This is a genomic window from Streptomyces sp. NPDC006174, from assembly GCF_040614075.1.
Taxonomy (GTDB): Bacteria; Actinomycetota; Actinomycetes; order Streptomycetales; family Streptomycetaceae; genus Streptomyces.
Window position 1 is genome coordinate 57,672 of sequence record NZ_JBEXTJ010000020.1, and the last position, 57,369, is coordinate 115,040.

The following is a 57,369-nucleotide window of genomic DNA, read 5'->3' on the forward strand; positions in this document are numbered from 1 at the left end:
CCGGCCTCGTCGGCCGTCACCTTGGGCCTGCTGAGCAGGGCCAGGACGCCGAAGAAGAGCGCGGCGACGAAGACGAAGGTGATCCGCTCCCCCGGATTGAGCCGCTCCAGCATCAGAGCGATGACCGTGATGACGAGGAACATCGCCAGGCCCACGCTCAGCAGGACCACCCGGGTGCGGGTGGGCCGGAAGGTGACCGGGAGGGCGGGGACTTCGGGCCGGGGCGCGGACATCGGGCTCTTCTCTCGGGTTGTGCGGTGGCCGGGCGCTCAGAGGCCTCGGGCGTGGATCGCCGTGGTGCTCAGAGACGGCAGGCGTGGATGGCCGTGGTGAGGATGGCGCGGGCGCCGAGCTCGTACAGGTCGTCCATGATCCGCTGGGCCTCCTTGGCGGCGACCATGGAGCGGACGGCGACCCAGCCCTTGTGGTGCAGCGGCGAGATGGTCGGCGACTCCAGGCCCGGCGTGAGGGCGACGGCGCGCTCCAGGTGCTCGACGCGGCAGTCGTAGTCCATCATCACGTAGGACCGGGCGACCAGGACGCCCTGGAGGCGGCGGAGGAACTGCTGGACCTTCGGGTCGTCGGCCGGCGCGCCGTTGCGGCGGATGACGACGGCCTCGGAGGTCATGATCGGGTCGCCGATCACTTCGAGTCCGGCGTTGCGCATGCTGGTGCCGGTCTCGACGACGTCGGCGATGATCTGGGCGACGCCGAGCTCGATGGCGGTCTCGACCGCGCCGTCGAGGTGGACGATCGACGCCTTGACGCCGGACTCCTCGAGGTGGGCGGCGACGATGCCTTCGTACGAGGTGGCGATCGTCATGCCGTCGAAGTCCTGCGGGCCCGTGGCGGTGCCGGGCTTGGTGGCGTAGCGGAAGGTCGAGCGGGCGAAGCCGAGCTGGAGGATCTCCTCGGCGTCGGCGCCCGAGTCCAGGAGGAGGTCGCGGCCGGTGATGCCGATGTCGAGCTTGCCGGAGCTGACGTAGATCGCGATGTCGCGCGGGCGGAGGTAGAAGAACTCGACCTCGTTCGCCGGGTCGACCAGGACCAGCTCCTTGGACTCCTTGCGCTGCTGGTAACCCGCCTCATGGAGCATCGCCATCGCAGAGCCGGAGAGTGCACCCTTGTTGGGGACGGCGATGCGCAGCATGAGGTCAGGTTCCTTTGTGCGGAGGGAGAACGGGGGTTGTGCGGTGCTCGGGCCGGGCTCAGAGATGGGCGTAGACGTCGTCGAGCGAGATGCCACGGGCGACCATCATCACCTGGACGTGGTACAGCAGCTGCGAGATCTCCTCGGCGGCGGCTTCCTTGCCCTCGTACTCGGCGGCCATCCAGACCTCGGCGGCCTCCTCGACGACCTTCTTGCCGATGGCATGGACGCCCTTGTCCACCAGTTCGGCGGTGCGCGAGGTGGAGGGGTCGCCTTCGGCGGCCTTGAGCTGGAGCTCGGCGAAGAGCTCTTCGAAGGTTTTATTCGCCATGATGGTCCTCAGAATACGGGGTCGCCGGAGGGCACTCAGCGCCAGGGTTCGCTGACGGTCCGCAGCGTGGCCGCTGTGGCCACGGCGGCGGTGACCGCTTCGTGCCCCTTGTCCTCGTTGGACCCTTCGATGCCCGCCCGGTCGAGCGCCTGCTCCTCGGTGTCGCACGTCAGTACGCCGAAGCCGACGGGCACGCCGGTGTCGACGGTGACCTGCGTGAGGCCCAGGGTGACGCCCTGGGACACGTACTCGAAGTGCGGGGTGCCGCCGCGGATGATCACGCCGAGGGCCACGATCGCGTCGTAACCGCGGCCGGCGAGCACCTTGGCGACGACCGGCAGCTCGAAGGAGCCCGGGACGCGGAGCAGCGTCGGCTCGTCGATGCCGAGCTCGTGCAGGGCGCGCAGGGCGCCGTCGACGAGGCCGTCCATGACCTTCTCGTGCCACTGGGCCGCGATGACGGCCACCCGCAGGTCGGCGCAGTTGCGTACGGACAGTTCGGGGGCACCCTTGCCGCTCATGGTTCTCCTGAAACTCGTGACGTAGAAGTGGTCGGTCGTTACTGGTTGGCGCAGGGCGACGCGGGAGCGCCGTCGAGCCAGGGCAGGTCGTGGCCCATGCGGTCGCGCTTGGTGCGCAGGTACCGCAGATTGTGCTCGCCGGCCTGGACGGGCATGGGCTCCCGGCCGGTGACGGCGAGTCCGTGGCGCAGGACGGCGTCGGTCTTCTCCGGGTTGTTGGTCATCAGCCGGAGGCTGCGTACGCCGAGGTCCGTGAGGATCTGCGCGCCGGCCGCGTAGTCGCGGGCGTCGGCGGGCAGGCCGAGCTCCAGGTTGGCGTCCAGGGTGTCGACGCCGCGCTCCTGGAGTTCGTACGCGCGGAGCTTGGAGAGCAGGCCGATGCCGCGTCCTTCGTGGCCTCGGAGGTAGACGACGACGCCCCGGCCCTCCTCCGTGATGCGCCGCATGGAGGCGTGCAGCTGAGGGCCGCAGTCGCAGCGCTGGGACTGGAAGACGTCGCCGGTCAGGCACTCGGAGTGGATGCGGACGAGGATGTCCTCGCCGCCGTTCTCCGTGATGTCGCCGTGGACGAGCGCGACATGTTCGACGCCGTCGACGGTGGAGCGGTAGCCGTACGCGGTGAAGTCGCCGAACTGCGTGGGCAGCCGGGTCTGCGCCTCGCGGCGGACGGTCGGCTCGGCGCTGCGGCGGTAGGCGATCAGGTCCTCGATGGAGATGATCGTGAGGCCGTGCTTGCGGGCGAACGGGATCAGCTCGGGCAGGCGCAGCATGGTGCCGTCCTCGCCCGCGATCTCCACGATGGCTCCGGCGGGACGGAGTCCGGCGAGCTTGGCCAGGTCGACGGCGGCCTCGGTGTGGCCGTTGCGGACGAGGACGCCGCCGGTGCGGGCGCGCAGCGGGAAGATGTGGCCGGGACGGACGAAGTCGCCGGGTCCGGCGGTGCCGCCCGCGAGCATCCGCAGCGTGGTGGCGCGGTCGGCGGCGGAGATGCCGGTGGTGACGCCGTGGGCGGCGGAGGCGTCGACGGAGACGGTGAAGGCGGTCTGCATCGACTCGGTGTTGTCCGTGACCATCTGCGGGAGTTCGAGCCGCTCCAGCTCGTCGCTCTCCATCGGCGCGCAGATCAGGCCGCGGCACTCGCTCATCATGAAGGCGACGATCTCCGGGGTCGCCATCTCGGCGGCGATGACGAGGTCGCCCTCGTTCTCGCGGTCCTCGTCGTCCACGACGACGACGGGCCGGCCGGCGGCGATGTCACGGACGGCCTGCTCGACCGGGTCCAGGGAGAGGTCCTCGGCGAGCGGGTCGTGGCCGGGGTGCAGCCAGGTGGGCTGAGCAGTCATGCCGTGGCTCCTTCCAGAGCGGGTGTCCGCGTACGCAGCCACCAGTCGCGCATCCCCCACAGGACGAGGGCGCCGTAGATGATGTAGACGAAGCCGGAGAAGGCGAAGCCGTTGGCGAAGTTCAGCGGGACGCCGACGAGGTCGACCAGGAGCCAGGCGAACCAGAACTCGACCATGCCCTTGGCCTGGGCGTACATGGCGACGATCGTGCCGACGAAGATGTACGCGTCCGGCCACGGGTCCCAGGAGAGCGACGGGAACAGGGTGAACAGGCCGCCGACGGCGAGCGTGCCGAGCGCCGCGGCGCCGATCAGCACACCGCGCTCGCGCCAGGTGGCGAAGCGGACGGCGAGGGAGCCGTCCTGGGCCTGCTGCTTGCCGCGCTTCCAGGCCTGCCAGCCCCACAAGGCGACGACGATGACGACCAGCTGCTTGCCCGCGCTGCCGGAGAGGTGGGCGGAGGCGAAGGCGGTGAAGAGGATGGCGCCGGCGAGGAGCTGGGCGGGCCAGGTCCAGATGGAGCGCCGCCAGCCGAGTGCCAGGGCGGCCAGGCCGATGAGGTTGCCGATCATGTCGGCCCACTTGATGTGCTGGCCGAAGACGGTGAAGGCCTCGGAGTTGAGCCAGGAGACGGTGTTCATCGCGGGTCCTGCCCGGACAGATCGCTTCCCGGCAGCGGGTCCTGCCCGGCGGCCTGGTCTCCGAGCAGCGGGCCCTGTACGGAGCCGGACCGGTCGCCGAGCAGCCGCTCGACGTACTTGGCGATCACGTCCACCTCCAGGTTGACCGGGTCTCCGGGCTGCTTGTGGCCGAGCGTGGTCAGGGCGAGGGTGGTGGGGATGAGGCTGATGGTGAAGTAGTGGTCGGCCGCCGCCTCGACGACGGTGAGGCTGACGCCGTCGACGGTGATGGAGCCCTTCTCGACGACGTACCGGGTCAGCTCGGGCGGCAGGGAGACCTTGACGATCTCCCAGTGCTCGGAAGGCGTGCGCTCCACGATGGTGCCGGTGCCGTCCACGTGGCCCTGGACGATGTGTCCGCCGAGCCGGCCGCCGAGCGCCATCGGCCGCTCCAGGTTGACCCGGGAGCCGGTGGTGAGAGCGCCGAGGCTGGAGCGCTTGAGGGTTTCGGCCATCACGTCGGCGGTGAACTCGCCGTCGCCGGTCTCCACGACGGTGAGGCAGACGCCGTTCACCGCGATGGAGTCGCCGTGCTTGGCGCCGTCGGTGACGACGGGGCCGCGCAGCCGGAAGCGGGAGGCGTCGGCGAGCTGCTCGACGGCGGTGACCTCACCCAGTTCTTCGACAATTCCGGTGAACACTCAGTTTCCCTTCCGAGCAGGGGCGGGGGCGGCGGTGACGCGCAGATCGGGGCCGATGCGGACCGTCTCGGTCACATCGAGGCGCAACGCGCGGGAGATGGTGGTGATTCCGGCGTCGCCGAGGGCCGCGGGGCCCGCGCCGAGGAGGACCGGAGCGAGATAGCCGACGACCTTGTCGACCTTTCCCGCGGCGACGAAGGCTCCGGCGAGCGTCGGGCCGCCTTCGAGGAGTACGGAGAGGACGCCGCGCTCGTGGAGCGCGGCGAGGAGGGCGTCGAGGTCCAGGCCGGTGGCGGCGCGGGGCAGCCGCAGGACGGTGTCCTCCGGGAGGTGGCCGGCCGGGACGTCGGCGGCGACCGCGATCAGCGTGGGCGCGGTGGAGTCCAGGACCCGGGCGCCGGGTTTGACGGCGGTGGCGTTCGTGTCGACGACGACGCGGAGGGGCTGGGTGGCGCCGTCGATGCCTCGGACGCCGAGCTGGGGGTCGTCGGCGCGGGCGGTGCCGGAGCCCACGATCACCGCGTCGGCCTCTCCACGGAGCCGGTGGACGTCGGCGCGGGCCTCCGGCGAGGTGATCCAGCGGCTGGTGGTGTCGGCGGCGGCGATCCGGCCGTCCAGGGTGGCGGCGTACTTCCACAGGACGTACGGCCGGCCGAGGCGGACCGAGGTGAGCCAGGCGGCGTTCCCGGCCTCGGCCTCATCGGCGAGGAGGCCCCGCTCGACCTGGACGCCGGCCGCGCGCAGGGTCTCGGCACCGCCGGTGGCCTGCGGGTTCGGGTCGCCGACCGCGTACACGACACGGCTGATCCCGGCGGCCAGGAGGGCCTGGGCGCAGGGGCCGGTGCGGCCGGTGTGGTTGCAGGGTTCGAGAGTGACGTAGGCGGTGCCGCCCCGGGCCCGCTCACCGGCCGCGCGCAGCGCGTGGACCTCGGCGTGCGGCCCTCCGGCGCGCTGGTGGAAGCCTTCACCGGCCACGGCTCCGGAGGCGTCGGTGATGACACATCCGACGACCGGATTGGGGCTGGTGGAGCCGAGACCGCGGGCGGCGAGCGTGACGGCTCGGCCCATGGCGGTGATGTCGGCTGCGGTGGCCACCGGGTCCTCCTGCCTCTTCGGGCACGGACTCCGGGGCCTGTCGATGTCGACAGATGAAGCGGCTCACCAGGGGAAACGCCGAAAAACCCGAGAAGGGACGCAAGGATCCGGACCATCCCGGCCATGCGTCCGCCTACGGCGGCGTACCGATGAAGAAACCGCCGCGCACTGCCTCCCATCCGGACTTTAACCGTCGGTCCAGGAATCTCACCTGGTCAACCGGCCGCTGGCTGCGGACGGGTCGCGGACTATAACCGCCGGTTCGGAATTGCACCGACCCCGGAGTGCGCTGCTACTGGTACGGAACCAGTCTGCCACGGACGCTCCTCGGCCATGCGGGTGAGCACTGTGGGCTGGGTCACAAGATACCTGGCGCAAACCCGCCCGGAGGAAACCCGACAAGTGGGCGACAACGTAGTCATTCAGAAAGTTGAGCGGTAAAGGTCCAGACCTATTGACGCACTGGTCTAGTCCTCTTAATCTCTGCGTCACCTCCGAGGTTCGGTCCCACGGTGTGCGCACACCGGGACCCCGACACGACCCACCCCTTTGCCAGTTGTGTTCTGCCGACCTCCCCAGGAGGAACGTCCACATGCTGTCCCCCACCCGAGCGAGAGCCACGCTGCTCGCCGCCGGCGCCGCAGTCGCGGGCCTGCTGATGACCTCCCTCGCCGCCACCCCGTCGGCCGCCGCCGTCGACCACGAGTCCTGTCGTCCCGACGGCCTGTACAAGACCCCGGGCGCCGACACCGCGTACTGCACCGTCTACGACGGTGAAGGACGCGAGAAGATGGGCGCCGACCACAAGCGCCGTGTCATCGGCTACTTCACCAACTGGCGTACCGGCAAGGACGGCAAGGACGCCTACCTCGTCCCCAACATCCCCTGGGACAAGGTCACGCACCTCAACTACGCCTTCGCGCACGTCGACAGCGCCAACAAGCTCTCGGTCGGTCCCGACAGCGCCGACAACGCCTCCACCGGAATGACCTGGCCCGGTGTCGCAGGCGCCGAGATGGACCCGGCACTCCCCTACAAGGGCCACTTCAACCTCCTGACCAAGTACAAGAAGCTGCACCCGGACGTGAAGACCCTGGTCTCCGTGGGCGGCTGGGCCGAGACCGGCGGCTACTTCGGTCCGGACGGCAAGCGCGTCAACTCCGGCGGCTTCTACTCGATGGCCACCAACGCCGACGGCTCGGTCAACCAGACCGGCATCAACACCTTCGCCGACTCGGCCGTCACCTTCATCAAGAAGTACGGCTTCAACGGCGTCGACATCGACTACGAGTACGCGACGTCCATGAAGGACGCCGGCAACCCGATGGACCACACGCTGGCCAACGGCCGCCGCGCGGGTCTGGTCAAGGGCTACGACGCCCTGATGAAGACCCTGCGCGAGAAGCTGGACCGCGCGGGCGCCGCCGACGGCAAGCACTACCTGCTGACCGTCGCCGCCCCGTCCTCCGGCTACCTGCTGCGGGGCATGGAGACGTACCAGATGCAGAAGTACCTGGACTACGTCAACATCATGTCCTACGACCTGCACGGCGCCTGGAACGAGTACGTCGGCCCGAACGCCTCGCTGTTCGACGACGGCAAGGACAACGAGCTGGCGCAGGCGGGCGTCTACACCACCTCGCAGTACGGCGGTCTCGGCTACCTCAACACCGACTGGGCCTACCACTACTTCCGCGGCTCGATGCCGGCCGGCCGGATCAACATCGGCCTGCCGTACTACACCCGCGGCTTCAAGAACGTCCAGGGCGGCACCGACGGCCTGTGGGGCAAGGCCGCCGCGACCACCTGCCCGGCGGGCGCGGGTCTGACCAAGTGCGGTGACGGCGCGGTCGGCATCGACAACCTGTGGCACGACAAGGACGACAACGGCAAGGAATCACCGGCCGGTTCCAACCCGATGTGGCACGCGAAGAACCTGGAGAAGGGCATCGCCGGCGACTACCTCGCCAGCTACGGCTTCCCGGCCAACACCCAGCTGACCGGCACCTACGTCCGTAAGTACGACTCCACGCTGGTCGCGCCGTGGCTGTGGAACGCGCAGAAGAAGGTCTTCCTCTCCACCGAGGACGAGCAGTCGGTGCAGCGCAAGGCCCAGTACGTGGTCGACAAGGGCATCGGCGGCACGATGATCTGGGAGCTGGCGGGCGACTATCAGTGGAACGCCGCGAAGGGCCAGTACGAGACCGGCAACACGCTGACCACCACGATGTACGACGCCTTCAAGTCGGCGGCCCCGTACGGCGCGAAGCGCTCCACGGTCACGCTGCCCACCGAGGCCGTCAACATCGACGTCTCCTTCAACCAGTTCGCGCTCGGTGACTCCAACTACCCGATCAGCCCGAAGCTGAAGATCACCAACCGCACCCAGGCCACGCTGCCCGGTGGCACGGAGTTCCAGTTCGACTACTCCACCTCCGCGCCGGCCAACGCCAAGGACCAGTCCGGCTTCGGTACGTCGATCGTCCGCAGCGACCACACGGCCGCCAACAACGTCGGCGGGCTCAAGGGCCCCTACAACCGGGTCTCCCTGAAGCTCCCGGCCTGGCAGACGGTGGCGCCCGGCGCCTCGGTGGAGCTGGACTTCGTCTACTACCTGCCGACCTCCACGCCGTCCAACTGGACCGTGACCTTCGGCGGCAAGTCCTACTCCCTCGCCGGTGACCTGGCCCGTGGCACCACGCTGGTCGAGCCCGGCACCGGCACCAACCCGACGCCGACCCCGACGCCGACCGGCCCCACTCCGACGCCGACCCCGACGCCGACGCAGCCGGGCGGCACCTGCACGGCCCCGGCGTGGAACGCGAACACCGAGTACGGCGGCGGCTCCACCGTCAGCCAGGACGGCCGCCAGTGGAAGGCCTCGTGGTGGACGAAGGGCGAGAAGCCCGGCACCACGGGCGAGTGGGGCGTCTGGAAGGACCAGGGCGCCTGCTAGCTCCTGTACGGGGCTGAGCCCCCGGCCCCTGTGAACTCACCGCACCACACACGTGAAGCCCCGGCGTCCACCGCCGGGGCTTCACGCGCTCCCGCCGCCCGGCCGCGCCTCTGGCAGGCTGGCCCCATGACGACGATTCTGGTCACCGGTGCCACCGGAACACTCGGCCGTCAGGTCGCCGACCGGCTGCGTACCGAAGGAGCCGACGTCCGCGGACTCAGCCGCCGCTCACCCTCGTACGCCGTCGACCTCCGCGACGGCAACGGGCTGGACGCGGCGGTGGACGGGGTCGACGCGATCGTGCACTGCGCCACCTCGCCGCGCGGCGGCGACGACCGGGCCGCGGGCTTCCTGATCGAAGCGGCGAAACGGGCCGCCGTGCCCCATCTGGTCTACATCTCGATCGTGGGCGTGGACCGGGTGCCGCTCGGCTACTACACGGTCAAGCACCGGGTCGAGCGGATGATCGAGGACTCCGGGATCGGGTCCACGATCCAGCGGACCACGCAATTCCACGACCTGGTCCTGTCCATCGTCTCCGGCGCGGCGAAACTGCCTGTGCTGCCGGTGCCCGCCGGCGTCTCTGTCCAGCCCGTCGACAGCGCCGAGGTCGCCGACCGGCTGGCCGCTCTGGCGCTCGGCGCACCGGCGGGCCGGGTGCCGGACCTGGGCCGGCCGGAGGTTCGCGAGCTGACCGACCTGGCCGCCTCCTACCTCCGTACGACGGCACGCAGGCGGCGGTGGTGCCGGTGCGGCTGGCGGGGAAGGCGTACGCGGGATACCGGAGCGGCGGCCACCTCAGCCCGGAGCACGCGGTGGGGACGGTGCCGTTCGAGGAGTTCCTGGCGCGGCGGCACCGGCGGGCGGGCTGAGCACCGCCGTACGGGCTGGGCACGACCGTACGGGCTGTGTGTCCCGGCAGCTGCACGGTTCCTCAGCCCTACCTTCCGTCGGCCGTGCGGCGCTCAGCCGCCCGGCGCGAACAGCGCGTCCTGGGCCGCGTCCCGGGCGGTCAGCAGCGCACCGCGCAGCACCGCACCGTCCCCGAGCGAACCGGCCCGGACCTCGGTGCGCAGCGGTGACATCAGCGCGAGCCGCTCCTCGACCCGGGCGGCGAGCGCGGGGCCTCCGGCCTCGCCGACCGCGCCGGCCAGGAGGACGCAGCCGGGGTCCAGGACCGAGACGACGGCCGCGGCCCCGAGCGCGAGGCGGTCGGCCAGTTCGTCCAGGAACGGCTCTCCGCGCTCGCCCGCCTCCAGTGCCGTGCGTACGGCGGCCACGGCGGCGGCCTCCGTCGGCCCTTCGCCCGCGATGCCGTGCCGAGCGCCGAGTTCGCAGACGGCCGCCGAACCGGCCAGCGAGAAGAAGCCGCCCTCGCAGTCGACGGCCGAGGGCAGTCCGGCCACTCCGGGCACCGGCAGGAAGCCGATCTCGCCCGCGCCGCCGGAGGCGCCCTGACGCAGCTTGCCGTCCAGCATCACGGCGGCCCCGATGCCCTGGCCCAGCCAGATCAGGACGAAGGTCTCGCGGTCGAGAGCGGCACCGGCGCGGTGTTCGGCGACGGCGGCGAGGTTGGTCTCGTTCTCGACGAGGACGGCCGCCGGCAGCCGCTGCTGGAGCACCCGGACCAGGCCCCGGTGCCAGGCGGGCAGGCCGGTGCTGTCGCGCAGTTCGCCGGTGGCCGGGTCGATCAGGCCCGGTGCGCCGATGCCGACGCTGTGCAGAGGTACGGATCCGGCCTCGCGGGCGGTGCGCTCCAGGAGCGCGACGGCCTGTTCGACGGCGGGTCCGGTGCCGGTGTCGTCGGCGATGGGCAGGGTGGCCTCGGCGAGGGTGGTCCCGAGCAGATCGGCGACGACCACGGAGACGCTGCCGGTGCGCACGTCGAGGGCGGCGAGGTGCGCCCGGTCGGCGACGATCCCGTACAGCTTGGCGTTGGGGCCCCGGCGGACGGCGCCGGACTCGCCGACGACATGGATCAGACCGGCGCCCTGCAGCCGTTCCACCAGGTCGGCGACGGTGGGGCGGGAGAGGCCGGTCAAGGTCTTGAGCTGTGCGGCCGTCAACGGGCCGTCCTGCTGGAGCAGTTGCAGGGCGAGGCGGTCGTTGATGGCCCGAGCCGTGCTCGGTGATGCGGGCATACCGGGATCCTTCCAGACCACTGAGGAGCCCCCTTCCCGGGTCGGTGGAGAAGGGCCACCGGAAAAAACTATTTATCAGGCAGGGTTCCTGATAGTTTACGCGACGCAGTCAGGATGTCCCGGACGCCGTCCGGATCTCTCAGGGGAGGGCACCGCCCGCATGACGAAGGAACCGACCGCCACCGCGGTTGACAGCTTGGAGCAGGTGAAGCGGGCGCGGATCGCCGTCTCAGGCGTCTTCGCGGTGCACGGGGCGGTGACCGGCAGCTTCGCGACCCGGGTGCCCTGGATCCAGGACCACGCCGGAGTGAGCGCGGGCCAGCTCGGCCTGGCGCTGGCCTTTCCGGCGATCGGCGCCTCGATCGCGATGCCGCTGGCGGGCCGGATCAGCCACCGGTTCGGCGCGCGGACCGCGCTGCGCGGGCTGCTGGCGCTGTGGACGACGGCCCTGATCCTGCCGGCGCTGGCGCCGAACCTGCTGACGCTCTGCGCCGTCCTGTTCGTCTACGGGGCCACGGCCGGGATGTCCGACGTGGCGATGAACGCGCTGGGCGTGGAGGTGGAGAACCGGCTCGACAAGTCGATCATGTCAGGGCTGCACGGGATGTGGAGCGTGGGCGCGCTGACCGGTTCGGCGGCGGGCACGGTCGCCGCGCACATCGGCGCCGACGCCCGGCTCCACCACACGATCGCCGCGCTGGTGCTGACGGCGCTGGGGCTGTTCGCCTGCCGAGGCGTACTGGACCTGCGCAGCGAACCGGACGAGGAGCCGCCGCCGCGCTTCACCCTGCCGCCGAGGTCGGCGCTGATCATCGGAGCCGTCGGGTTCTGCGCGGTCTTCGCGGAAGGCGCCAGCCTGGACTGGTCGGCGGTCTACCTGCGGGACGTCCTGGGCAGCTCGGACGGGGTCGCGGCCGCCTCCACCACGGCCTTCGCCTTGACGATGGCGGTGGCGCGGCTCGCCGGGGACCGGATCGTGGACCGGTTCGGCGCGGTGCGGACCGTACGGGTGGGAGGGACGCTGGCCACCGTCGGCGGGCTGCTCGTGGTGTTCTCGCCGTCGCCGGCGGCGGCGCTGGGCGGCTTCGGGCTGCTGGGCCTCGGCGTGGCGGTCGTGGTGCCGCTGGCCTTCGCGGCGGCCGGGCGGAGCGGGCCGAACCCGAGCCAGGCCATCGCGGGCGTCGCCACCATCACGTACACCTCCAGCCTGATCGCGCCGTCCGCGATCGGCGCACTGGCGGAGACGACCTCGCTGGTGGCGTCCTTCGGCGTGGTGACCGCGCTGGCGTTCGGCCTGGTGCTGGGTGCCGGCGTGCTGCGAGCGGGCGACCGGAAGGTGGCCGGGCCCGGTTCCGGCGCCACGCTGGGCGGTACGGCGGCGAAGAGTCCGGCCGGGAGCTGAGCACGCCCCGGCGACGAGGATCGGCGCCGCACCACTACCATGGCGCTGATCTTTTCCGCAGGTGAACACCGAAGTCCGGATCGCAGACCGGCCGGCACACCGAGCAGACCTTTCAGGGAGCAACCATGAGCCTCGGCGTGCGCTGGACCTTGCACGGCGACGGGAAGACCCCCGCGCCCGGGGCGGTGGTCCGCCCCGACGAGCGGCTCTCCTGGCCGCGTACGTTCGGACTCGGCGCCCAGCACGTGGTGGCGATGTTCGGTGCGTCGTTCGTCGCTCCGGTCCTGATGGGTCTCGACCCGAACCTCGCGATCATGATGTCCGGCGTCGCGACCGCGATCTTCCTGCTGGCGACGAAGGGCCGGGTGCCGAGCTACCTCGGTTGCTCGCTCTCGTTCGTCGGCGTCGCGGCCACCATCAAGGCGAGCGGCGGTGACAAGGCGACCATCACGGGCGCGGTGCTGGTGGTCGCCGCCGTCCTGTTCCTGGTGGGCCTCGCGGTGCAGCGGTTCGGCGCGCGGATCATCCATGCGGCGATGCCACCGGTGGTGACCGGCGCGGTGGTCATGCTGATCGGCTTCAACCTGGCGCCGGTGACCGCGTCGACGTACTGGCCGCAGGACCAGTGGACCGCGCTGGCGGTGATGCTCGCCACCGGCCTCGCCGTGGTGTGCCTGCGCGGCTTCCTCTCCCGGATCGCGATCTTCCTCGGGCTGGTCTTCGGCTATCTGCTCTCCTGGGTGCTGGACCTGGTCTTCGGCAAGATCCACTCTCCGGCGGGCGGCGCGGAGGCCGTCGACCACTGGCGTCTGGACCTGTCGGGCGTGGGCGCGGCGGACTGGATCGGACTGCCGTCCTTCCACGCCCCGGCCTTCGAGTGGTCCGCGATCCTGGTGGCCCTGCCCGTGGTGATCGCGCTGGTCGCGGAGAACGCGGGCCATGTGAAGGCCGTCGGCGAGATGACCGGCGACTCCCTGGACGACAAACTCGGCACCGCCATCGCGGCGGACGGCGCGGCGTCGATGCTCTCCACCGCCGTGGGCGGCCCGCCCAACACCACGTACTCCGAGAACATCGGCGTGATGGCCGCCACCCGCGTCTACTCCACCGCGGCCTACTGGGCGGCCGCCTGCTTCGCGCTGCTCTTCGGCCTCTGCCCGAAGTTCGGCGCGGTCGTCGCGGCGATCCCGGGCGGGGTGCTCGGCGGGATCACGGTGATCCTGTACGGGATGATCGGCCTGCTCGGCGCGCAGATCTGGCTCAACGGCCGGGTGGACCTGCGCAATCCGCTCAATCTGGTCCCGGCCGCGGCGGGCATCATCATCGGCGTCGGCGGCGTCAGCCTGAAGATCACCGACAACTTCGAACTGGGCGGCATCGCGCTCGGCACCCTCGTCGTGATCACCGGCTACCACGTCCTGCGCGCCTTCGCTCCGGCGCATCTGAAGACCGAGGAACCGCTGCTGGACTCCGGCACGTCGACGTACGACGAGAAGCCGGGCCGTACCGAGAAGTCCTGAGGCATACCGGGCTCAGGCCGTGGGCGTACTCCTCGAACCCCTCTTCCGGCACCGCCGTTCGTCCGTTCCGATGAACCTTCGGCCGGTCGGTGCCGCGCCGGGCCCGGGGCTGCCACGCTCCGCACATGGCGCAGATCGAACAGTTCGCGGAACCGGCAGTGCTCGCCCGCCCTCACCGGTGGCCACCTGGGGACGGGGTCGGGGTCTTCCACGACGTACGGCTGGCGGTGGCATGGGAGGCCGCACCCACCAGCACTCTCGACGCCCGTCTCGCCGAGCGCTACCTCTCGGCCCTCGACGCGGCCGATGCGGGCAGGCCGGCGCCGGAGTGCAGGCGGCCGCTCTTCCAGTACCGGTGCCACACGGGCGTACGCCCGGTGCAATTCGCTCTGGCCGGGCTCCATGCGCACATCGCGCACGACCTGGTCCTGGCCGTGGTGGAGACCTGCCGCACGCGCGACTGCGAACCGGCCGCGCTGGAAGGTGAGTTCGAGCGGGTGGGTGATCTTCTCGCCTTGCTGGAGGAGCGGATCCACGACGATCTGATGCCGGGGCCCGATCTGCTCCGGATCGCGGATCCGCTGACTCACCTGGTGAGCACCTGGAGCCTGGAGCGGGCCCGTGAGGCCGCCTGGACGGCGGCACGGGTGCTCTGGCGGCTGCGCGGATTCCCGTCGGCGGCCGAGGAGTTCGCGCGGCAGAACGACGCGGGCGCCGGGCTCGTGGTGCGCTTCCTGCTCACCCCGTGCCGCTGACGCCCGCGTACGTACGTACGACAGCCTCCGGATCAGTCCTCGGGAAGCTCCACCGGTGCGATCTCGTCGAAGACGTCGCCGGGGCCCGGGTTCGTCGGGTCGGTCGTCCCGCCGAACTGGTGCATCACGCCCCACACCGCGTTGAGCGCGGTCTGTACGGCGCCCTCGGCCCAGCCGGCCGTCCAGGAGATGTCGTCGCCGGCGAGGAAGAGGCCGCGCTTGTCGGCGGGCAGCCTGTCCTGCATGAAGTGGGTGAACAGCCGCCGCTGGTAACGGTAGTGGCCCGGCAGGTTAGCCTTGAACGCGCCCATGAAGTACGGCTCGTTCTCCCAGGAGACGGTGACCGGGTTGCCGATGATGTGGCTGCGGATGTCGACGTTCGGGTAGATCTCGCCGAGCGACTTCAGCATGACCTCCATGCGCTCCTTCGGCGAGAGCGGCAGCCACTTCAGGCTGTCGTCGCACCATGTGTAGGAGAGGCAGATGACGGCGGGCTTGTCGGGGCCGTCGTCCAGGAGGTACGTGCCGCGGGTCATCCGGTCGGTCAGCGTCATCGACATGGTGTCGCGGCCGGTGAGCTCGTCCTTGTCCAGCCAGAACGGCCGGTCCACCGGCACGAACAGCTTGGACGACTCCATGTAGTGGGTGCGCTCCATCGCCGTCCAGTGGTCGATCGGGAAGAGCGCGTCATCGCAGTCGATCTTGGAGAGCAGCAGCCAGGACTGGCCGGTGAAGACGGCGGCCCGGAAGGTGCGGATGTCGCCGGTGGCGTCGGTGACCGTGATGCGGTTGCCCGCCGTACGGGTCAGCCGGGTCACGGCGCCGCGCGGCTCGCCGCCGTGCAGGGAGGCCAGCGAGGTGCCGAGCGGCCAGTGGACGATCTTCTGCGGCTCGCGGTCCCACAGGCGCAGCGGGAGCTGCTGGCTGCCGCCGACGATGCCGCGGTGATGGTCGTCGGCCTCGGTGTAGACGACCCGCAGGATCTCCAGGATGGAGTTGGGGAAGTCGGTGTCCCAGCCGCCGGTGCCGAAGCCGACCTGGCCGAAGATCTCGCGGTGGCGGAAGGACTTGAAGGCGTCGGAGGCGCAGAGGAAGCCGTAGAAGGTCTGGTTGTCGAGCTGCTCGACGAGCTGCGACCAGATCTCGCGGATGCGTGGGACGTCACGCTCGCGCAGCGCCCGGTTCATGTCGGAGAAGTCGGCGCCCTCCTCCAGACAGGCGTTCCAGGCGTTCGCCACATCGCGGTATACCTGCGGCAGGTCGTCGATGGTCTCGGCGTAGTGCGACTCGCCCTTGAGGTCGACGACGGTGGAGGGCGTGGCCGGGGAGAGCGGGTTGGGGAACGCGCGGGTCTCCAGGCCGACCAGGTCGATGTAGTGCTGGAGCGCCGTGGAGGACGGCGGGAAGCGCATCGCGCCCATCTCGGCGGTGAGCGAGGGGTCGCAGCCGTCGAAGCCGACGGTGCGCAGCCGGCCGCCGATCTGGTCCGCCTCGTAGACGACGGGCTTGAGGCCCATCTTCATCAGCTCGTACGCGGCGATGAGGCCGGAGAGCCCGCCGCCGATGACGGCGACCTCCTGGCCGTGCTCGGTCGCCGGTATCTGGCCGAGGCCGGCCGGATGAGCGAGGAAGTCGTCGTACGCGTACGGGAAGTCCGGCCCGAACATGGTGATCGGCGGGGCGGCGGCGTCGGTGTGCTGGACGGCGTTGGGCACCGTGGACGTCATGGGGTACGGACTCCTTGCGCGGTACGGAAGTTCGGGGAGGAGGCTGGCTCAGGCCAGGGAGCCGTAGAGGCCGGGGCGGCGGTCGTGCAGGTAGGGGTTGGCGGTCCGCGACGCGGCCAGGAACTCCGGGTCCACCTCGCCGATCACGAGCTCCTCGCCGCGGCCCGCGCGGGTGCGGACGGTGCCGTCGGGACCGGCCAGGCAGCTCAGCCCGACGAACTCGAACTCGCCTTCCGGGCCGACCCGGTTGACGTACGCCACGTACATCTGGCTCTCGAAGGCCCGTACGGGGATGACGGACTCGGCGACGAACTGGAACGGGTGCATCTGCGCGGTCGGCACCAGCAGCAGGTCGGTGCCGGCCAGCGCGTGCGCCCGGACGTTCTCCGGGAACTCGACGTCGTAGCAGATCAGCAGGCCGATGCGAAGGCCGTCCAGGTCGGCCTGGACGACGGCTCGCTCGCCGGGCGTGAACCACTCCTGCTCGAAGCAGCCGAAGAGGTGGGTCTTGCGGTAGTTGGCCGGCGACGCACCGTCGGGGTCGATGAGCTGGGAGGCGTTGAAGATCCGGTCGCCGTCGCGCTCCGGGTAGCCGTAGAGGACGGCGAGGCCGTGGCGTACGGCGATCTCGGTGACGGCCTGGGCGCCCGGGCCGTCGGCGGGCTCGGCCAGCTCGGGGACGGCGTCGCCGATGGCGTAGCCGGTCAGGAAGAGTTCGGGCGCGACCAGCAGTCGGGCGCCCGCTCCGGCGGCGCGCGCGGCGGCCTCGTCCAGCGCCTTCAGGTTCTCGGCGACGGCACCGGGCCGGCCGGAGCTCTGGAGCAGGGCGGTACGCAACGGCGGCATGGCTGACCTCGGACGGTGCGGGCGGGGTGGGGAGACGTATCGAAGGTACGTGGCCCCGATCGGCCCGGACAAGGCGCGAGTGTTGCGCGTCGACCGTCGATTCGTTGCGCGGGAAAGGCCTGTGGCGGCGAAACGTTGCGTCCGGCATCACCGCAGGCCAGCGGCGTGATGTGCGCCACCTGTTTCAGGCCGGCGGGGCCTCCGCCGAGTACCGGCGCAGCAGCGGTGAGAGCACCAGGACGGACTTCGTCCGCTCCACGTACGGCTCCCCCGCGATCCGCTCCAGCACCTGCTCGAAGTGGCGCATGTCGGCGGCGAAGACCTGCACCACGGCGTCGGCCTCGCCGGTCACCGTGGAGGCCGACGCGATCTCCGGATAGCGGGCGAGGCCCTGCTTGATGGCGTCCGGAGAGGTGTTGCGGCTGCAGTAGATCTCGATGAACCCCTCGGTCTCCCAGCCGAGCGCGGCCGGGTCGACGCGCACGGTGAAACCGGTGATCGCGCCCTCGGCGCGGAGCCGGTCGACGCGGCGTTTCACGGCGGGGGCAGAGAGGCCGACGATCGCGCCGATATCGGCGTAGGAGCGCCGGGCGTCTTTCGCGAGGGCGTGGACGATGCGTTCGTCGAGGTCGTTCAGGCGCACGTCGGGCGGTTCACTTCTCTGCGGTGGGTCTGGCCGGCGGGAGGCGGCGCGTGCCGCCTCCCGCAGTAGACCACGGGCCGCCGCCCGGGGCGCGCCCGGTGCGGCGGCGCAGGCCGTCAGAACGGGAACTGCGAGCGGCCGTGCTGGACCGAGATCCACTTCTGGGTGGTGAAGGCCTCCACCATCGACTCGCCGTTCAGCCGGCCGAGGCCCGAGCTCTTCTCGCCGCCGAAGGGGACGATCGGCTCGTCGTGGACGGTTCCGTCGTTGATGTGGATCATGCCGGTGTGGATGCGCTGCCCGACCCGCACGCCGCGCTCGATGTTGCCGGTGTGCACGGCGCCGCTGAGGCCGTACGGAGTGTCGTTGGCGATACGGACGGCCTCGTCCTCGCCGTCGAAGGGGACGATCAGGGCGACCGGGCCGAAGATCTCCTGCCGGAGGACGGGCGAGTCGGCGGGCAGACCGGTGAGGACGGACGGGCTGACCACGTTGCCGTCGGCGCGGCCGTGGAGCAGCGCGGTGGCGCCGGACTCGACGGTCTCGTCGACGAGCCGCGAGATGGACTCGGCCTGCGAGGAGTTGATCAGCGGGCCGATCTGGGTGGCCGGGTCGGCCGGGTCGCCGACGGTGAGCGAGGCGACCTTGGCGACGAACTTCTCGGTGAACTCCGCCTCGACCGCCCGGTCGACCAGGATCCGGTTGGCGGCCATGCAGACCTGGCCCTGGTGGACGTACCGGCTGAAGACCGCCGCGTCGACCGCGTACTCCACATCGGCGTCGTCCAGCACGATCAGCGCGCTGTTGCCGCCGAGTTCGAGGATGGCGCGCTTGAGGTTGGCGGCGCAGACGGTGGCGACGTGCCGGCCGACCTTGTCGGAGCCGGTGAAGGAGATGACCTGCGGTACGGGGTGCTCCAGCAGGGTGTCGCCGATCTCGGCGATGTCGGTGACGACGACGTTGAGCAGTCCGGCGGGCAGCCCGGCGTCCTCGAAGACCTTGGCCAGCAGCGTGCCGCCGCAGATCGGCGTGTTCTGGTGCGGCTTGAGGACGACCGCGTTGCCGAGGGCGAGGGCGGGCGCGACGGACTTGAGGGAGAGCAGGAAGGGGAAGTTGAAGGGGCTGATGACACCGACGACGCCGACGGGCACGCGGTAGACGCGGTTCTCCTTGCCCTCGGTCGGCGAGGGCAGGATCTGGCCGGCCGGGCGCAGGGCGAGCTGGATGGCCTCGCGCAGGAACTCCTTGGCCAGGTGCAGTTCGAAGCCGGCCTTCAGGTGGGTGCCGCCGAGCTCTGCGACGATGGCCTCGGCGATCTCCGGCTCGCGCTCCTCCACGATCCGCAGCGCCTTCTCCAGGACCGTGCGCCGCGCGTACGGGTTGGTGTCGGCCCACGCCTGCTGGGCGCGCTCGGCGGCGCGGTAGGCCCGGTCGACCTCTTCGGCGGTGGCCACGGGGATCGAGGCGAGCTTCTCGCCGTTGAAGGGGTTGAAGTCGATGATGTCCCAGGACCCCTTCCCCGGCCTCCACTCGCCGTCGATGTACTGATGGGCCAGGTCAGTGAAGAAGGACATGAGATCCCTTACCGCAGAGAGGGAGGCAGCTGATAGCGCTTCATATTACTTATGTTTCAACAGAGTTGAAGCGGCATCCCGGCCACCTCATAAGCCGTGTACGACACCGCCCCTCCCGGCATGAATCACCGGAAGGGGCGGGGGTGTTACGGAATCGGCGGATCAACTCCAGCTGGCGTGCAGCGGCTTGCCCTCGGCGTATCCGGCGGCGCTCTGGACACCGACGACCGCCTTCTCGGCGAACTCCTCCAGGGAGGCGGCACCGGCGTAGGTGCAGGAGGAGCGGACGCCCGCGATGATCGAGTCGACCAGGTCCTCGACGCCCGGACGGGTCGGGTCGAGGAACATCCGCGAGGTGGAGATGCCCTCCTCGAAGAGCGCCTTGCGGGCCCGGTCGTACGCGGACTCGTCGGACGTACGGTTCTTCACGGCGCGCGCGGAGGCCATCCCGAAGGACTCCTTGTAGTACCGGCCGTCGGCGGACTGCTGGAGGTCGCCGGGCGACTCGTACGTCCCGGCGAACCAGGAGCCGATCATGACGTTGGAGGCGCCGGCGGCGAGTGCCATGGCGACATCGCGCGGGTGGCGGACGCCGCCGTCGGCCCAGACGTGCTTGCCGTGCTTCTTCGCCTCGGCGGCGCACTCCAGGACGGCGGAGAACTGCGGCCGGCCGACGCCGGTCATCATCCGGGTGGTGCACATGGCGCCGGGGCCGACGCCGACCTTGATGATGTCGGCTCCGGCCTCGATCAGGTCGCGCACACCTTCGGCGGCGACGATGTTGCCCGCCACGATCGGGACCTGCGGGTCCAGAGCGCGTACGGCCTTCACCGCGGCGATCATGGACTCCTGGTGGCCGTGGGCGGTGTCCACGACGAGCGTGTCGACGCCCGCGTCCAGGAGCTGCTTGGCCTTGCCCGCCACATCGCCGTTGATGCCGACGGCGGCCGCGATGCGCAGCCGGCCCTGAGCGTCGGTGGCGGGGGTGTAGAGCGTGGCGCGCAGGGCGGCCTTGCGGGTGAGGATGCCGACGAGGCGGCCGTCCTTGTCCACGGCGGGCGCGAGCTTGCGGTTGGCGCCGTCGAGCTTGTTGAAGGCGTCGCGCGGGTCGATGTCCGCGTCCAGGACCACCAGGTCCTTGGACATGACCTCGGAGAGCTGGGTGAAGCGGTCGACGCCGGTCAGGTCGTGGTCGGTGACGACACCGACGGGACGGCGGTCCTCGTCGACGACGACGCCAGCGCCGTGCGCCCGCTTGGGCAGCAGCGAGAGCGCGTCGGCGACGGTCTGGCCGGGGGCCAGCTCGATCGGCGTGTCCAGGACGAGGTGGCGCGTCTTGACCCAGGTGATGACGTCGGTGACGACCTCGATCGGGATGTCCTGCGGGATGACGACGAGACCACCGCGGCGGGCGATGGTTTCGGCCATCCGGCGGCCCGCGATGGCGGTCATGTTGGCGACCACGAGCGGGATCGTCGTCCCTGTGCCATCGGGCGAGGAGAGGTCCACGGCCTGGCGGGAGCCGACGGCGGAACGGCCCGGGACCATGAAGACGTCGTCGTACGTGAGGTCGTACGGAACCACGGAGGAGTCTGTGTAGCGACCGGTGCCCGGCTCAAGAAAGCGCATAACACTCATTTTTTCATACGAAACGGTGCAGGTCGTTTCCACGAAGACACAGCAAAAGACCCCCGCGTTCGTCTGTTCCTCCAAAAGGCGCTTGGAGGCCTCCGGAGAGGCGGTCGGGGGTCCCGGGCAAGTGGAACCTGCCTTACCCACGGACTCTACCCGAACAGGATTCGATTCATTCGTGATCACCATCTCTGGACCCGGTGACAAGGGGTCAGGTAGCTTCAAAGCCGCAGGTCTCGGGGGTGTCCGAGGTGCCGCTCGGGCACATCGACGGCCTCGGCACACCGTTTGACCGGAGAGGATCCAGATCCGCCTGTGGACAGCGAACTGCCGGACATCTACTGCCCGTTCCCCCAGCGGACCAACCCGCACGTCGGGCACACACGCGGTCACCTGGCCAGCTGGATCAGACAGACGGGCCTGGTGCACCGCGAGTCCGCGATGAACCGCTTCGAACAAGCCGATTTCGGCGCGTTCGTCGGCATGGTCTACCCGACGGCCGGACCGGAGCACCTCGATCTGGTGGCCGACTGGTTCGTCTGGCTCTTCCTCGTCGACGACCAGCTCGACGACGGCCACCTGGGCCGCTCACCCGAGCTGGTGCGCGCCGTGGTGGAGCGGATGCGCGCCGTCGTGGACGGCACCGCTCCGGCGCCTCTGCCGGACGAGGATCTCCCGGCCGCCGTGATCGCGCTGATGGACCTGTGGGAACGTACGACTCCGAGCGCGGCGCCGCACTGGCGCACCCGGTTCGCCTGGCATCTGATCACCTACCTCACGACGGCCACCACCTGGGAGGCGGGAAACCGCGCCGACGACGTGGTGCCGTCCGAGGAGACGTACATCGCCAAGCGGCGGCACACCGGCGCCATCCACGTCTGCATGGACCTCATAGAGATCGTCACCGGCATCGAGGCTCCGGAGTCGCTCCACAACGACCCTCGGTTCATCACCGCCCTCGAGGCCTCCTGCAACCACGTGTGCTGGGCCAACGACGTCTACTCCTTCGAGAAGGAGCAGGTGCTCGGTGAGATCCACAACCTGGTGCACCTGGTCCGCCACCACCGCGGCTTCGGCGAGCAGCAGGCGCTGGACCATGTCGCGGAGCGGCTGGCGCTGGAGACGGAGCGGTTCCTCACCGCCGAGGACGAGCTGCTGGAGCTGTATCCGGAGCTGACCGGCATGCTGGTGCCGTACCTCGAAGGGATGCGCAGCTGGATGCGCGGCAACCTGGACTGGTCGCGCCAGACGCCGCGCTACAACCCGGCCGATGTGGCGCAGTACGAGGAGCCGCAGGAGTACCTGGAGGAGACCGTGCTGGGCATAGCGCCCGATCGCGCGGAGGCGGCGGCACCGCGCGCGGCTGAGGTTCCGCGCCAGGGCTGAGGCGTCAACGTCCCGCGTCAGGGCCGAGGCGTTACGGAAGGTGGCCGGGCACCCTCAAGGGTGCCCGGCCACCTTCCGTATGCGTCCGTCACTCCCCGTCCGGGTCGGACCGCTCCAGCGCCGGGCGGACTCCGGCCGCCGACTCGGTGAGCAGATAGTCGGCCGCGGCGGTGTCCGTGACCAGGCTGGTGACCAGCCCGGACCGCAGTACGGCCCCGATCGCGGCCGCCTTGCGCAGGCCGCCCGCGATCGCCACCACCTCGGGGATCCGGCGCAGCCGGTCCGCCTCCACGGTGATGCAGCGCTCGCCGAGGTCGCGGCCGACTCTGCGGCCGTCGGAGTCGAAGAGGTGCGCGGACATCTCGGCGGCGACGCCGAGGGAGGCATAGTGGGCGCGCTCCTCGTCGGAGAGCATGTCGTGGACCGTGGAGATGCCCGGTTCCCAGGAGCCGATGGACACGGCCGCGACCGTCACCTTGTCGAAGTACTCGAAGGCGCGGGCGATGCCCGTCTGCTCGCGCAGCGCGGCCGCCGTGGCCGGGTCGGGCAGCAGCATCGGCGCGTAGATGGGGTGGGCCTCGCCGCCGGAGACCTGGGCGGCGCGGCGGACCGCCTCGACGGAGCCGCGCTCGGCGGTGCCCGCGTCGTAGACCCCGGTCAGCTGGACGACCGTGCAGGGCGGAAGCCGGTCCAGCGCCGCCGCCATGTGGATGGTGGAGCGGCCCCAGGCCAGGCCGAGGACATCGCCTTCGGCCACCAGCTCGCCGAGGAGGTCGGCCGCGACCTCGCCCAGGTTCTCCGGGTCGGGGGCGTCCTCCTGCTCCTCGGCCGGGGACTCGACGACGACCGCGTGGCGCAGCCCGTAGCGGGCCCGGAGCGCGTCGGAGCGTTCGGCGTCCAGCTCGGCCGGCACCCGGATCTCGATCCGTACGAGATCACGCTCCAGGGCCGTCTCCAGGACCCGGGCCACCTTGAAGCGGCTGACGCCGAACTCCTCGGCGATCTGGATCTTGGACTTGCCCTCCAGGTAGAACCGGCGGGCCATGGCCGCCGCCTGCACCAGCTCCGCGGGTCCCATCCGCATGGCTGACCGACCCGCCGAGATGCCAGACACCGCGATCTCCTCACTGCTGTTCACACGCCCGATACGCCGTCATCCTGTCAGATCCGGCGACCCTTGATCGGCCCCGTCGGGCCGCGTTCATCCGCCCTTGGTTCAGTGGCCGCACGCCCAGGGCGCGGCGGCCGTGACCGCCTCCGCCTGCGCCCGCAGACCCCGCACCGCAGCCGCCGGGTCCTCGGCTCCGTACACCGCCGAACCCGCGACGAACACATCCGCGCCGGCCTCGGCGCATCGCTCGATCGTGGCGGCGGAGACCCCGCCGTCGACCTGGAGCCAGAGGTCGAGGCCGTGCTTGCCGATCAGCTCCCGGGTGCGGCGGATCTTCGGCAGCATGATGTCCAGGAAGGCCTGGCCGCCGAAGCCCGGCTCCACCGTCATGATCAGCAGCATGTCGAGCTCGGGGAGGAGGTCCTCGTACGGCTCGATCGGCGTCGCGGGCTTGAGCGCCATCGACGCCCGCGCCCCCTTCGCCCGGATCTCGCGCGCCAGGCGCACCGGCGCCGCCGCCGCCTCCACGTGGAAGGTGACCGAGCCGGCGCCCGCCTCCACGTACTGCGGGGCCCAGCGGTCCGGGTCCTCGATCATGAGGTGGCAGTCCAGCGGGGTGTCCGTGGCCTTCCCGAGCGCCTCGACGATCGGCACGCCGAGGGTCAGGTTGGGCACGAAGTGGTTGTCCATCACATCGACATGGAGCCAGTCCGCGCCTTCGACGGCCTTCGCCTCATCGGCGAGACGCGCGAAATCGGCGGACAGGATGCTGGGGTTGATCTGCGCCATGACCCAAGCCTGCCACGTTCCGCGCCGGTTCCTCGCCTCGGCGGTCGCCTGAGGCTGACCTGGCCATCACAGTTCGCACATTCTGCGCATTTTGCCTGCGCTTTACCGTTCCTTTGCCGTGCGGGAGGACCCGCTGACAGGACGATATTCAGCCGGTCCTGCGCAGCACAGCGAGATACATGGCGTCCGTGCCGTGCAGATGCGGCCAGAGCTGGACGTCGGGCCCGTCGCCGAGCGCGGGCACGCCCGGCATCAGCGGACGGGCGTCGACCCACTCGGCCTCCACCGGCTCGCCGCCACGCCCCTTCAGTACGTCCTCGACGACCACACGGGTCTCCGCGAGGTGCGGCGAACAGGTCGCGTAACCGACGACGCCTCCGACCCGTACAGCCTTCAACGCCTCGCGCAGCAGCCCGCGTTGGAGCGGAGCGAAGCTCTCCAGGTCCTCGGCGCGGCGGCGCCAGCGGGCCTCCGGACGGCGGCGCAGCGCGCCCAGGCCGGAGCACGGCACGTCCATCAGGATGCGGTCGAAGGTGCCGGGCAGCCACGGCGGACGGGTGCCGTCGGTGGTGATCACCTGGTACGGACCCGGGTTGCCGGCGAGCGCACGCTCGACGAGCCGGGCCCGGTGCGGCTGCTTCTCGGCGGCGAGCAGGGTCGCGCCCCGGTCGGCGGCGAGCGCGGCCAGCAGAGCGGCCTTGCCGCCGGGACCGGCGCAGCCGTCCAGCCAGCGGCTGTCGCGGCCCTCCACCGGAGCGGCGGCGAGCGCGGCGGCCACCAGCTGGCTGCCCTCGTCCTGCACGCCGGCCCGGCTCTCCTGGACCGCCGTCAGCGCACCGGGCTCGCCGCCCTCGGCCATCCGCACGGCGTACGGGGACCAGCGGCCCGGCAGCGCGTTCTCGTCGCCGAGCGCCTTGACCAGCTCGTCGGTGGTGGAGCGGCCGGGACGGGCCACCAGCGTCACCTCGGGCCGCTCGTTGTCGGCCTCCAGCAGGTCCTCGATCCCGGCGCGGCCGCCACCGAGCGCGTCCCAGAGCGCCGAGACGATCCAGCGCGGGTGCGAGTGGACGACGGCGAGGTGGTCCTCGGCGTCCTCCTCGTACGAGGGCGCGACCTTCTCCACCCAGCCGTCCAGGTCGTGCGCGGTGACCTTGCGCAGCACCGCGTTGACGAACTTCGCCCGTCCCTCGCCCAGCACCACCCGGGCCAGCTCCACACTGGCGGAGACGGCCGCGTGGGTGGGGATGCGGGTGCCGAGCAGCTGGTGGACGCCCATGTTCAGGACGTCGAGGACCGGCGGGTCGACCTCGCGGAGCGGCCGGTCGATGCAGGCCGCGACGATCGCGTCGTACGTGCCCTGGCGGCGCAGCGTCCCGTAGACCAGCTCGGTCGCCAGCGCCGCGTCCCGCCCGTCGAAGTCACCCTTGGCGCGGGCCTTCTTCAGCAGCGGAGGCAGGACGAGGTTGGCGTACGCGTCCCGCTCGTCGACGGCCCGCAGCGCCTCGAAGGCGAGAAAGCGGACAGGGTCCTTCTGCGGGCGGCGGTGGGGCTTGGCGGGACGGCGACGCGGCTGGTCGTTCACGTGAAAGGTGCTCCGCTGATGGTGAGGGGGTCGAACCCTCCCAGCGTACGTCGCCGTCCCCGGCCCCTCGTACGAGAGGTTCTCCGGGCGAAGGGCGCTACAGCCCCAGCAGCTCGCCGTGGACGATGCGGACGCCGCGCGCCCAGTCGGCGGCCTTCATCGGCTTCTTGCCCTGCGGCTGGACCCAGAGCAGCTCGACGGCGTGCGAACCGGTGCCCGCATACACGTTGTTCTTCGCCGCCGCCAGCTCACCGGGCGCCAGATCGGTGCGGTCCAGGACGGGCGTGGCCTGGATGAGCTTGAGGCGCTCGCCGCGGAACAGCGTCCAGGCGCCGGGCGCGGGGGTGCAGCCGCGCACCACGCGGTCGACGCGGAGGGCGGGGGCCGACCAGTTGATCCGGGCGTCCTCCACGGTGATCTTCGGGGCCAGGGTGACGCCGTCGGCAGGCTGCGGTACGGCGTGCAGGGTGCCGTCCTCGATGCCGTCCATGGTGGCCGCGAGCAGCCCGGCACCGGCGAAGGCGAGCCGGGTGAGCAGGTCACCGCTGGTGTCGGTGGGCCGGATCTCCTCGGTGAGGACCCCGTAGACCGGCCCGGAGTCGAGCCCCTCCTCGATCAGGAAGGTGGAGGCGCCGGTCACCTCGTCGCCGGCCATCAGCGAGTGCTGTACGGGCGCGGCGCCGCGCCAGGCCGGCAGCAGCGAGAAATGCAGGTTGACCCAGCCACGGGCGGGCACGTCAAGGGCCACCTTGGGCAGCAGGGCCCCGTAGGCGACGACCGGGCAGCAGTCCGGAGCGATCTCGCGCAGCCGGGCCAGGAACTCCTCGTCGCGGGGCTTCGCCGGCTTGAGCACCTCGATCCCGGCCTCCGCCGCCCGCTCGGCCACCGGACTGGCCACCAGCCGGCGGCCGCGCCCGGCCGGGGCGTCGGGCCGGGTCACGACGGCGGCCACCTCGTGGCGGTCGGAGGCGATCAGGGCGTCCAGGGCGGGGACGGCGACCTCGGGGGTGCCGGCGAAGACGAGCTTCATGGGTGGCTGACTGCCTCTCGGGCTTCTCGGACTCTCGGGCCCCGCGGAACTCTCGGGCTCCGCGGGACCAGGACGTACGGTGACGAGCAGCACACCAGTCTAGGGTGCCCGGCCGATCACGGCCCGGCCGCTCCCTTGCGGGGGCGGCGACCGGGGGGCGCGCGTGCGCCGCGCACGCCCCGTGCATATGCACATACGCCCCGATAGCGTGACCAGATACCCGGCTCGGGCGTTGGTCAAAGGAGATTGACCGAAGCGGGCCGCCGGCGATGCGGCCCGATCCCTTTCAACGCCGGTTCGAGAGGCTTCTTCATGGCCGACCACGCAACCCACGACGCCCAAGCGCGGGCCAGCCTGCATCTCCTGGTGCGGGACATCGAGCGGGTCCGGCGGCAGGTGGACGCGCTGCGCACACTCACCGCCCAGCTGGGCAACGTCTACCGCCCGCGCCGCTCCGGCCCCTCCGCGGGCTTCGTCGTCTACGGCAGGGCCCCGGCCCCCACCGTCCGCCTCGCCCAGGAGCTGCGGGACAGCGTCGAGACCCTGGTCACCGCGGCGGTGGACTTCGACCGCTCGCTCGGCTTCTCCTGGGACGCGGTGGGCTCGGCACTCGGGGTCACCAAGCAGGCGGTGCACCGCCGTTACGGCACCCGCCGGGCCACGGCGCAGTCCTCGACGGCCGAGACGGGCACCGACACCGCGACGACGCCCCGTCCGGTCTCCGTAGGCCCCGGCCAGCCGGGATCGTCCTCCGGCGGTGCCGTCTCGCCGGTGCCTTCGGTGCCCGCGGCCCGCTCGATGCCGCCGCAGCCGTCGGCGGGCCAGCAGCCGGTCCGCGAGGAGCTGCGCCCCGGAGCCTTCCCGGGCCCGCGCAACGGCTGACCGTACGCACGACGCCTCTGCCCCACCGTGCGAGCCGTACGGCGGGGCAGCCCCGAGCGCCTGACTGCTGCGGAGCAACACCCACCAACCGGAGCGGCGGCCTCCCCGGCCCGCCGCCCCGCTTGCTCTGCCGACCGCGAGCCGGCACGTGGCACTCAGCCGATGTCCGGCGGGGAGCTTCGCGCCACGACGGGCAGGCTCTCAGTCGCCGCCCTCTCGCAGGGGCCACCCAGCCGTTGTCCGGCACAGGTCCTCACCCCACCCGCTCGCAGCGGCCCCTCAGCCGATGTCCGGCGGATCGATCCTGATCCGCACCTGCTCTCCCCCGCCCTTGGCCGTACGCGCCGCCTGTGCCGCCTTCAGCGCGCCCGCGAGCGCCGCCCCGCGCCCCGGCACCACCCGGACCAGAACGCGCTCCCAGTTCTCGTCCGGCGGCGCGTCCCACGGTCTGCGCGGGCGGCCCGGCTCGGCCGACGGGACCGGCACCGGTCCCAGCAGCTCGGCCTCCGGCGGCAGGTCGGCGGCGGCGAGGAAAGATGACAGGGCCTCGGCGGGGCCGGTCACCGAGGCCATCCGGGAGACCGGCGGGAAGCGCAGCTCGGCCCGGTCCGCCAGCTCACGGCGGGCGAAGCCGGCCGGGTCCCAGCGGACCAGCGCCTGCACCGGCCGCAGCGTCGGCTCGGCGACGATCACCACCGTGCCGCCCTCGTCCTGTCCGCGCACCAGCGCGCCTGCCGCCGTCCACCGCCGCAGCGCCTCCTCCCCCGCCCGCAGGTCGGGCCGGCCGAGCATGGCCCAGCCGTCCAGCAGCAGCGCCGCCGCGTAGCCGCCCTCGGCGACAGGTTCGGCGCCGGGCGTGGAGACGACCAGCGCCGGAGCCGCGGGCACCGCGTCCAGGATGTGGTCGCGGCCCGAGGTGCGGACCGGCACGGCCGGAAAGGCGCGGCCGAGCTCCTCGGCGGTGCGGCGGGCGCCGACGATCTGAGCGCGTAGCCGGTTGGAGCCGCACTCCGCGCACTGCCAGGCGCGCTCGGCCTGGCCGCACCAGGCGCAGTTCAGGTCCTGCTGGTCCGGCGCCTCCAAGGGCCCGGCGCAGTGGCGGCAGCGTGCAGGGGTGCGGCAGCGTTCGCAGGCGAGGCGGGGCGCGTAACCCCGGCGGGGCACCTGGACCAGGACCGGGCCGGTGCGCAGGCCGTCACGCACGGTCTGCCAGGCGAGGCTGGGCAGCCGGGCGGAGCGGGCGGCGCCGTCCCGGGCCAGCTCGCCGTCGCCGACCGTACGGATCAGAGGCGCGGCCCGCCGCAGCTGCTCCCGGTCCGCGAGGAGCGGCAGCGCCCAGCCGCCCTCCACGAGCTGCGCCGCCTCCACCGTGCAGGTCGTCCCGCCGAGCAGGAAGGCGGACCGGCCCTGGGTGGCCCGTAGCTCCAGGACCTCGCGGACGTGCGGGAAGGGGGCGTTGGTGTCGCTGTGGCTGGAGTCCCCGTCGTCCCAGACGGCGACCAGGCCGAGGTCCCGGACCGGCGCGAACATGGCGGCGCGGGTCCCGACGACGGCCCGCACCGAGCCCCGCCGCACCGCGAGCCACTGGCGGTAGCGCTTCTCGGGCCCGGAGTCGGCGGTGAGCACGGCGTGCCGGCCCGCGCCGAGCACCTCGGTCAGGGCGGCGTCGACCCGTGCGGCGACCCGCCCGTCCGGGACGACGACGAGCGCGCCGCGCCCGGAGGAGAGCGTGGCCGCGACGGCTCGGGCGATCTCCGCGGGCCAGTGCGGTCCCGGCAGGGCCGTCCAGACGGCTCGGGGCGCACCACCTTCGGCCAGGGCCCGGAGGAAGGCGGGACCCTGTCCGTACCGCTCCCAGGTGCCCGGCTCCGGGGCCGGAGGCGGCGGCAGCGGCTCCGGCGACGGCTTGGACTCGGCGCGGCCGTTGCGAGGCGGCACGGCGAGCTGGAGGACATCGGCGAGGCTGCCCGCGTACCGGTCGGCCACCGCCCGCGAGAGCGCCAGCAGCTCGGGCCCGAGGACCGGTTCCGGGGAGACGACGTAGGCGAGGGCGGCCAGCGTGCCCTGGTAGTCGGACTCGGCGCGGCGCTCGACGATGAACCCGTCGATCAGGCCGCCGCCCTCGCGCCGCCCGCTCTGCACGTTGTGACGCCCGGCGCCGAACCGCACCCGTACGCGAACGCCGGGCTGGGCGTCGGCGTCCAGCTCCTCGGGCACCGCGTAGTCGAAGAACTGATCGAGGTGGAGGACGCCCTTGTTGACCAGCACTCGGGCCACGGGCAGCTCCTTGGCGAGCGCGGCGCCGCGCCAGGTGCGCGGCTTGGCGCGCGGCACCTTCGCCCGGCGCACGGTCTCCCGGATCAGCGCAAGCTGCTCCGGCGCCCCGGCCCCGGGCTCGGCCGCCCCGGCTCCCGGTTCGGCGGACTGCTCGTTCTCGCTGCTCACAGCCAAATTCCTACCAGACGGCACTGACAGCGCCGACCGCGCGCAGAGCGGCGGGGCCCGGCCACCGCGTTCGGTGTCCGGGCCCCGCTGTCGTGCACGGTGCTGCTAGAGGCCGGCGGCCGCGCGGAGGGCGTCCACGCGGTCGGTGCGCTCCCAGGTGAAGTCCGGGAGCTCACGGCCGAAGTGCCCGTACGCGGCGGTCTGGGCGTAGATCGGGCGGAGCAGGTCGAGGTCCCGGATGATCGCGGCCGGGCGGAGGTCGAAGACCTCGCCGATCGCGTTCTCGATCTTCTCCGTGTCGACGGCGGCGGTGCCGAAGGTCTCGACGAAGAGGCCCACCGGCTCGGCCTTGCCGATCGCGTAGGCGACCTGGACCTCGCAACGGGTGGCGAGCCCGGCGGCCACCACGTTCTTCGCCACCCAGCGCATCGCGTACGCGGCGGAGCGGTCGACCTTGGACGGGTCCTTGCCGGAGAAGGCGCCGCCACCGTGGCGGGCCATGCCGCCGTAGGTGTCGATGATGATCTTGCGGCCGGTGAGGCCCGCGTCGCCCATCGGGCCGCCGATCTCGAAGCGGCCGGTCGGGTTCACCAGGAGGCGGTAGCCCTCGGTGTCCAGCTTGATGCCGTCCTCGACGAGCTGCGCGAGCACGTGCTCGACGACGAACTCGCGGATGTCGGGCGCGAGCAGCGAGTCCAGGTCGATGTCGCTGGCGTGCTGCGAGGAGACGACCACGGTGTCCAGACGGACCGCCTTGTCGCCGTCGTACTCGATGGTGACCTGGGTCTTGCCGTCGGGACGGAGGTAGGGGATGGTCCCGTTCTTCCGTACCTCGGACAGGCGCCGCGAGAGGCGGTGCGCGATGTGGATCGGGAGCGGCATGAGCTCCGGGGTCTCGTCGCAGGCGTACCCGAACATCAGGCCCTGGTCGCCGGCGCCCTGCTTGTCGAGCTCGTCCTCATCGCCCTCGACCCGCTTCTCGTACGCGGTGTCGACGCCCTGCGCGATGTCCGGCGACTGCGCGCCGATGGAGACCGAGACGCCACAGGAAGCACCGTCGAAGCCCTTTTTGGAGGAGTCGTAGCCGATCTCCAGCACCTTGTTGCGCACGAGGTTGGGGATGTCGGCGTAGGCCTTGGTCGTGACCTCGCCCGCGACATGCACCAGACCGGTGGTGATCAAGGTCTCGACGGCGACGCGCGAGGCGGGGTCGTCGCGCAGGAGCGCGTCGAGAATCGTGTCGCTGATCTGGTCAGCGATCTTGTCGGGGTGACCCTCGGTGACAGATTCCGAGGTGAAGAGACGGCGGGACACATCGCTCCCTGGGGTTGCAGCGGCTGCTGGCTGATCATGGGTGGCACGGCCGAGAGCTGCGCTCGGTGCGTACCGTCGACCAGTTTATCGGTCACGCCCGGCCACCGGGGCAGGCGTCTCGCCCTTTGGAGCGCGACAGCCCGTGACACGGCGGACACCTGAAGGATAATCCACCGTTCCGGACGGTGGTTACATCCCGTTATGAACCACTCTGGCTCGGCCGGAGGGTTGATTGTCACATCTGCTGGAATCTTCCCGAAACCAGATCCCAGACCGTGTCGGCGAGCGCTTCCTTGGGTCCGTACGGCACCGGGGTCTCGGTTCCGTCAGCGGCGAGGACGACCGCCTCGTTCTCCTCGGAGCCGAAGGTCTTGCGCTCGCCCACCTCGTTGACCACGAGCAGATCGCATCCCTTGCGGCGGAGCTTGGCCCGGCCGTTGGCGAGGACGTCGTCGGTCTCGGCGGCGAAACCCACCACGAGCTGACCGGGCCGGGCCCGCTCGGTGGCGACCTCGGCGAGGATGTCGGGGTTGCGGACGAGCGGGACGACGGGCGCCTCCTCGCCGTCCTTCTTCTTGATCTTGCCGGAGGCGTACGCGGCGGGCCGGAAGTCGGCCACGGCCGCCGCCATCACCACGACGTCCGCGTCGGCGGCCGCCTTGAGGACCGCCTCCCGCAACTGGACCGCCGTGCCGACCCGTACGACATCGGCCCCGGCCGGGTCGGGCAGGCCGGTGTTGGCCTCGATCAGGGTGACGCGCGCGCCGCGGGCCACGGCCGTGCGCGCCAGCGCGTAACCCTGCTTGCCGGAGGACCGGTTGCCGAGGTAGCGCACCGGATCCAGGGGCTCGCGGGTGCCGCCCGCGCTGATCACCACATGGCGGCCGGCGAGGTCGGGCTCGGTGACCCCGCGCGCCAGCACCCGGCGGCAGACCTCGAAGATCTCGCCCGGGTCCGGGAGCCGGCCCTTGCCGGTGTCGACGCCGGTGAGCCGTCCCACCGCGGGCTCGATGACGACCGCGCCGCGGCGGCGCAGGGTCGCCACGTTCTCCTGGGTGGCCGGGTGCTCCCACATCTCGGTGTGCATGGCGGGAGCGAAGACCACCGGACAGCGGGCGGTCAGGAGCGTGTTGGTGAGCAGGTCGTCGGCGAGACCGTGGGCGGCCTTGGCCAGCATGTCGGCGGTGGCCGGAGCGACGACGACGAGGTCGGCGCCCTGTCCGATCCGTACGTGCGGCACCTCGTGCACGTCGTCCCAGACCTGGTCGGAGACGGGGTGGCCGGAGAGCGCGGACCAGGTGGCGGCGCCGACGAAGTGCAGCGACGAGGCGGTCGGGACGACCCGTACATCGTGCCCGGACTCGGTCAGCCGGCGCAGCAGCTCGCACGCCTTGTAGGCGGCGATGCCCCCGCTGACCCCCAGGACGACCTTCGGCTTGTCCACTGCGTCTCCCCGCACTCGGCACCGTACAACGTGCTCTCCATGCTGCCTCACCGCACCGAGCGTGTTCACCCGGCCCCGGACACACCTCAGGCCCGGCGGACGGGCCGCCGGGCCTGATGGGGTGCGAGGGGCTGTCCTGCTACTGCGCGGGGCCCTCGATGGGCTCCGAGGTCAGCAGGCCCGCGTTGATCTCGCGGAGCGCGATCGAGAGCGGCTTCTCGTGCACGTGGGTGTCGACGAGCGGACCGACGTACTCAAGGAGACCTTCGCCGAGCTGCGAGTAGTACGCGTTGATCTGACGCGCGCGCTTGGCGGCGTAGATCACCAGGCTGTACTTCGAGTCGGTGGCCTCGAGGAGCTCATCAATCGGCGGGTTGATGATGCCCTCGGGCGTGGTGATGGAAGAGGACACTCTCTGCCTTCCGAAGGGGGTGTAGATCAAAGATCCGAGAGATCTGATCGATCGCGGAGATCTAGGCCTGAAGCATCAAGGCTAGCAGCTCGCGCGCGACATCCTCGACGGAGGTGTTGACGAGCGTCGTATCGAACTCGGCCTCGGCGGCCAGTTCGACCTTCGCGGCGGCGAGCCTGCGCTCGATCACGTCGGGCGCCTCGGTGCCCCGGCCGGTGAGCCGGCGCACCAGCTCCTCCCAGCTGGGCGGGGCCAGGAAGACCAGGCGCGCGTCGTCCATCGACTGGCGGACCAGCCGGGCGCCCTGGAGGTCGATCTCCAGCAGGACCGGTTCACCCGCCTCCAGGCGGTCGAGCACGGCACGGCGCGGTGTGCCGTAGCGGTTGCCCGCGAACTCGGCCCACTCCAGCAGCTCACCGTTGGCGATGAGCTTGTCGAACTCCTCGTCGTTCACGAAGAAGTAGTGCACACCGTTGCGCTCCCCGGGGCGCGGCTTACGGGTCGTCGCCGACACGGAGAGCCAGACCTCGGGGTGCACGGTGCGCATATGAGCGACGACCGTGCTCTTGCCGACCCCTGACGGGCCGGAGAGCACGGTCAGCCGCGGACGTACGTCCGGGGGTACGGGGGACGTCCCCCGGGATGTTGCAGCCATGGAGCGATTATCCAGGTTCTCAGGAGTGCCTGAGAACGCAGGACGGATCGGCGGCGGGAACGTCAGGCAGGGCTGCCGCCGAACTCCCGCTCCAGGGATGCGATCTGGTTGGAGCCGAGCCCCCGGACCCGGCGGCTTTCGGAGATGCCGAGACGCTCCATGATCTGCTTGGCACGGACCTTGCCGACGCCCGGCAGGGACTCCAGGAGGGCGGAGACCTTCATCTTCCCGATGACGTCGTTCTCCTGGCCCTGCTTGATGACCTCGTGGAGGGAGGCGCCGGAGTGCTTGAGTCGATTCTTTACCTCGGCCCGCTCCCGGCGAGCCGCGGCGGCCTTTTCGAGCGCGGCTGCGCGCTGTTCAGGGGTAAGGGGCGGAAGAGCCACGCCTACGTCACCTCGGATGTCGATCTGTCGGATACGGACCGGTGGGAGAGCTGGACGCCCTCCACCAGGTGAGCGACGAACACGGTGTGCTCGGCTGCTCTCGACGGAGACTAGCGGCCAAGGCCGCTGTAGTCAGCGAGAACAGACGAAAAGTCCTGGTCAGCCTTGGCCGACCAGGACATTTACCGCATAACCACCGGGTTTCCGGTCAGTAATTCGTCAGCAGCCCGTAAACGTGCCAGGGTCAACTGCCGGAGACGGCATCGCGGACCTCGTCCGCGAACCGCTCGGCCGCTTCGCGCAGCCCTGACGCGTCCGGACCGTGGCGCAGCACGCCCCGGCTCACGCTCGGCACCACGTTGCCGACCGCGTCGCCGAACACCGCCGGAAGATCCGCCGGGGTCGCTCCCTGGGCACCGATGCCGGGCGCGAGGAGCGGTCCGTTGATCGCCAGGTTCACGCCCGCGTCGCCGAGCGTCGCCCCGACCACCGCACCGACCGAACCGAGCGGGGCCGCTCCCGCGTTCTCCGCCGCCATGTGGTCGAGCATCAGCTGGGCCAGCGAGCGGCCGTCGGCAGCGGTGGCGCGCTGGACCTCGGCGCCCTCCGGGTTGGAGGTGAGCGCCAGGACGAAGACGCCGGCGCCGGAGACGGCGGCCGCGTCCAGGGCCGGGCGCAGCGAACCGAACCCGAGGTACGGGGAGACGGTGACGGCGTCGGAGAAGAGCGGGGAGTCCTTGTCCAGGTAGGTCGCCGCGTAGGCGCCCATGGTGGAGCCGATGTCGCCGCGCTTGGCGTCCATCAGGACCAGCGCCCCGGCGGACCGCGCCTCCTCGACGGCCTTCTCCAGTACGGCGATGCCACGCGAGCCGAACCGCTCGAAGAACGCCGACTGCGGCTTGAGGACGGCGACCCGGTCGGCCAGCGCCTCCACGACGGTCCGGGTGAAGCGCTCAAGGCCCGCGATGTCGTCGTTGAGCCCCCAGGAGGTGAGCAGGGAGGCGTGCGGGTCGATGCCGACGCAGAGCGGCCCGCGGGTGTCCATGGCGTGGCGCAGGCGCGCGCCGAAGGGTTCGAGCGTCACAGGGCGGCCTTCTTCCGGGTCTCGGCGCCGACGGCCTCGGCGAGGGTGGCGTACGGGGATGCGGCGAGCCTGGCGGCGAGGCCCTTATGGATCGCGCGTGCGTAGAAAGGGCCCTCGTAGATGAAGGCGCTGTAGCCCTGTACGAGGGTGGCTCCGGCCAGGATCCGCTGCCAGGCGTCCTCGGCGCTCTCGACGCCCCCGACGCCCACCAGGGTGATCCGGGTCCCGACGCGGGCGTACAGGCGGCTCAGGACGTCCAGGGAGCGCTCCTTGAGGGGTGCGCCGGAGAGTCCGCCGGTCTCGGCCACCAGTTCGGAGGCGGACTTCAGGCCGAGCCCTTCGCGGGCGATGGTGGTGTTGGTGGCGATGATCCCGTCGAGGCCCAGCTCCACGGCGAGGTCGGCGACCGCGTCCACGTCCTCGTCGGCGAGGTCCGGGGCGATCTTGACGAGGAGCGGGACGCGGCGGTCCGTGACGGTACGGTCGGCGGCCTCGCGTACGGCGGTGAGCAGCGGCCGCAGCGACTCGGTGGCCTGGAGGTTGCGCAGGCCCGGGGTGTTGGGCGAGGAGACGTTGACGACGAGGTAGTCCGCGTGGGCGGCGAGGGCCTCGGTGGACTTCACGTAGTCGGCGGCGGCCTCGGCCTCCGGCACGACCTTGGTCTTGCCGATGTTGACGCCGACGGTGGTGCGGAAGACCGGGTTACGGGAGGCGAGACGGGCGGCGACGGCGGCGGAGCCCTCGTTGTTGAAGCCCATCCGGTTGATCAGCGCGCGGTCCGCGACGAGCCGGAAGAGGCGCTGCTTGGGGTTGCCGGGCTGCGGTTCACCGGTGACGGTGCCGATCTCGATGTGGTCGAAGCCGAGCATCGTCATGCCGTCGATCGCGACCGCGTTCTTGTCGAAGCCGGCGGCCAGCCCGAAGGGACCGTGCATACGGAGGCCGAGCGCCTCGGTACGCAGCTCCTTGTAGCGGGGCGCGAGAGCGGCGGCGAGGAAGGTGCGCAGGACGGGGATGCGGGCGGCGAGGCGGATCCAGCGGAAGGCGGCGTGATGGGCCTGCTCCGGGTCCATCCGCTTGAAGACCAGCCGGAAGAAGAACTTGTACATGGAGTGATGTCCTAGGTGCTCGGTGTGCTCGACGGGGCCCGCGAAGAGGGGGACACCGTTTCCGGTGTCCCCCTTCGTGAAGCGGCTAGTCGCGCGCCGCGGTCAAGTGCTCGGCGTGTTCCTGGAGGGAGCGGACGCCGACGTCGCCGCCGTTGAGGGCGTCGATGCCCTGGACGGCCGCGGCGAGTGCCTGGACGGTGGTCAGGCACGGCACGGACCGGGCGACGGCGGCGGTGCGGATCTCGTAGCCGTCGAGGCGGCCGCCGGTGCCGTAAGGCGTGTTGACGATGAGGTCGACCTCGCCGTCGTGGATGTGCTGGACGATGGTCTTCTCGCCGTTGGGGCCTTCGCCTTCGGACTGCTTGCGCACGACGGTGGCGTTGATCCCGTTGCGCTTGAGGACCTCGGCGGTGCCGGAGGTGGCCATCAGCTCGAAGCCGTGCGCGACGAGCTCACGGGCCGGGAAGATCATCGAGCGCTTGTCCCGGTTGGCGACCGAGATGAACGCCCGCCCGGACGTCGGCAGCGGCCCGTACGCACCGGCCTGCGACTTGGCGTACGCCGTACCGAAGACCGAGTCGATGCCCATGACCTCGCCGGTGGAGCGCATCTCCGGCCCGAGGACCGTGTCGACGCCACGGCCGTGGATGTCGCGGAAGCGCGACCACGGCATGACGGCCTCCTTGACGGAGATCGGCGCGTCCAGCGGCAGCGTGCCGCCGTCACCGGTCTTCGGCAGCAGGCCTTCGGTGCGCAGCTCGGCGATGGTCGCGCCGAGCGAGATGCGCGCGGCGGCCTTGGCGAGCGGGACGGCGGTGGCCTTGGAGGTGAAGGGAACCGTACGGGAGGCGCGGGGGTTGGCCTCCAGGACGTAGAGGATGTCCCCGGACAGCGCGAACTGGATGTTGATCAGCCCGCGCACGCCGACACCGCGCGCGATGGCCTCGGTGGAGGCGCGCAGCCGCTTGATGTCGAATCCGCCGAGCGTGATCGGCGGCAGAGCACAGGCCGAGTCGCCGGAGTGGATACCGGCCTCCTCGATGTGCTCCATGACGCCGCCGAGGTACAGCTCGGTGCCGTCGTACAGCGCGTCGACGTCGATCTCGATCGCGTCGTCCAGGAACCGGTCCACCAGAACCGGCCGGGTCGGGCTGATCTCGGTGGACTCCGCGATGTACGACTCCAGGCGCGCCTCGTCGTACACGATCTCCATGCCGCGTCCGCCGAGGACGTAGGAGGGGCGGACGAGGACGGGGTAGCCGATCTCGTCCGCGATGGCCTTGGCGCCGGCGAAGGTGGTGGCGGTGCCGTGCTTGGGTGCGGGCAGCCCGGCTTCGGCGAGGACCTGGCCGAAGGCGCCGCGGTCCTCGGCGGCGTGGATCGCCTCCGGAGACGTACCGACGACGGGCACGCCGTTGTCCTTGAGGGCCTGGGAGAGGCCGAGGGGCGTCTGGCCGCCGAGCTGGACGATGACGCCGGCGATCGGGCCGGCCAGCGACTCTGCGTGGACGATCTCCAGGACGTCCTCCAGCGTGAGCGGCTCGAAGTAGAGCCGGTCGGAGGTGTCGTAGTCCGTGGAGACGGTCTCCGGGTTGCAGTTGACCATCACGGTCTCGTAGCCGGCGTCGCTGAGCGCGAAGGAGGCGTGGACACAGGAGTAGTCGAACTCGATGCCTTGGCCGATGCGGTTGGGGCCCGAGCCGAGGATGATCACCGCGGGCCTGGTGCGGCTCGCGACCTCGTTCTCCTCGTCGTAGGAGGAGTAGAAGTACGGCGTCTTCGCCGCGAACTCGGCCGCGCACGTGTCAACCGTCTTGTAGACCGGGCGGATGCCGAGCGCGTGGCGGACCTCGCGCACGACGTCCTCGCGCAGGCCACGGATCTCACCGACCTGCGCGTCGGAGAAGCCGTGCCGCTTGGCCTCGGCGAGCAGCTCGGGCACGAGCTTGTCGGCGGCGGCAAGCTCGTCGGCGATCTCCTTGATCAGGAAGAGCTGGTCGACGAACCACGGGTCGATCTTCGTGGCGTCGAAGACCTCCTCCTGCGTGGCTCCGGCGCGGATCGCCTGCATGACGGTGTTGATACGGCCGTCGGTCGGACGTACCGCTTCCGCGAGAAGCTCGGCCTTGTCGCCGACCGGGCCGGTGAAGGCGAACTGCGAGCCCTTCTTCTCCAGCGAGCGCAGCGCCTTCTGGAGGGCCTCGGTGAAGTTCCGGCCGATCGCCATCGCCTCGCCGACCGACTTCATGGTGGTGGTGAGGGTCGAGTCGGCGGAAGGGAACTTCTCGAAGGCGAACCGAGGTGCCTTGACGACGACGTAGTCGAGGGTCGGCTCGAAGGAGGCCGGGGTCTTCTCGGTGATGTCGTTCGGGATCTCGTCCAGCGTGTAGCCGACGGCGAGCTTGGCGGCGATCTTGGCGATCGGGAAACCGGTCGCCTTCGACGCCAGCGCCGAGGAGCGGGAGACGCGCGGGTTCATCTCGATGACGATGACCCGGCCGTCGGCGGGGTCGATCGCGAACTGGATGTTGCAGCCGCCGGTGTCGACGCCGACCTCGCGGATGATCGCGATACCGACATCGCGCAGCCGCTGGTACTCGCGGTCGGTGAGCGTCATGGCGGGAGCGACGGTGATGGAGTCGCCGGTGTGGACGCCCATCGGGTCGAAGTTCTCGATGGAGCAGACGACCACGACGTTGTCGTTCTTGTCGCGCATCAGCTCCAGCTCGTACTCCTTCCAGCCGAGAATGGACTCCTCCAGGAGCACCTCGGTGGTCGGCGACAGGGTCAGGCCCTGTCCGGCGATGCGGCGCAGCTCCTCCTCGTCGTGGGCGAAGCCGGAGCCGGCGCCGCCCATGGTGAAGGAGGGGCGGACGACGACCGGATAGCCGCCGAGGGTGTCGACGCCGGCGATGACGTCGTCCATGGAGTGGCAGATCACGGACCGGGCGGACTCGCCGTAGCCGATCTTCTCCTTGACGGCCTCGACGACGCCCTTGAACAGGTCGCGGTCCTCGCCCTTGTTGATCGCCTCGACGTTGGCGCCGATGAGCTCGACGCCGTACTTCTCCAGCACGCCCTGCTCGTGCATGGAGATCGCGGTGTTCAGCGCGGTCTGGCCGCCGAGCGTCGGCAGGAGCGCGTCGGGGCGCTCCTTCGCGATGATCTTCTCGACGAACTCCGGCGTGATCGGCTCGACGTACGTGGCGTCGGCGATCTCCGGGTCGGTCATGATCGTCGCCGGGTTGGAGTTGACCAGGATGACCCGCAGGCCCTCGGCCTTGAGGACACGGCAGGCCTGGGTGCCGGAGTAGTCGAACTCGGCGGCCTGGCCGATGACGATCGGACCCGAGCCGATGACCAGGACGGACTGGATATCGGAGCGCTTAGGCACGCTGGCCCTCCATCAGAGAAACGAAACGGTCGAACAGGTACGCGGCGTCGTGCGGGCCGGCGGCCGCCTCAGGGTGGTACTGGACGCTGAAGGCGGGCCGGTCCAGGAGCTGGAGGCCCTCGACCACCTGGTCGTTCAGGCAGACGTGCGAGACCTCGGCGCGGCCGAACTCCGTGTCGGAGACCTTGTCCAGCGGCGCGTCGACGGCGAAGCCGTGGTTGTGCGCGGTGACCTCGACCTTGCCGGTGGTGCGGTCCTGCACCGGCTGGTTGATGCCACGGTGGCCGTACTTCAGCTTGTACGTGCCGAAGCCGAGCGCGCGGCCGAGGATCTGGTTGCCGAAGCAGATGCCGAACAGCGGAGTGGACCGCTCCAGAACGCCCTGCATCAGCGCCACCGGGTGATCGGCGCTGGAAGGGTCGCCGGGGCCGTTGGAGAAGAAGACGCCGTCGGGCTCGACCGCGTACACCTCCTCCAGTGTCGCCGTGGCGGGCAGCACGTGCACCTCGATGCCGCGCTCCGCCATCCGGTGCGGCGTCATGCCCTTGATGCCGAGGTCCACCGCCGCGACCGTGAACTTCTTCGTGCCGATCGCCGGAACGACGTACGCCTCCTTGGTGGCGACCTCGGCCGACAGGTCCGCGCCCGTCATCTCCGGCGCCTGGCGCACCTTCGCCAGCAGTGTGCCCTCGTCCGCGATCGCGTTCCCGGAGAAGATGCCGACCCGCATCGCACCGCGCTCGCGCAGGTGGCGGGTCAGAGCGCGGGTGTCGACGCCGCTGATGCCGACGACGCCCTGCGCCGCCAGCTCCTCGTCCAGCGAGCGCTGCGAGCGCCAGTTGGACGGCTTGCGGGCGGGGTCGCGGACGACGTAACCGGAGACCCAGATACGGCCCGACTCCGGGTCCTCGTCGTTGACGCCCGTGTTGCCGACGTGCGGGGCCGTCATGACGACGACCTGGCGGTGGTACGACGGGTCGGTCAGCGTCTCCTGGTAACCGGTCATGCCGGTGGAGAACACCGCTTCGCCGAAGGTCTCCCCCACGGCCCCGTAGGCACGGCCGCGGAAGGCGCGGCCGTCCTCCAGGACGAGTACGGCGGGGGTCCGGGCCCCCCGGGTGGAGATCGTCATCGTGCGGTGCCTTCCGTAGTGGTGCTGGTGAGTTCCGTGGCGGCCGGGACGCCGGCCAGCCGGTTGACGGCGTCGACCCAGGCCTGGTGCTCGGCCGCGCGGTCGGAGCGGAAGCCGGAGTCGATCAGGGTCTCGCCGTGCGCCCAGGTGATGATCAGCAGGCCGCCCTCGGGGAGGACCTTGCCTGCCAGTGCCTGGTCGAGACGGGCCTCGCGCAGGGCCTCGGCCGGGATGAAGAAGTCGGCGGCGCCGGGGCGTACGACGTCCAGGCCGCGGGCGGTCAGCGTCAGCTCGGTCCGGCTGCGGGTGCCGAGGCCGTGCGCGACGATCCGGTCGAGCCAGTGTCCGGCGGTGGTGGAGGCGTGGTAGCGCCCCGCCAGCGTCAGCAGCGTCTCGTCGTCGGCGAAGCCCTCGGGCGTGGCCGCGAGCTCGGGCAGGTCGGACTGGAGCCGTCCGCGCCATTTCCAGCCCTCGCGCATCAGCCAGTAGACGAGGGCGATGAAGACCAGCAGGCCGATCACCCAGGCGATGCGGGCGGACCAGTCCGTCACTTCCGCCGACTTCTGCTCGGCGGCCAGGAGGTACAGGGGGGTCAGAGTTGTCACGCGAGCTTCCCGTCGACGACCGTGGCACGGCCCCGCAGGAAGGTATGGGTGACGCGGCCCGGCAGCTCACGCCCCTCGTACGGGGTGTTCCGGCTGCGGGACGCGAAGCCTGCGGGGTCCACGGCTCCACGGTATGCCGGATCGACCAGCGTGAGGTTGGCGGGCTCACCCGCCGAGACGGGACGGCCGTGTCCTTCGAGACGGCCGATGGCCGCGGGACGGAACGACATGCGGTCGGCGACGCCCGCCCAGTCGATCAGGCCGGTGTCCACCATCGTCTGCTGGACGACGGAGAGCGCGGTCTCCAGGCCCACCATCCCCATGGCCGCCGCCGCCCACTCGCAGTCCTTGTCCTCGTGCGGGTGCGGGGCGTGGTCGGTGGCGACGCAGTCGATGGTGCCGTCGGCGAGCGCCTCGCGCAGGGCCATGACGTCGGCCTCGGTGCGCAGCGGCGGGTTCACCTTGTAGACGGGGTTGTAGGAGCGGACCAGCTCGTCGGTGAGGAGGAGGTGGTGCGGCGTGACCTCCGCCGTGACGTTCCAGCCCTTGGACTTGGCCCAGCGGACGATCTCCACGGAGCCGGCGGTGGAGAGGTGGCAGATGTGGACGCGGGAGCCGACGTGGGCGGCGAGGAGGACGTCGCGGGCGATGATCGACTCCTCGGCGACGGCGGGCCAGCCGCCGAGCCCGAGTTCGGCGGAGACGACGCCTTCGTTCATCTGGGCGCCCTCGGTCAGGCGCGGCTCCTGGGCGTGCTGGGCGACGACGCCGTCGAAGGCCTTCACGTACTCCAGGGCGCGGCGCATGATCACCGCGTCGTCGACGCACTTGCCGTCGTCGGAGAAGACCACCACTCCGGCGGCCGAGTCGTGCATCGCGCCGAGCTCGGCGAGCTTCTTGCCCTCCAGGCCTACGGTGACGGCTCCGACGGGCTGGACGTCGCAGTAGCCGGACTCCTTGCCCAGGCGCCAGACCTGCTCGACGACGCCGGCGGTGTCGGCGACGGGGAAGGTGTTGGCCATGGCGTGGACGGCGGTGAAGCCGCCCGCCGCCGCGGCCCGGGTGCCGGTGAGGACGGTCTCGGAGTCCTCACGGCCAGGCTCGCGCAGGTGGGTGTGGAGGTCGACGAGGCCCGGCAGCAGGACCTGGCCGGCCGCCTCGATGACGGTGGCGCCGTCGGGGGCCTCGATGGCGGTGGCCACCTCGGCGACGGTCTCGCCGTCGATCAGGACGTCCCTAGGCTCGCCGCCGAGGATCCGCGCACCGCGGATAAGGATCTTGCTCATGGTTACTTGGTCTCCTCGGTACGGGCGGTGGCCTCGGTACGGGTGGGGCTCTCGGGACGGGCAGGAGCGGACAGGGCGGTGTCGGAGCCGCCGAGCAGCAGGTAGAGGACGGCCATCCGGATGGAGACGCCGTTGGCGACCTGCTCGACGGCCGTGCAGCGGTCGGAGTCGGCGACCTCGGCGGTGATCTCCATGCCGCGGACCATCGGGCCGGGGTGCATGACGATGGCGTCCTCGGGCATCTTCGCCATGCGCAGGCCGTTCAGGCCGTAGCGGCGGGAGTACTCGCGCTCGGTCGGGAAGTAGGCGGCGTTCATCCGTTCGCGCTGCACCCGCAGCATCATCACCGCGTCGGACTTCGCCAGCACGTCGTCCAGGCTGTAGCTGACATCGCAGGGCCACTGCTCGACGCCGACCGGCACCAGCGTCGGCGGGGCCACCAGGGTGACGTGCGCGCCGAGCGTGGTGAGCAGGTGGACGTTGGAGCGGGCGACGCGGCTGTGCAGGATGTCGCCGACGACGGTGATCCGGCGGCCGTCCAGGTCGCGGCCGAGGCCGGTGTCGGCGCCGACGAGCCGGCGCCGCATGGTGAAGGCGTCGAGCAGTGCCTGGGTGGGGTGCTCGTGGGTGCCGTCGCCGGCGTTGACCACGGCTCCGTCGATCCAGCCGGAGGTGGCGAGCCGGTAGGGGGCGCCGGAGGCGCCGTGCCGGATGACGACGGCGTCGGCGCCCATCGCCTCCAGGGTGAGCGCGGTGTCCTTGAGGGACTCGCCCTTGGAGACGGAGGAGCCCTTGGCGGAGAAGTTGATGACGTCGGCGGAGAGCCGCTTGGCGGCGGCCTCGAAGGAGATACGGGTCCGGGTCGAGTCCTCGAAGAAGAGGTTGACGACGGTCCGGCCGCGCAGGGTCGGGAGCTTCTTGATCGGCCGGTCCGCGACCCGGGCCATCTCCTCGGCGGTGTCGAGGATCAGGACGGCGTCGTCGCGGGTGAGGTCGGCGGCCGAGATGAGGTGGCGCTTCATCTGGGGTTCTCCGGTGGCTGGAGGAGGGTGTGCAGGCGTGCGGGCGCGCGGGAGCACCACGTACGTCCCTCGGAAGGGCGTACGGGAGGGCTCGGGCTTACTGCGCGTCCGCGGGCTCGGTCCGCTGGACGCCGAGCAGCACGGCGTCGCGGCCGTCCTCCTCGGCGAGCTGGACCTTGACCGTCTCCCGCAGCGACGTGGGGAGGTTCTTGCCGACGTAGTCGGCACGGATCGGGAGTTCGCGGTGGCCGCGGTCGACGAGGACCGCGAGCTGCACGGCACGCGGGCGGCCGATGTCGCCGAGCGCGTCGAGTGCGGCGCGGATCGTGCGGCCGGAGAAGAGCACGTCGTCGACGAGGACGACCAGCTTTCCTTCGATGCCCTCACCGGGGATGTCCGTACGGGCCAGGGCGCGTGCCGGGCGCAGTCTCAGGTCGTCGCGGTACATGGTGATGTCGAGGGAGCCGACCGGCATTTTCCGGCCGGTGATCTCTTCGAGTTTGTCGGCCAGCCGGCGGGCGAGGAAGACGCCTCGCGTCGGGATGCCGAGCAGCACCACATCGTCGGCGCCCTTGGCGCGTTCGACGATCTCGTGGGCGATACGGGTCAGAACACGGGCGATGTCGGGGGCCTCGAGAACGGGGCGTGCCGCGTTGCCTGTGGCGTCGTGCTGTGCGTCCATAAGAAACGGACCTCCTTCTCCGCCTCACGGGACGGACCTTAAAGGACGTCGAAATTACGTCACTCACGTTACCAGGGCTTGTGTGAGGCCTTGGCCCCGCCCCCTGGAGGTGCCGGTCCGGACCATTCGGCTTGACGCATCCAAGTAACGCTGCGTAACCTCACAGTGAGTTACCAGCCACGCGGCGGAGCCGCACACTGTTCCAGCGTCCGGGGAGCCATATGTCCAGCGAATACGCAAAACAGCTCGGGGCCAAACTCCGCGCCATCCGCACCCAGCAGGGCCTCTCCCTCCACGGCGTGGAGGAGAAGTCACAGGGTCGCTGGAAGGCCGTCGTGGTCGGTTCGTACGAGCGCGGCGACCGTGCCGTGACCGTACAGCGCCTCGCCGAGCTGGCGGATTTCTACGGGGTCCCGGTGCAGGAGCTGCTGCCCGGTACGACTCCGGGCGGAGCCGCCGAGCCGCCGCCGAAGCTCGTCCTGGACCTGGAGCGCCTCGCCCACGTCCCGCCGGAGAAGGCCGGGCCGCTGCAGCGCTACGCGGCGACCATCCAGAGCCAGCGCGGTGACTACAACGGCAAGGTGCTCTCGATCCGCCAGGACGACCTGCGCACCCTCGCCGTGATCTACGACCAGTCGCCGTCCGTTCTGACGGAGCAGCTCATCAGCTGGGGCGTGCTGGACGCGGACGCGCGCCGCGCGGTCTCCCACGACGAGAGCTGAGACCTGCCGGGTTCCGGGCCCACCGCCGCGGACCCCTCAGCAGAAACGTGCCGCCGGGTCGGCGGGAGCCTTCGGGTTCCCGCCGGCCCGGCGTTCTTCGTCCCTACCGGCGGCGAGAACGCCGAAGGGCCCACGGTCGGCTGACCGTGGGCCCTTCGTGGCGTACGTGGCGAGGCAGCCCCGCACCGGGCCGGGCTACTGCTCCCGGCGGAGGTTCGGCTTGAGGTCCTTGAAGCGGGCCAGCAGGCCGTTCACGAACGACGGGGAGTCGTCGGTGGAGAACTCCTTGGCGAGCTGGACCGCCTCGTCGATCACCACGGCGTCCGGGGTCTCGTCCATCCAGATCAGCTCGTACGCGCCGAGCCGGATGATGCTGCGGTCGACGACCGGCATGCGGTCGATCTCCCAGTCCACGGCGTAGGTGACGATGAGGTCGTCGATCCGGTCCGCGTACTGCGCGTACCCCTCGACAAGCTCCATCGTGAACTCGCCGACCGGCGGCTGACGGTCGTCGGTCCGCGAGTGCCGGACCCAGTCCGCGAGGACGCTCTGCACGGACTCGCCGCGCTGGTCGGCCTCGAAGAGGATCTGGAAGGCGCGCTTGCGGGCCTTGTTCCGGGCAGCCACGGTTAGCTGTTCACCCGGCCGAGGTAGTCGCCCGAGCGGGTGTCGACCTTGATCTTCTCGCCGGTGGAGATGAAGAGCGGCACGCCGATCTCGTAACCGGTCTCCAGGGTGGCGGGCTTGGTGCCACCGGTGGAGCGGTCACCCTGGACGCCCGGGTCCGTGTGCTGGATGGTCAGCTCGACGGCGGCGGGCAGCTCGACGTAGAGCACCTCGCCCTCGTACTGCGCGACCGAGGCGGTGAAGCCCTCGATCAGGAAGTTGGCGGCGTCGCCGACGGCCTTGCGGTCGACCATGAGCTGGTCGTACGTGTCCATGTCCATGAAGACGAAGTACTCGCCGTCCATGTACGAGAACTGCATGTCGCGGCGGTCGATGGTGGCCGTCTCGACCTTCACGCCGGCGTTGAACGTCTTGTCGACGACCTTGCCGGAGAGCACGTTCTTGAGCTTGGTGCGCACAAAGGCGGGGCCCTTGCCGGGCTTGACGTGCTGGAACTCGACGACGGACCAGAGCTGGCCTCCGTCGAGCTTGAGCACCAGGCCGTTCTTGAGGTCGTTCGTGGAAGCCACGGTTGCGGAATCTCCTGGACTGAAGCTGGTGGAACGACCGGGGATGCGCGCTAGAGCGCGAGCAGTTCCTTGGTCGTCATGGTGAGTAGCTCGGGTCCGCCGTCCGCCTCGGGGCGCACGACGAGCGTGTCAGCGATCCGGACACCGCCCCGGCCCGGGAGGTGGACCCCCGGTCCGACGGTGACCGGCACACAAGCGTCCAGTTTACCCATGGCCGTCGGTGCCAATTGCGGGTCCTCCTCGTTTTCGAGCCCCACACCGTGCCCGGTCCACGGCTGGAGGCCCTCACCGTGCCCCGCCGACTCCAGGAGATGCCGGGCCGCACGGTCCACGTCCCGGTAGGCGGCGCCCGGCGCCAACGCCTCCCTGCCGCCTCGCTGAGCGGCGAAAACGAGGTCGTACAGCTCGATCTGCCACTGGGCCGGGGCGGTGCCGATGACGAAGGTCCGGCCGATCTCGCAGCGGTAGCCGTGGTAGCTCGCACCGAGACGTACGGAGAGGAAATCGCCTTCCTCCACCCGGCGGTCGGAGGGCCGGTGGCGGCTCTGGCCGGAGTTGGGGCCGGTGGCGACGGAGGTGGCGAAGGCCGGGCCGTCCGCGCCGTGGTCGACCAGACGGCGCTCCAGCTCCAGCGCGAGATGGCGCTCGGTGCGGCCGACGAGGATCGATTCGAGGAGTTCTCCGAGGGCCTGATCGGTGATCTCGGCGGCGATGCGCAGAGCGCCGATCTCCTCCTCGTCCTTGACGATCCGCTGCTGTTCGACGGTGAAGCCGAGATCGGCCAGCCGGAGGCCCGGCGCGGCCTTGGCCATGGCGCGGTGGCGGGCCACGGTCAGGTCGTGCTCCTCCACGGCGAGCGAGTCCGCGCCGGAGGCGGCGGCGAGCCCGGCGGCCTCCACCACCGGGTCTCCGTCCGGTACGGGCAGGACGTCGACCCGGAGCGCCTCGTCGGGCCGTCCGTGGCCGGCCTCGCCGCTCGGGGCGCGCGGGCAGAGCAGAACGTCCTCGCCGGGGCCGAGCAGCAGCACGGCGCCGGGCGGCGCTCCGCCCGCGAGATAGCGGACGTTGGCGGGGCGGGAGACCAGAGCGGCCGCGGATCCAGCGGCGGCGCACCGGTCGCGGAGCAGCCCGCGTCGGACGGCGTGCACCTCAGACATGCTCCGAGCGTACGAACGAATCCCGCTGCCCGCGCGGTCGGCGCATCCGACCGGGGGCCCGCACCGCCGCTACCAGGCGGGCGGTGAGGCGATGGAGCGGGCCAGGACGTCGTCCAGAACCCGGGCCGTGGTCTCCACGTCGTACGTCGAGTTGTCGATGATCGGGAGGCCGGAGCCGTACCAGCCGGCCATCCGGCCGTGGATGCGGGCGACCTCCTCGTCGGAGAGCCTGCGGTTGCCGCTGCGGGCGGCGTTGCGCTCCAGGACGATCTCCAGTCCGGGCAGCAGCACGACGGGCAGCAGGCCGGGACCCACGTGGCGCTTCCAGCCGCCGAGGCCGACGACCGGTCGGTCGGGGAAGACGGCGTCGTCGAGGATGCAGGAGATGCCGTTGGCGAGGAAGTTACGGGCGGCGAAGCCGCAGGTGCGGCGGGCCAGCCGGTACTGGGCCTCGGAGTGGTCGTTCCAGCCGGCCTGCGGGTCGGCGAAGCCGGAGCAGACCCACTCGCGGACGTCGTCCAGCGAGACATGGGCGGTGGGCACGCGGCGGCGGGCCGCCCAGAGCCGCGCCACGGTGGTCTTGCCGGCGCCGGCCGGGCCGATCAGCAGCACGGCGAGCGTGGCGCCGCCGGTGCCGGGCTCGGCGGGCGGCGCGGGCAGCGGGACGGGGCCGCCGGGAGGCAGCGGGACGTGTCCGGTGGGCTGGCCGCCGGAGGGCGGCGGCGTGGGTCCGGTCCCGCTCCAGCCGTACTGCGGGGCCTGGCCGTGTGTCTGGGGTTGCGGAGGGCGGCCCGGGGCGGGCGGCGGGGCCTGGCCGGGTGCCGGAGCCTGAGGGGCCTGGGACGGCGGAGGTATCGGGGGCGGGCCCGGGGGTCCGGGGTGGCCGGGGTGCTGGGCCTGGTGCGACCAGCCCGCCGGCCCGTTACCGGGTCCTCGGGGCGGCGGCAGCGGGGCCCCCACTGGGTGCTGCATCCGGTGGCCACTCCGTCTCGTAACTGCGACTGACGCTGATGGGACGGCTACCGTACCTTCCCGGGCCGTCTCAGAGTGAACGGCCCGGGAAGGCGCGGAGTGCCCGTGAGCACCGGGGACTGTCAGTCCGTCAGTTCGTCGGCCAGGGCCCGCAGCGCGAGCCGGTAGGAGCCGATCCCGAACCCGGCGACCGTGCCCGTGGCCACCGGCGCGACCACGGAGGTGTGCCGGAACTCCTCGCGGGCGTACGGGTTGGAGATGTGCACCTCGATCAGCGGCGCGGTGCGCTGCGCGGCCGCGTCCCGCATCCCGTACGAGTAGTGCGTGAAAGCGCCCGGGTTGAGGACGACCGGGATCGAACCGTCCGCCGCCTCGTGCAGCCAGCGGATCAGTTCGCCTTCGTCGTTGGTCTCGCGTACGTCGACGTCGAAGCCGAGCTCCTTGCCGAGCGCGGTGCAGGTATCGACGAGTCCGGCGTAGGAGGTGGCGCCGTAGACATCGGGCTCGCGGGAGCCGAGCCGGCCGAGGTTCGGGCCGTTGAGGACGAAGACCCGGCGGGTCACGCGGAGACCTCCCCGTAGGCGGCGAGCAGCACGGCCGGGTCGGGGCCCTCCAGGACGGTGGGCTTGCCGAGCGCGTCCAGGACGATGAAGCGCAGGAGGTCGCCGCGCGACTTCTTGTCGACCTTCATGTTCTCCAGGAGCTTGGGCCACTGGTCGCCGCGGTAGGTGAGCGGCAGGCCGACCGACTCCAGGATGGTGCGGTGCCGGTCGGCGGTGGCGTCGTCCAGGCGTCCGGCGAGCCGGCCCAGCTCGGCGGCGAAGACCATGCCGATGGAGACGGCGGCGCCGTGGCGCCACTTGTAGCGCTCGTTCTTCTCGATGGCGTGGCCGAGCGTGTGGCCGTAGTTGAGGATCTCGCGGAGGCCGGACTCCTTGAGGTCGCTGGAGACGACCTCGGCCTTGACCCGGATCGACCGCTCGATCAGCTCGGCGGTGTGCGGTCCGGACGGCGTACGGGCGGCCTCGGGGTCGGCCTCGATCAGGTCGAGGATGACCGGGTCGGCGATGAAGCCGGCCTTGATGATCTCGGCCATGCCGGAGACGTAGTCGTGGACCGGCAGCGAGTCGAGCGCGGCGAGGTCGCAGAGGACTCCGGCGGGCGGGTGGAAGGCGCCGACGAGGTTCTTGCCCTCGGCGGTGTTGATGCCGGTCTTGCCGCCGACGGCCGCGTCGACCATGCCGAGTACGGTGGTCGGGATGGCGATCCAACGCACGCCGCGCAGCCAGCTGGCCGCGACGAACCCGGCGACGTCCGTGGTGGCGCCGCCGCCGATGCCGACGATGACGTCGGTGCGGGTGAAGCCGGTCTGGCCGAGCGCCTTCCAGCAGTAGGCGGCGACCTCGACGGTCTTGGCCTCCTCCGCGTTCGGCAGCTGGATGGCGATGGCCTCGTAGCCTTGGTCGACGAGGTCCTGGCGGACCGCCTCACCGGTCTCGGCGAGCGCCTCGGGGTGCAGGACGGCGACCCGCTTGGCGCGGTCGCCGATGAGCTGCGGCAGCTCGCCGAGGAGCTGGTGGCCGACGAGGACCTCGTACGGGTCGGAGCCCGCCGAGCCTGCGACCTGGATGCGGGTGGGGCCCTGCTGCGTCATGCCGGTGTTCTCCACGCCGGGGGCCGCTGGGCCCTCCGGCAGTTCCAGTGCGTCGATGATCGCTTGGGCGACCTCTTCGGGGGTGTTCTCGTCGGTGGCGACGACCGTGCGGGCCACCTCTTCGTACAGGTGGCGGCGCGCGTCCATCAGCTCGCGCCACTGCCGGCGCGGGTTGACCGCGAGGAGCGGGCGGGCGGTGTTGAGGCCGACGCGGCGCACGGCCTCGTCCACGTCCATGGAGAGGTAGACGACCGGGCGGTCCGCCAGCAGCTCCCTGGTCGCCTCGTCCAGGACGGCTCCGCCGCCCAGGGAGAGGACGCCCGCGTGTCCGGCGAGGGCCGCGGCGACGGCCCGGCGCTCCAGGGCGCGGAAGTGGTCCTCTCCCTCGTCGTAGAAGATCTCCGCGATCGGCTTGCCCGCCTCGGCGACGACGTCCGCGTCGCTGTCCCGGTGGGTGGTGCCGAGCCGGGCGGCGAGCAGTTCGCCGACGGTGGACTTGCCGACGCCCATCGGGCCGACGAGGACGACCAGGGGGCCGCTCATCGGATCTGGAGGTGGTCGAGGTACGACCGGACGTTGCGGGAGGTCTCGGGGACGCTGTCGCCGCCGAACTTCTCCGCGACCGCGTCGGCCAGGACCAGGGCGACCATGGCCTCGGCGACGATACCGGCGGCCGGGACGGCACAGACGTCGGAGCGCTGGTGGTGGGCCTTGGTGGCCTCGCCGGTGACGACGTCCACGGTGGCCAGGGCGCGCGGCACGGTCGCGATGGGCTTCATCGCGGCGCGGACGCGCAGCAGCTCGCCGGTGGTGAGCCCGCCCTCGGTGCCGCCGGAGCGGCCGGAGGTGCGCCTGATGCCGTCCTCGGTGGCGACGATCTCGTCGTGCGCCTTGGAACCGGGGACCCGGGCCAGGTCGAAGCCGTCGCCGACCTCGACGCCCTTGATGGCCTGGATGCCCATGAGCGCGGCGGCGAGCCGGGCGTCCAGGCGGCGGTCCCAGTGCACGTGCGAGCCGAGCCCGACGGGCACGCCGTACGCCAGCACCTCGACGACCCCGCCGAGGGTGTCGCCGTCCTTGTGGGCCTGGTCGATCTCGGCCACCATCGCCTTGGAGGCGTCGGCGTCCAGGCAGCGGACCGGGTCGGCGTCCAGCTTGTCCACGTCGGCCGGGGCCGGGTAGACGCCGTACGGCGCCTTCGCGGCGGCCAGCTCGACGACATGGCTGACGATCTCGATGCCCGCGGTCTCCTTGAGGTAGGAGCGGGCGACAGCGCCGAGGGCGACGCGCGCGGCGGTCTCCCGGGCGCTGGCGCGCTCCAGGACCGGCCGGGCCTCGTCGAAGCCGTACTTCTGCATCCCCGCCAGGTCGGCGTGGCCGGGGCGGGGCCGGGTCAGCGGCGCGTTACGGGCCAGCTTGGCCAGGTCGTCGGGGTCGACCGGGTCGGCCGACATGACCTGCTCCCACTTGGGCCACTCGGTGTTGCCGACCATGACGGCGACCGGGGAGCCCATGGTGAGGCCGTGCCGTACGCCGCCGAGGAAGGTGACCTCGTCCTGCTCGAACTTCATCCGGGCACCACGGCCGTAACCGAGCCGCCGCCGGGCGAGCGCCTCCGCCACCATCTCCGTCGTGACCGGGACACCGGCGGGAAGTCCCTCCAGCGTCGCCACCAGTGCGGGGCCGTGCGACTCCCCCGCGGTCAGCCAGCGCAACCTGCTCAAAGGTGCTCCTCATGCTCGCGCCTGAAAATCCGACGGCGCGACCAGGTGCGCGGCCCCGGTCCGCCACCGTCGATCCTCCCACGACCGGAAGCGATGTCCGGCCGCCGGTCCAGGAAACGGACACCAGTCCCACCCGCCGGAACGTGGAGGACCCCACCGGCTCCCGTCAGCGGGCCGCGAGCGCCGCTTCCCCGGCGCGCCGCATGGCCGCCAACGGTGCGGGCCGCCTGCCGGTCATCTGCTCGACCTGGAGCAGCGCCTGATGCACCAGGAGGTCGAGCCCGCCGACGACAGCGCCACCGCGCGCGGACCAGGCCGAGGCCAGCGCCGTCGGCCACGGCTCGTACAACACGTCGAAGAGGATGCCCGGGTTCTGCGGTACGTCGGCGGCCACGGCGTCGGTCGTGCCGGCCGGAGTCGTGGCGATGACCAGCGGCGCTTCCAGCGCCCGCGATCCCTCCGCCCAGTCGGCCACCCGGACGTCCACGCCGAGGCGCCGGCCCCAGCCGCGCATCTCGTCGGCGCGTTCCCGGCTGCGTACGTAGGCGGTGACCGGCCCCGCGCAGATCACCGCGAGCGCGGCGAGGGCGGAGGAGGCGGTGGCGCCTGCGCCGAGGACGGCTGCCGACTCGACCTTCTCGACCCCGCGCTCCCGCAGGGCGGCGATCATGCCGGGGATGTCCGTGTTGTCGCCGACCCGTCGGCCGTCCTCGGTGAACACGACCGTGTTGACGGCCTCCACCGAGGCGGCGGTCGGGCTGATCTCGTCCAGCAGCGGGATGATCGCCCGCTTGAGCGGCATGGTCAGCGACAGCCCGGCCCAGGAGGGGTCCAGCCTCTCGATGAAGCCGGGCAGCGCCGCCTCGTCGACCTCGAACCGGTCGTAGGACCAGTCGCCGAGGCCGAGCTCGGCGTAGGCGGCGCGGTGCAGCACCGGGGAGAGCGAGTGGACGATGGGCGAGCCGAGGACGGCGGCCCGGTGCGTGTCAGCCGAGGGCATCGAACTTCTTCTTGAGCTCGAGGTGCTCGTCGTACGTCTTGGCGAACTCGGTCTTGTGCATGCCGTCGGTCGCCACGAAGTACAGCCAGCCGTCCGCCGTGGGGTTCAGGGCCGCGCCGAGCGCATCGGCACCGGGGTTGCTGATGGGACCCGGAGTGAGGCCCCTCTGCGTGTACGTGTTGTACGGGTCCTTGCTGCTGAGGATCTCGGACTCGCTGATATTGATGTTGCTCTGCTTCTTGAGGTAGTTGAACGCCGAGTCGAACTGGAGCAGCTGGTTCGTCTCGGTATTGGTGGGCTTGAGGCGGTTGTAGACGACCTCGGCCATCTTCCGGAAGTCGTCGTGGGTCTTGCCCTCCACCTGGACCAGGCTCGCCACCGTGACCACCTGCCACGGCCCGTCGAGCTTGTGCCTCTTGGCGACGGCTTCCAGGTCGAGCTTGTCGTACTCCTTGTTGGCCCGCGTGACCATCCGCTTCAACGCGTCCTCGGGCTTGGACCCCTTGGCGACCGGGTACGCCGCCGGATACAGGAAGCCCTCCAGCGGGTCCTTGACGTCCGGGTTGTCGTCGGCCCACTCGGGCAGTCCCAGCGACTCCGCCTTGGTCTTGGCGATCTCCGCCGTGGTGCCCTTCGCCAGCTCGAGCCGGTCGTCGATCTTCGCGTAGACCGCGGCATTGCGGGTGCCCTCAGGGATCACCAGCAGGTTCTGGCTCTTCCCGTCGAGCATCAGCTCGATCGCGCTGGCCGCCGACATCTCCTTGTTCAGGAGGTACACACCGGCCTGGAGCGACTTGCCTTTGGGGTTGTCGTTCTGCGCCGCGACGAAGGCGTCGGAGGACTTGATGACGCCCTTCTTGCGCAGGATGTTCGCGATGTCGTAGCCGTACGAGCCCTCGGGGATCTCGACCTCGACCTTCTCGCCGTTGCCCGATCCCGCGAAGTCGGCCGGAGCGCCGAACTGCTTCTTCCAGTACGTGTATCCGACGTACGACGCTCCACCCACGCCGCCGACCAGGACGACGGCGACGACCAGGCAGGCGCAGCCGTTGCGGTTTTTCTTCTTCTTGCTCTTGCCGCCGCGCCGCTCGCCGTCGCCGCGGTCCCGGCGTGCGGAGCGCGAGGAGTCGTCGTCCGGGTCGTCGTCACCGTCGCGGGGCTCGCGGGCGGCCGGTTCGTCGGCGCCGGTGAAGAAAGGATGCGTCTCTTCCTGCGGCTGGTCCGGGTCCCAGTCCGTCGACGGCCTCTGCTGCTGCTCGGGCTGAGGAGGCTGTTGCGGCTCGGCCTCGCGGCGGCCCGGCGGCTGCGGCGGGGGGTAGGCCTCGGGCGTGCCGTAGTAGTCGTGCGATTCGCCGTAGCCGGGTTGCTGCTGGGCATAGTACGGATCCTGGGGCTCGGCGCCGTACGGCATGGCGGGCTGCCGGCCGGAGTCCCAGCCGCCGTCGTACTGCGGTTGGGCGGGAGGCTGCTGACCGTACGGGTCCTGATGCTGCGCACCGTACTGCTGCTGCGCGTACTGCTGGTTCTGGTCATACTGCTGCTGCGGGTACTGCTGCTGGTGCTGCTCGGCGTACGGGTCCTGCGGATAGGGCTGCTGCTGGTCGCCGTACTGGCCCTGGCCGTGGCCGGCCTGCCGGCCTCCCCATCCCTGGTCCCCGTACAAGGGGTCCTCGGGATGCCACGGTTCGGAGCCGGGGCCCCGGCCATACTCAGTCATCGATCCCCTAGAGCCGCGAGACGACGTTCCGTCTCTTCGCTTCGCTGTGCGGTGTTTGTTCGAACCACCGACGCATCGCGCGGAACGTTACCGTATCGCGATCAGACAACCACTTCGACGCCCTCGCCCGGGGGATTACCTGACGCCCGTTCGGACTCCAGAGCGTTCTGAAGGATCACCACAGCGGCAGCCTGGTCGATGACAGACCGGCCCTTCTTGGACTTCACGCCCGAGGCGCGCAGCCCCTGAGTGGCCGTCACTGTGGTCATCCTCTCGTCCACCAACCGCACCGGAACGGGCGCGATCGAGCGGGCGAACACCTGAGCGAAGTCGCGCACCTTGGCTGCTGCGGGGCCCTCGCCGCCGCCGAGCGAGCGGGGCAGACCGACGATCACCTCGATCGGCTCGTACTCCTCGACGATGGCTACCAGCCGCCGGTGGGCGGCCGGGACATCACGTCCCGGCACGGTCTCCACCGGCGTGGCCAGGATCCCGTCGGGGTCGCACGAGGCGACCCCGATCCGGGCGTCCCCGACATCGACGGCGAGCCGTCGTCCGCGGCGCATCTGCGTCATCCCGTCCGTCACGCGGTCTCGGTGACGAGGCGTTCGACAGCGGCGACGGCGTCACCGATGGCGGCCGGGTTCGTGCCGCCGCCCTGGGCGACGTCCGGCTTGCCGCCGCCACCGCCGCCGAGCGTCTTGGCGGCCGTACGGACGAGGTCACCGGCCTTGAGGCCGCGCTCGCGGGCGGCCTCGTTGGTGGCGATGACCGTGAGCGGGCGGCCGTTGGCCGTGGTGAACAGGGCCACGACGGCCGGGCGCCCGCCCTGGATACGGCCACGCACGTCCAGGACCAGCTTGCGCAGGTCGTCGGCGGAGGTGCCGTCGGGGACCTGACCGGTGACCAGGGCCACGCCGCGTACGTCCTTGGCGGAGTCGACCAGTCCGGCGGCGGCGGCCAGGACCTTCTCCGCGCGGAACTTCTCGATCTCCTTCTCGGCGTCCTTCAGCTTGCCGAGCATGCCCGCGATCTTCTCCGGGAGCTCCTCGGGACGGCCCTTGACCAGCTCCTGGAGCTGGGCGACGACCGTGTGCTCGCGGGCGAGGAAGTTGTACGCGTCCACGCCGACGAGGGCCTCGATACGGCGCACGCCGGAGCCGATGGAGGACTCGCCGAGCAGCTTGACCAGGCCGAGCTGGGCGGTGTTGTGGACGTGGGTGCCGCCGCACAGCTCCTTGGAGAAGTCGCCGATGGTGACGACCCGGACCCGCTCGCCGTACTTCTCGCCGAACTCGGCGATGGCGCCCTGCTTCTTGGCCTCGTCGATCGACATGACCTCGGCCTGGACGTCGAGTTCGCGCGAGAGGACCTCGTTGATCTTCTGCTCGACGTCGGTGAGGACCGTGCCGGGAACGGCGGCGGGCGAACCGAAGTCGAAGCGGAAGCGGCCCGGTGAGTTCTCGGAGCCGGCCTGGGCGGCCGTCGGGCCGAGCGCGTCGCGCAGCGCCTGGTGCGTGAGGTGCGTGGCGCTGTGGGCGCGGGCGATGGCCCGGCGGCGGGTGGAGTCGATGGAGGCGAAGACCGGGGCCCCGACCGTCACCTCGCCGACCTGGACGACACCCTTGTGCACGTGGACGCCGGGGACCGGCTTCTGGACGTCGCGGATCTCGATGACGGCACCGGTGTCGAGCCGGATCCGGCCCGTGTCCGCGAGCTGGCCGCCGCCCTCGGCGTAGAACGGGGTGCGGTCCAGGATGACCTCGACCTCGTCGCCTTCGATGGCGGCGGGCGAAGGCACACCGTCGACCAGCAGGCCGACGATGGTGGACTCGCCGGCGGTGGCGGTGTAGCCGGTGAACTCGGTGGCGCCGGAGGTGTCGGCGACCTCGCGGTAGGCGGAGAGGTCGGCGTGACCGGTCTTCTTGGCGCGGGCGTCGGCCTTGGCCTTGTCGCGCTGCTCCTGCATGAGGCGGCGGAAGCCGTCCTCGTCCACGGAGAGGCCCTGCTCGGCGGCCATCTCCAGGGTCAGGTCGATCGGGAAGCCCCAGGTGTCGTGGAGCAGGAACGCCTTGTCGCCGGCGATGACCTGGCCACCTGCGGCCTTGGTCTCGGTGACGGCGGTCTCCAGGATGTTGGTGCCGCCCTTGAGTGCCTTGAGGAAGGCGGCCTCCTCGGCGAGCGCGACCGTCTCGATGCGCTTGCGGTCGGTGACCAGCTCCGGGTACTGCAGCCCCATCGTGTCGATCACGACGTCGACCAGGTCCTTGACGACCGAACCGGTGGCGCCCATCAGCCGCATGTTGCGGATGGCGCGGCGCATGATGCGGCGCAGCACGTAGCCGCGGCCCTCGTTGCCGGGCGTGACACCGTCGCCGATGAGCATCACCGACGTACGGATGTGGTCGGCGACGACGCGGAGCGAGACATCCGTGCCGTTCTCCGCGCCGTACCGGACGCCGGTCAGCTCGGTGGCCTTGTCCATGACGACGCGCAGGGTGTCGGTCTCGTACATGTTCT

The 57,369-nt window shown here is 71.2% G+C and carries 50 protein-coding genes, 1 pseudogene and 1 riboswitch (2 of these 52 running past the window's edge); of the genes and pseudogenes, 8 read left to right on the plus strand and 43 right to left on the minus strand.

Annotated elements, in window-relative coordinates:
• The 8 genes from ABZ267_RS32160 to ribD form a co-directional block, all read right to left on the minus strand.
• Positions 1-233, minus strand: partial view of a PH domain-containing protein gene (locus tag ABZ267_RS32160; protein ID WP_356754214.1) — the 5' portion only. 229 nt of this gene lie to the left of the window's left edge; the window shows 233 of its 462 coding nt (coding positions 1-233); its start codon is at positions 231-233; its stop codon lies off the left edge, out of view.
• 68 nt (positions 234-301) lie between these two features.
• Entirely contained in the window at positions 302-1,150 is an 849-nt protein-coding gene (hisG, locus tag ABZ267_RS32165) for an ATP phosphoribosyltransferase (protein ID WP_356754215.1), read from the minus strand.
• A 58-nt stretch (positions 1,151-1,208) separates the two neighbouring features.
• A complete protein-coding gene (locus ABZ267_RS32170) occupies positions 1,209-1,481 on the minus strand; it encodes a phosphoribosyl-ATP diphosphatase (protein WP_018490177.1) in 273 nt (90 codons plus the stop codon).
• A gap of 35 nt (positions 1,482-1,516) precedes the next feature.
• Positions 1,517-2,002 carry a 6,7-dimethyl-8-ribityllumazine synthase gene (ribH, locus tag ABZ267_RS32175; protein ID WP_018512495.1) on the minus strand — a complete coding sequence of 162 codons (486 nt, stop codon included), beginning with the start codon at positions 2,000-2,002 and terminating at the stop codon, positions 1,517-1,519.
• A 38-nt stretch (positions 2,003-2,040) separates the two neighbouring features.
• Positions 2,041-3,345, minus strand: coding sequence for a bifunctional 3,4-dihydroxy-2-butanone-4-phosphate synthase/GTP cyclohydrolase II (locus tag ABZ267_RS32180; protein ID WP_356754218.1), 1,305 nt, complete (start codon positions 3,343-3,345; stop codon positions 2,041-2,043).
• Complete coding sequence (locus ABZ267_RS32185) at positions 3,342-3,986, minus strand: nicotinamide mononucleotide transporter family protein (protein WP_356754220.1); 645 nt, start codon at positions 3,984-3,986, stop codon at positions 3,342-3,344. Before ABZ267_RS32185 ends, ABZ267_RS32180 begins: the two co-directional genes overlap by 4 nt.
• Entirely contained in the window at positions 3,983-4,666 is a 684-nt protein-coding gene (locus tag ABZ267_RS32190; protein WP_356754222.1) for a riboflavin synthase, read from the minus strand. Before ABZ267_RS32190 ends, ABZ267_RS32185 begins: the two co-directional genes overlap by 4 nt.
• On the minus strand, positions 4,667-5,761 hold the full coding sequence (gene ribD / locus ABZ267_RS32195) for a bifunctional diaminohydroxyphosphoribosylaminopyrimidine deaminase/5-amino-6-(5-phosphoribosylamino)uracil reductase RibD (protein ID WP_356754224.1): 1,095 nt from the start codon (positions 5,759-5,761) through the stop codon (positions 4,667-4,669). It lies immediately after the preceding gene.
• A 161-nt stretch (positions 5,762-5,922) separates the two neighbouring features.
• Positions 5,923-6,053, minus strand: a riboswitch (FMN riboswitch).
• 300 nt (positions 6,054-6,353) lie between these two features.
• On the opposite strand from ribD, the gene ABZ267_RS32200 reads away from it, so the two are divergent.
• Positions 6,354-8,717 (plus strand): glycosyl hydrolase family 18 protein, encoded by a 2,364-nt coding sequence (locus ABZ267_RS32200; protein WP_356754226.1) that lies wholly within the window; start codon positions 6,354-6,356, stop codon positions 8,715-8,717.
• 126 nt (positions 8,718-8,843) lie between these two features.
• Positions 8,844-9,589, plus strand: a pseudogene (locus tag ABZ267_RS32205) (NAD(P)H-binding protein).
• 93 nt (positions 9,590-9,682) lie between these two features.
• Here ABZ267_RS32205 and ABZ267_RS32210 read toward each other — a convergent pair.
• Complete coding sequence (locus ABZ267_RS32210; RefSeq protein ID WP_356754228.1) at positions 9,683-10,858, minus strand: ROK family transcriptional regulator; 1,176 nt, start codon at positions 10,856-10,858, stop codon at positions 9,683-9,685.
• Positions 10,859-11,018: 160 nt separating this feature from the next.
• Between ABZ267_RS32210 and ABZ267_RS32215 the strand changes: the two genes are divergently transcribed.
• The 3 genes from ABZ267_RS32215 to ABZ267_RS32225 all read left to right on the plus strand — a co-directional run bounded on the left by ABZ267_RS32215 (position 11,019) and on the right by ABZ267_RS32225 (position 14,535).
• Positions 11,019-12,260, plus strand: coding sequence for an MFS transporter (locus tag ABZ267_RS32215; RefSeq protein ID WP_356754230.1), 1,242 nt, complete (start codon positions 11,019-11,021; stop codon positions 12,258-12,260).
• A 125-nt stretch (positions 12,261-12,385) separates the two neighbouring features.
• On the plus strand, positions 12,386-13,780 hold the full coding sequence (locus ABZ267_RS32220; RefSeq protein ID WP_356754232.1) for a solute carrier family 23 protein: 1,395 nt from the start codon (positions 12,386-12,388) through the stop codon (positions 13,778-13,780).
• Positions 13,781-13,905: 125 nt separating this feature from the next.
• Positions 13,906-14,535, plus strand: coding sequence for a DUF5995 family protein (locus tag ABZ267_RS32225; protein ID WP_356754234.1), 630 nt, complete (start codon positions 13,906-13,908; stop codon positions 14,533-14,535).
• Between the two features lie 32 nt (positions 14,536-14,567).
• On the opposite strand, the gene ABZ267_RS32230 is transcribed toward ABZ267_RS32225, so the two are convergent.
• The 5 genes from ABZ267_RS32230 to ABZ267_RS32250 all read right to left on the minus strand — a co-directional run bounded on the left by ABZ267_RS32230 (position 14,568) and on the right by ABZ267_RS32250 (position 20,954).
• Positions 14,568-16,262: an NAD(P)/FAD-dependent oxidoreductase gene (locus ABZ267_RS32230; protein WP_356754236.1), complete on the minus strand. Its 1,695-nt coding sequence runs from the start codon at positions 16,260-16,262 to the stop codon at positions 14,568-14,570.
• Between the two features lie 48 nt (positions 16,263-16,310).
• A complete protein-coding gene (locus ABZ267_RS32235; protein WP_356754238.1) occupies positions 16,311-17,108 on the minus strand; it encodes a carbon-nitrogen hydrolase family protein in 798 nt (265 codons plus the stop codon).
• A gap of 184 nt (positions 17,109-17,292) precedes the next feature.
• Positions 17,293-17,751, minus strand: coding sequence for an Lrp/AsnC family transcriptional regulator (locus ABZ267_RS32240; RefSeq protein WP_356754240.1), 459 nt, complete (start codon positions 17,749-17,751; stop codon positions 17,293-17,295).
• A 116-nt stretch (positions 17,752-17,867) separates the two neighbouring features.
• Positions 17,868-19,325 carry an aldehyde dehydrogenase family protein gene (locus tag ABZ267_RS32245; RefSeq protein ID WP_356754242.1) on the minus strand — a complete coding sequence of 486 codons (1,458 nt, stop codon included), beginning with the start codon at positions 19,323-19,325 and terminating at the stop codon, positions 17,868-17,870.
• A 162-nt stretch (positions 19,326-19,487) separates the two neighbouring features.
• Complete coding sequence (locus ABZ267_RS32250) at positions 19,488-20,954, minus strand: GuaB1 family IMP dehydrogenase-related protein (protein WP_356754244.1); 1,467 nt, start codon at positions 20,952-20,954, stop codon at positions 19,488-19,490.
• A gap of 318 nt (positions 20,955-21,272) precedes the next feature.
• Between ABZ267_RS32250 and ABZ267_RS32255 the strand changes: the two genes are divergently transcribed.
• A complete protein-coding gene (locus tag ABZ267_RS32255; protein ID WP_356754246.1) occupies positions 21,273-22,343 on the plus strand; it encodes a terpene cyclase in 1,071 nt (356 codons plus the stop codon).
• A gap of 88 nt (positions 22,344-22,431) precedes the next feature.
• On the opposite strand, the gene ABZ267_RS32260 is transcribed toward ABZ267_RS32255, so the two are convergent.
• From ABZ267_RS32260 to fmt, 4 genes are all read right to left on the minus strand, one after another.
• Positions 22,432-23,427, minus strand: coding sequence for a sugar-binding domain-containing protein (locus ABZ267_RS32260; protein WP_356754248.1), 996 nt, complete (start codon positions 23,425-23,427; stop codon positions 22,432-22,434).
• Between the two features lie 132 nt (positions 23,428-23,559).
• On the minus strand, positions 23,560-24,243 hold the full coding sequence (gene rpe, locus ABZ267_RS32265) for a ribulose-phosphate 3-epimerase (RefSeq protein WP_356754250.1): 684 nt from the start codon (positions 24,241-24,243) through the stop codon (positions 23,560-23,562).
• 148 nt (positions 24,244-24,391) lie between these two features.
• Positions 24,392-25,825: a transcription antitermination factor NusB gene (locus tag ABZ267_RS32270; RefSeq protein ID WP_356754252.1), complete on the minus strand. Its 1,434-nt coding sequence runs from the start codon at positions 25,823-25,825 to the stop codon at positions 24,392-24,394.
• A gap of 97 nt (positions 25,826-25,922) precedes the next feature.
• Entirely contained in the window at positions 25,923-26,855 is a 933-nt protein-coding gene (fmt, locus tag ABZ267_RS32275) for a methionyl-tRNA formyltransferase (protein WP_356754254.1), read from the minus strand.
• Positions 26,856-27,167: 312 nt separating this feature from the next.
• Here fmt and ABZ267_RS32280 point away from each other — a divergent pair, with 312 nt between their 5' ends.
• Positions 27,168-27,737 (plus strand): hypothetical protein, encoded by a 570-nt coding sequence (locus ABZ267_RS32280; protein WP_356754256.1) that lies wholly within the window; start codon positions 27,168-27,170, stop codon positions 27,735-27,737.
• A gap of 279 nt (positions 27,738-28,016) precedes the next feature.
• Here ABZ267_RS32280 and ABZ267_RS32285 read toward each other — a convergent pair whose 3' ends face one another.
• From ABZ267_RS32285 to pyrR, 14 genes are all read right to left on the minus strand, one after another.
• Positions 28,017-30,182, minus strand: coding sequence for a primosomal protein N' (locus ABZ267_RS32285; protein WP_356754258.1), 2,166 nt, complete (start codon positions 30,180-30,182; stop codon positions 28,017-28,019).
• Positions 30,183-30,287: 105 nt separating this feature from the next.
• Complete coding sequence (metK, locus tag ABZ267_RS32290; RefSeq protein ID WP_030573012.1) at positions 30,288-31,496, minus strand: methionine adenosyltransferase; 1,209 nt, start codon at positions 31,494-31,496, stop codon at positions 30,288-30,290.
• A 235-nt stretch (positions 31,497-31,731) separates the two neighbouring features.
• Complete coding sequence (gene coaBC, locus ABZ267_RS32295) at positions 31,732-32,940, minus strand: bifunctional phosphopantothenoylcysteine decarboxylase/phosphopantothenate--cysteine ligase CoaBC (protein WP_356754260.1); 1,209 nt, start codon at positions 32,938-32,940, stop codon at positions 31,732-31,734.
• Between the two features lie 139 nt (positions 32,941-33,079).
• Positions 33,080-33,352: a DNA-directed RNA polymerase subunit omega gene (gene rpoZ, locus ABZ267_RS32300; protein ID WP_015607348.1), complete on the minus strand. Its 273-nt coding sequence runs from the start codon at positions 33,350-33,352 to the stop codon at positions 33,080-33,082.
• A 61-nt stretch (positions 33,353-33,413) separates the two neighbouring features.
• Positions 33,414-34,007, minus strand: a complete 594-nt coding sequence (gene gmk, locus ABZ267_RS32305; protein WP_356754262.1) for a guanylate kinase — start codon at positions 34,005-34,007, stop codon at positions 33,414-33,416.
• Between the two features lie 62 nt (positions 34,008-34,069).
• Complete coding sequence (locus tag ABZ267_RS32310) at positions 34,070-34,393, minus strand: integration host factor (RefSeq protein ID WP_003970367.1); 324 nt, start codon at positions 34,391-34,393, stop codon at positions 34,070-34,072.
• Between the two features lie 244 nt (positions 34,394-34,637).
• Complete coding sequence (gene pyrF / locus ABZ267_RS32315) at positions 34,638-35,477, minus strand: orotidine-5'-phosphate decarboxylase (protein WP_356754264.1); 840 nt, start codon at positions 35,475-35,477, stop codon at positions 34,638-34,640.
• Positions 35,474-36,586 carry a quinone-dependent dihydroorotate dehydrogenase gene (locus tag ABZ267_RS32320; RefSeq protein ID WP_356754266.1) on the minus strand — a complete coding sequence of 371 codons (1,113 nt, stop codon included), beginning with the start codon at positions 36,584-36,586 and terminating at the stop codon, positions 35,474-35,476. The genes pyrF and ABZ267_RS32320 overlap by 4 nt, the downstream gene beginning before the upstream one ends.
• 85 nt (positions 36,587-36,671) lie before the next feature.
• Positions 36,672-39,980 carry a carbamoyl-phosphate synthase large subunit gene (gene carB / locus ABZ267_RS32325; RefSeq protein WP_356754268.1) on the minus strand — a complete coding sequence of 1,103 codons (3,309 nt, stop codon included), beginning with the start codon at positions 39,978-39,980 and terminating at the stop codon, positions 36,672-36,674.
• The gene (gene carA / locus ABZ267_RS32330; RefSeq protein ID WP_356754270.1) at positions 39,973-41,112 is read right to left on the minus strand and encodes a glutamine-hydrolyzing carbamoyl-phosphate synthase small subunit; all 1,140 of its coding nucleotides are present in this window, start codon (positions 41,110-41,112) and stop codon (positions 39,973-39,975) included. Before carA ends, carB begins: the two co-directional genes overlap by 8 nt.
• Positions 41,109-41,717: a hypothetical protein gene (locus tag ABZ267_RS32335; protein WP_356754272.1), complete on the minus strand. Its 609-nt coding sequence runs from the start codon at positions 41,715-41,717 to the stop codon at positions 41,109-41,111. Before ABZ267_RS32335 ends, carA begins: the two co-directional genes overlap by 4 nt.
• Complete coding sequence (locus tag ABZ267_RS32340; RefSeq protein ID WP_356754273.1) at positions 41,714-43,003, minus strand: dihydroorotase; 1,290 nt, start codon at positions 43,001-43,003, stop codon at positions 41,714-41,716. The genes ABZ267_RS32335 and ABZ267_RS32340 overlap by 4 nt, the downstream gene beginning before the upstream one ends.
• Positions 43,004-43,005: 2 nt before the next feature.
• Positions 43,006-44,025, minus strand: a complete 1,020-nt coding sequence (locus ABZ267_RS32345; protein ID WP_356754275.1) for an aspartate carbamoyltransferase catalytic subunit — start codon at positions 44,023-44,025, stop codon at positions 43,006-43,008.
• Positions 44,026-44,122: 97 nt separating this feature from the next.
• Entirely contained in the window at positions 44,123-44,707 is a 585-nt protein-coding gene (gene pyrR, locus ABZ267_RS32350) for a bifunctional pyr operon transcriptional regulator/uracil phosphoribosyltransferase PyrR (protein WP_356754277.1), read from the minus strand.
• A 221-nt stretch (positions 44,708-44,928) separates the two neighbouring features.
• Between pyrR and bldD the strand changes: the two genes are divergently transcribed.
• Complete coding sequence (bldD, locus tag ABZ267_RS32355; RefSeq protein WP_006123181.1) at positions 44,929-45,429, plus strand: transcriptional regulator BldD; 501 nt, start codon at positions 44,929-44,931, stop codon at positions 45,427-45,429.
• A gap of 195 nt (positions 45,430-45,624) precedes the next feature.
• On the opposite strand, the gene nusB is transcribed toward bldD, so the two are convergent.
• The 11 genes from nusB to alaS all read right to left on the minus strand — a co-directional run.
• On the minus strand, positions 45,625-46,056 hold the full coding sequence (gene nusB, locus ABZ267_RS32360) for a transcription antitermination factor NusB (protein ID WP_018515204.1): 432 nt from the start codon (positions 46,054-46,056) through the stop codon (positions 45,625-45,627).
• Positions 46,057-46,058: 2 nt separating this feature from the next.
• Positions 46,059-46,625, minus strand: coding sequence for an elongation factor P (gene efp / locus ABZ267_RS32365; RefSeq protein WP_336675315.1), 567 nt, complete (start codon positions 46,623-46,625; stop codon positions 46,059-46,061).
• A gap of 50 nt (positions 46,626-46,675) precedes the next feature.
• A complete protein-coding gene (locus tag ABZ267_RS32370; protein WP_356754280.1) occupies positions 46,676-47,782 on the minus strand; it encodes a M24 family metallopeptidase in 1,107 nt (368 codons plus the stop codon).
• Positions 47,783-47,851: 69 nt separating this feature from the next.
• Positions 47,852-48,754 carry a Pro-rich N-terminal domain-containing protein gene (locus ABZ267_RS32375; RefSeq protein WP_356754282.1) on the minus strand — a complete coding sequence of 301 codons (903 nt, stop codon included), beginning with the start codon at positions 48,752-48,754 and terminating at the stop codon, positions 47,852-47,854.
• A gap of 122 nt (positions 48,755-48,876) precedes the next feature.
• On the minus strand, positions 48,877-49,317 hold the full coding sequence (gene aroQ / locus ABZ267_RS32380; protein WP_356754284.1) for a type II 3-dehydroquinate dehydratase: 441 nt from the start codon (positions 49,315-49,317) through the stop codon (positions 48,877-48,879).
• Positions 49,314-50,951 carry a 3-dehydroquinate synthase gene (gene aroB / locus ABZ267_RS32385; RefSeq protein ID WP_356754286.1) on the minus strand — a complete coding sequence of 546 codons (1,638 nt, stop codon included), beginning with the start codon at positions 50,949-50,951 and terminating at the stop codon, positions 49,314-49,316. Before aroB ends, aroQ begins: the two co-directional genes overlap by 4 nt.
• Positions 50,948-52,132, minus strand: a complete 1,185-nt coding sequence (gene aroC / locus ABZ267_RS32390) for a chorismate synthase (protein WP_356754288.1) — start codon at positions 52,130-52,132, stop codon at positions 50,948-50,950. Before aroC ends, aroB begins: the two co-directional genes overlap by 4 nt.
• 166 nt (positions 52,133-52,298) lie before the next feature.
• Complete coding sequence (locus tag ABZ267_RS32395) at positions 52,299-53,132, minus strand: shikimate dehydrogenase (RefSeq protein WP_356754290.1); 834 nt, start codon at positions 53,130-53,132, stop codon at positions 52,299-52,301.
• Positions 53,119-54,849 carry an endolytic transglycosylase MltG gene (gene mltG / locus ABZ267_RS32400; RefSeq protein WP_356754292.1) on the minus strand — a complete coding sequence of 577 codons (1,731 nt, stop codon included), beginning with the start codon at positions 54,847-54,849 and terminating at the stop codon, positions 53,119-53,121. The genes ABZ267_RS32395 and mltG overlap by 14 nt, the downstream gene beginning before the upstream one ends.
• A 101-nt stretch (positions 54,850-54,950) precedes the next feature.
• Complete coding sequence (gene ruvX, locus ABZ267_RS32405) at positions 54,951-55,424, minus strand: Holliday junction resolvase RuvX (protein WP_356754324.1); 474 nt, start codon at positions 55,422-55,424, stop codon at positions 54,951-54,953.
• Between the two features lie 8 nt (positions 55,425-55,432).
• Positions 55,433-57,369, minus strand: the 3' portion of a protein-coding gene (gene alaS / locus ABZ267_RS32410; RefSeq protein WP_356754294.1) for an alanine--tRNA ligase. It continues 733 nt past the right edge of the window; only the last 1,937 of its 2,670 coding nucleotides appear in the window; its start codon lies off the right edge, out of view — the gene reads right to left on this strand; it ends in the stop codon at positions 55,433-55,435.

Coding starts and splice junctions, on each gene's coding strand:
- hisG (WP_356754215.1), bottom strand. CDS start 1,150: ATGCTGCGCATCGCCGTCCCCAACAAGGGTGCACTCTCCGGCTCTGCG.
- ABZ267_RS32170 (WP_018490177.1), bottom strand. CDS start 1,481: ATGGCGAATAAAACCTTCGAAGAGCTCTTCGCCGAGCTCCAGCTCAAG.
- ribH (WP_018512495.1), bottom strand. CDS start 2,002: ATGAGCGGCAAGGGTGCCCCCGAACTGTCCGTACGCAACTGCGCCGAC.
- ABZ267_RS32180 (WP_356754218.1), bottom strand. CDS start 3,345: ATGACTGCTCAGCCCACCTGGCTGCACCCCGGCCACGACCCGCTCGCC.
- ABZ267_RS32185 (WP_356754220.1), bottom strand. CDS start 3,986: ATGAACACCGTCTCCTGGCTCAACTCCGAGGCCTTCACCGTCTTCGGC.
- ABZ267_RS32200 (WP_356754226.1), top strand. CDS start 6,354: ATGCTGTCCCCCACCCGAGCGAGAGCCACGCTGCTCGCCGCCGGCGCC.
- ABZ267_RS32210 (WP_356754228.1), bottom strand. CDS start 10,858: ATGCCCGCATCACCGAGCACGGCTCGGGCCATCAACGACCGCCTCGCC.
- ABZ267_RS32215 (WP_356754230.1), top strand. CDS start 11,019: ATGACGAAGGAACCGACCGCCACCGCGGTTGACAGCTTGGAGCAGGTG.
- ABZ267_RS32220 (WP_356754232.1), top strand. CDS start 12,386: ATGAGCCTCGGCGTGCGCTGGACCTTGCACGGCGACGGGAAGACCCCC.
- ABZ267_RS32225 (WP_356754234.1), top strand. CDS start 13,906: ATGGCGCAGATCGAACAGTTCGCGGAACCGGCAGTGCTCGCCCGCCCT.
- ABZ267_RS32230 (WP_356754236.1), bottom strand. CDS start 16,262: ATGACGTCCACGGTGCCCAACGCCGTCCAGCACACCGACGCCGCCGCC.
- ABZ267_RS32235 (WP_356754238.1), bottom strand. CDS start 17,108: ATGCCGCCGTTGCGTACCGCCCTGCTCCAGAGCTCCGGCCGGCCCGGT.
- ABZ267_RS32245 (WP_356754242.1), bottom strand. CDS start 19,325: ATGTCCTTCTTCACTGACCTGGCCCATCAGTACATCGACGGCGAGTGG.
- ABZ267_RS32250 (WP_356754244.1), bottom strand. CDS start 20,954: ATGCGCTTTCTTGAGCCGGGCACCGGTCGCTACACAGACTCCTCCGTG.
- ABZ267_RS32260 (WP_356754248.1), bottom strand. CDS start 23,427: ATGCGGATGGGACCCGCGGAGCTGGTGCAGGCGGCGGCCATGGCCCGC.
- rpe (WP_356754250.1), bottom strand. CDS start 24,243: ATGGCGCAGATCAACCCCAGCATCCTGTCCGCCGATTTCGCGCGTCTC.
- fmt (WP_356754254.1), bottom strand. CDS start 26,855: ATGAAGCTCGTCTTCGCCGGCACCCCCGAGGTCGCCGTCCCCGCCCTG.
- ABZ267_RS32280 (WP_356754256.1), top strand. CDS start 27,168: ATGGCCGACCACGCAACCCACGACGCCCAAGCGCGGGCCAGCCTGCAT.
- gmk (WP_356754262.1), bottom strand. CDS start 34,007: ATGGCTGCAACATCCCGGGGGACGTCCCCCGTACCCCCGGACGTACGT.
- ABZ267_RS32320 (WP_356754266.1), bottom strand. CDS start 36,586: ATGTACAAGTTCTTCTTCCGGCTGGTCTTCAAGCGGATGGACCCGGAG.
- carA (WP_356754270.1), bottom strand. CDS start 41,112: ATGACGATCTCCACCCGGGGGGCCCGGACCCCCGCCGTACTCGTCCTG.
- ABZ267_RS32340 (WP_356754273.1), bottom strand. CDS start 43,003: ATGAGCAAGATCCTTATCCGCGGTGCGCGGATCCTCGGCGGCGAGCCT.
- ABZ267_RS32345 (WP_356754275.1), bottom strand. CDS start 44,025: ATGAAGCGCCACCTCATCTCGGCCGCCGACCTCACCCGCGACGACGCC.
- pyrR (WP_356754277.1), bottom strand. CDS start 44,707: ATGGACGCACAGCACGACGCCACAGGCAACGCGGCACGCCCCGTTCTC.
- bldD (WP_006123181.1), top strand. CDS start 44,929: ATGTCCAGCGAATACGCAAAACAGCTCGGGGCCAAACTCCGCGCCATC.
- ABZ267_RS32370 (WP_356754280.1), bottom strand. CDS start 47,782: ATGTCTGAGGTGCACGCCGTCCGACGCGGGCTGCTCCGCGACCGGTGC.
- ABZ267_RS32375 (WP_356754282.1), bottom strand. CDS start 48,754: ATGCAGCACCCAGTGGGGGCCCCGCTGCCGCCGCCCCGAGGACCCGGT.
- aroB (WP_356754286.1), bottom strand. CDS start 50,951: ATGAGCGGCCCCCTGGTCGTCCTCGTCGGCCCGATGGGCGTCGGCAAG.
- ABZ267_RS32395 (WP_356754290.1), bottom strand. CDS start 53,132: ATGCCCTCGGCTGACACGCACCGGGCCGCCGTCCTCGGCTCGCCCATC.
- mltG (WP_356754292.1), bottom strand. CDS start 54,849: ATGACTGAGTATGGCCGGGGCCCCGGCTCCGAACCGTGGCATCCCGAG.
- ruvX (WP_356754324.1), bottom strand. CDS start 55,424: ATGACGCAGATGCGCCGCGGACGACGGCTCGCCGTCGATGTCGGGGAC.